Below are 57,671 nucleotides of genomic sequence, written 5' to 3'. Positions count from 1 at the left end.
ATCAAATGCTGCTGTTTGGACTAATGCTGTTATATGAAATTTTGCCTGACGACCTTTACTTTTTTTCTTCTTGCGGGAATTGGACATGCTCAATTAAGCGGAACGTATACTATCGGGGGAAGTTCTCCAAGCTACAGTACAATTACTGCGGCAGTTAATGCACTGAATGCGCAGGGAGTAAGCGGACCGGTCACATTCAATATCCGTGATGGGATATATGCTGAACATGTTATAATTGATCAAATAGCAGGAGCTTCTCAAACAAACAGGATAATCTTTCAAAGTGAATCACTTGATTCTTCACTTGTACGCTGGGAGTTTAATAATACCATATTGGCAGATAACTACGTTTGCCGATTAAATGGAGCGGATTTCATCACCATTCGTCATTTGACTTTAGCTCGTGACCTTTCTTCCTCACAGGGATGCCGCACCGTGATCTTTGAAAACGGTGCGCACAATAACCGTGTGGAGCACTGCAGGCTAATCGGGCGAATTAGTTCTTCCGAAGAATACAATGTTATACATTCACCCAATACCATTGATACGGCGAATTATATTGGGTATAATAAGATCCAGGGCGGTTATACGAATATTGGATTGACAGGATTGAATTCCACTGCACTGGAAGGCGGAACAGTTATCGAATACAACCAGGGAAGCGGTTCGCTTTATTCTATGAAATTCAGGTATTCGTCTCAATTTAGGGTGCTCAATAATACGTTTGTGGGTTCCATGGATATTGAGTATTTCGATGGAAAAAGCCGGTTCGTCAATAATAACGTCTCGAACGGAGGCGTAGATATAATTAATCAGCTCACAAGTACGGATTCCCTCATTGTTTTCGGGAATATGCTTACCGGAACAGCAACAAGTAATGCCTTGTATGTATTTAATTGTCCGAATGTTTATGTATTTCACAATACGCTCGTCTCAGGTTTGAGTTCATCAGGTGTTGGGGGAGTATTCTATGCGAAAAATTGTAATTTGAGTTATGCCAATAACATTGCTCAGAGCACATCGACCGGATATGCCGCTTATTTTGAGAACGGTAATGTAACAGCAGATTACAATATTTATTATTCTACATCAACAACGCGCCTGATCTGGAGAACGATCTCTTACACCGATTTGGCTCACTGGCAGACAATGACTCCTTATGACGACCATTCGTTTCAGTCGATCACCAATTTTATAGGAGCGGGAACCGGCAACCTGCACATTTTTGCAGATATTGAAGCAAGTAATAATGCCCTGGATTTGAATATTGGGAAAGATTTGGATGGAAATAATCGTTTTGCAACTCCGGACATTGGTGCGGATGAATTCGATAACCCGGACAATGAAGCCGGTGTGGTCAAGTTAATGAACATTCCAACACAAATTTGCTCAGCAACTGTTCCTTTAGTAGCTGCAGTAAGAAACTACGGCGAAATTCCAATGACTTCAGTAGCGGTTAACTGGAGTGTCAATGGAGTAACACAGCCTGTTGTAAACTGGACAGGTTCTGTTCTTCCCGGAGACAGTGCGTTTGTGACACTCTCCAATTTCTTTTTTGCACCGAGCAGCACGTATAATTTTGTTGCTTCGACTACCATGCCGAACGGACAGGTTGATGCTGTCCCATCAAATGACAGTTATACCAATACTCCTGTTTACACCATGATGCAAGGTTCATATACTGTTGGTGGTGTTAACCCGGATTATCCGACAATCAATTCCTGTGTTTCGGCTCTGATCCAGCGTGGCGTTTGTGGTCCGGTAGTTTTTAATATCCGTGCGGGAATTTACAATGAGTTCCTTGATTTCGACGGGAATGCCATGAATGGATTGTCCTCAACCAATACGGTAACGTTTCAATCTGAAACACTGGATTCTACTTCCGTTGAAATGAATTATACGAATACATCAAACTCCCCTTTATGGATGATTGATACGTGGCGGGCAAAACACTTGGTTTTCCGTTACATGACATTTTCTCGTACATCATACTCGGGATGGACTAATCCTTACAATTCGATGTATTTTGACATGGCTGATCACATTACCATTGAAAATTGTGTTTTCCGTTCTCCAGTTAATTTACTTGGTAAAGGAGTCACCTTTGAGAGATCATCCAATATTAAAATTCATAACTGTGTGTTTAAATCAATGTATAGCTGCATCGATATTGAAGGCGACCCTTATAGTACAAACACGAATGAGAATGTTAGTGTTCAAAACAACCGTTTTTTCAATTTCAGAGAAAGGGCACTAAAGGTTTATTCTATCCAGGACTCTGTGGAGATCAAGAATAATTATTTCACCAATGATACCATTGTTTTGTCTGACGGACTTACAATAGGCACAAACGCTTTAGTAGCTACGCTGTGCGGTGGAGTAGTAGAAATTATGAATAACCGTATTGAAGGACGTTATGGAGAAGAAGCAATGCATGTAAGCTGTATGAACGGAACACCTGCATATCGGGTAAAAGTCTATAATAATTTTATTTCTGTAGGTTGTGGGTATGGAATTGGAACCGGAGGTGGTGGACAAGGAACAATAGCATTGGAGACTTATACTAACAATTATGTAGACTTTCAATACAACACCATTCACATATACTCCGTTCCTTGGGCGCTGGACGATAAATATTGCCGGGCGGCCGTTGAGATTCGACCATTCTCTCCTTCTCATAATATCCGATTTAAGAACAATATCATACAGGCGGATACGCTGGAGGCCTTTTTTTACTTCCCTTCTGACTGGAATACAACTGTTTTTTCAGAGTTTGATAACAATAATTATTACCGCACGGGACAATATAATATTCCGATGTCCACTGCTCCGGGATGGCCCGGGAACTGGAATACCAATTCGGTTTCGATTAACCCCTTATTCTATTCAAAACGGGATTTACATGTCCTAAATCCGCAGTTGGCAATGGGAATTGCAATTGCTTCGCCGTCAGTTCCTACAGATATTGATGGAGAGTTGCGCGCACACCCTACCGTAGGTGCTGATGAAGGAAATTTTGATCCGATTAACATCGGTAGCATTCAGACAAAAGTAGAAAGCGATTGTGATAGTGCCAGAGTGTTTGCGAGAGTATTCAACTATTGCCTGGATACGATCAATTCCTTCGAACTTAATTTTACAGTTGATGGAGTTCTTTCTGGACAAACTGCTGAGTGGAACGGTACCCTATATCCCGGAGATACTGTAGATTGGATCCAGATAGGGGCATTTGAGCAAACAAACGGGCAGACTTACCTGGTGAAAACACATACATTACTTCCAAACTTAGTGACAGACCAATTGTTCGCAAATGATTCTTCAGGTTTTATCTATACCAGCAATTTTCAGAATATGTCCATTGACCTCGGGGAGGATCTAGTTGCCTGTGCACACGATACGGTAACATTGACACCACAAAACGGACCTTTTTCGAATATAACTTGGAGCACTTTGGAAATCGGGCAAAGTATCGAGGTTACATCAGGTGGAACTTACTTCGTAACGGGAACATATAGTTCCGGCTGCGTTAGTTCGGATACCATTGAGGTGGAGTTTTCTACTCCTGTTCCGGTGTTTTTGACGCAGTCCGAATTTATACTTACGGCCTCAACTTCTTTAGAAACAACTGCTTGGTATTTCAATAATACGCTGATTCCCGGGGAAATGGATACGGTATTGAACTGGACAAATCTGGGTTCTTATTACGCTGTTTTGACAGATTCATCAGGTTGCAGTTCCTATTCGGATACTTTGGAGGTTGAAAACTTCCGTGATGCGGGGATCCTGGAAGTTCATTACAATCATATTTGTGATTCGACATTCATTATCGTAGATGTGAAGAATTTCGGTACGCAACCGATTCTTTCACTGGAATTTGAATTGATAGTTGATGGAACAATACTATCTGTTCCGAATTGGACAGGAATTATTGCAAGCGGTGATACTCTGGAAGATTTGGCAATTGCAGGAATTCCACATGTGTTCGGGCAACTGTACATAGTGAGTGCGAGAACCGAATTGCCAAATAGCGGATTGGATTCTTATCAGCCAAATGATGGGGTAAGTAGCAGCTATCAATTGCAGCAGTCGGTGTTTGATCTTGGACCAGACACCCATATTTGTAAAGGCGGTTCATTAGAGCTTTACTTAACGGACAGCACGAACTTTTCAGATTTCAGCTGGTCAACCGGTAGTACGAATGCTTCAATAACTATTGTCGCTGATGGAACTTACACATTGGAAGCACTTGATAATTTCGGATGTGAGCGGACAGATGAAATTGAAGTAGTTACTGCTGGAGATATTGATCCAACGATCAGTTTTTCAAATAATACACTTTATTCTTCCATGAACAGCGGAAATCAGTGGTATTTGGATGGAATATTGATCAGCAATGCTGTTGGAAATAGTTTTGTCCCGACTCAAAATGGTAATTATACAGTTGAATATACGGATCAGTATGGTTGTGTGGCAAGCAGTGCAGTCTATGAACTTACAAACCTTGGAATAGAAGAGAACGATCAATTATTTGAGATCTACCCGAATCCTGTTGCTGATGTATTGTATGTAGTAAGTAAAAGCAGTGAGCCGGCAGAGTTTGTAATTATAGATGTCAGTGGTAAAGAAATCCAAAAAGGGCAGATTACATCGCAAACGCAGGTTGTTTTGTTGAAAGAGCTGGAGGCAGGAACATATTACATTCGCTTGTCAAATTCCAATACGACTCATCGATTCATTAAATCGGGGCTTAAATACTAGTGAAATGATGCCACGAATTTGTGGCTTCATCACCACACAAACGCTTCTTCGTGGAACCAGTTGCCTTGTACCCGCAATGTCTGTTCGATCATATCGCGAACACATCCTTTTCCCCCGAAATAAGGTGATTGGTAGTGCGAAATGTGTTTGATCTCAATGGCGGCGTCCTGCGGACAGGCAGCCATTCCAACCACCTGCATGACCTGGTAATCAGGAAGATCATCTCCCATATATAAGACTTGCTGATCTTCAAGTCCGTGTTTTTCTTTCAGCTGTTCATAAACCTGGACTTTGTGAGAGGAACGCAAATGAACTTCCGTCACTCCCAAATGGATCAGGCTCATTTTTACATCTTCTGAATTTCCGCCGGTAATGATGAACACTTTGTATCCTTTCTTCACCGCGTATTGGATTGCATACCCGTCTTTTGAATTCAAACCGCGCAATAATTCCCCGTGGTAAGGATAGACTGTTCCATCTGTCAAAACACCGTCAATATCAAAAATAAATGTGGAAATACCGTTTAAGCGCTCTTTGTAGCTAATCATCTTATTTGTAGTGTTTGATAATGCTTTTCGTTAATGTCTGGTAAATGGTTTTTTGATCCGGTTTCAGTAATTCAAGGTGTTTCTGAATAGTACTCTGATCGTTGCGTACAGCCGGACCGGTTAAAATATCATGCGGATTATTCGATTGGATCTTTTCCATTGTTTGATTGATCAAAGGTTTCAGCCAGTCAAATTGAATGCCATGCTCTTCACAATAATGCGCTGCCAGGTCAATGATGTGATTGGTGAAATTATTTGCAAATACAGCGGCTACGTGCAGATACTGACGTTTGTCTTCCGATAGTTCAATGGCATTTTCGCTGAATTCGTGGCCAAGCTGCATTAAAAAAGCCTTAAATTTCGGGTCTGCAGCCTCAATAAAAAGCGGTAAACCTTTCCAGAGAATGCTTTGATCTGCTTTAAAACTTTGAAGCGGGTAGAAAGTCCCGATAGGATATTTGGTTTTTAAGTGGTTCAGGTTGACCGTTCCGGAAACCGAAACAACCGGGGCATATTTCGAAACGAGCCGGACCATTTCCACCATCGTGTTGTCATTTACCGCGCAAAAGACAATATCAAAATCGATAAATTCCTTAAAATCATTGGTGAATTGAACATCCTTTGCATTCATAGATGCAGGTAAATTGTTCCCCGAACGGGAATAAACCGTCAGATGAGTGTGTCCCAATTCGATCAGGCGCTGAAGGAAATGAATTCCCACATTTCCCATGCCTACAATTCCAATTTTTAATTTTTGGTTCATAATTCAAATATATGGTTTATTGATAAATTGTAGGGATGCGATGCATTTCTACCATTTTTATAAATCACATTTCTGCAAAAAAGGCGACTCTTTCGAACCGCCTTGTATTTTATTTTCCGTGACATTGTTTGTATTTCTTGCCGCTCCCGCAAGGACAAGGATCATTTCGTCCGATTTTTGGTTCCGTCGAAACGATCGGTTGTTGTTTCTCGCGTTGCGGTGCTGAATTGCGCATTGCCTCATCGTATCCTTCGCTTCCGCTGAAACGGGGCATTTCTGTGCTCGATGAAGTCGACTCGATGTGCGCCTTTTCGTAATTATTTTGAGCAACTTCCCTGTTTGTTGTCTGAATGTCATCCAGCTGATCTCTCGGAACATCTGCTTTCACAAGGAATTCAACGGTTTCATTGCTCAAACGTGCGTTCATTGCTTTGAACAATTCAAAGGATTCCAGTTTGTAAATCAGCAACGGATCTTTTTGTTCGTAAACCGCTTGCTGAACGGAAGAACGCAAATCATCCATTTCACGTAAGTGTTCTTTCCACTCGTTGTCGATCATTCCCAATACAATGTTGCGCTCCAGTGCATTTGGAACGGATGCTCCGTTGGATTCGTATGCTTCTTTCAGGCTCACGACCAATGGCATGGTTTTCACACCGTCCGTGATGATGAACTGGATGTTTTGATATTGGGACATTGTTTCGAACACATGCTTGATCTGCGGCATGGAAATTTCAGCCAATCGTGCATTTTTGCGGTTGTAATGCTCCATTACGCCATCATACAGGTCGTTTACCAAGTCATCGTATTTTGCCGATTTGAATTGCGCTTCTGAAACCGGGGAATCGATTCCGATAATGCGGATCATATCGACATTGAATGCCTCGAAAGAACCTCCCTGGTGAGCACTTACCAATCCTTCGATCACGTCGTAGAACATATTGGACACATCCACGCTCAAACGATCTCCGAATAAGGCATTGCGGCGTTTTTTATAAATAGCCTTACGTTGTGCGTTCATCACGTCATCGTATTCCAATAGACGTTTACGAACACCAAAGTTGTTTTCTTCTACTTTTTTCTGAGCGCGTTCGATGGATCTCGAAACCATGCTGTGCTGAATGACTTCCCCTTCTTTCAAACCGAGACGGTCCATGATTTTTGCAATACGCTCAGAACCGAACTTACGCATCAAATCATCTTCCAATGAAACAAAGAACGTAGAGGATCCGGGATCTCCCTGACGTCCGGCACGACCGCGTAACTGTCTGTCCACACGACGGGAATCGTGTCTTTCAGTACCGATGATCGCCAGACCTCCGGCTTCTTTTACTCCTTCTCCCAATTTGATATCGGTACCACGACCCGCCATGTTTGTTGCAATCGTCACGGCTCCTGCTTCACCTGCATGTGCTACGATCTCCGCCTCTTTTTGGTGGTATTTCGCGTTCAATACCTGGTGAGAAATATTGCGCATCTTCAGCATCCGGCTTAATAATTCGGAAATCTCAACTGTGGTCGTACCAACCAATACAGGTCTTCCGGCCTGAACCAGTTTGTTGACTTCTTCAATCACCGCGGCATATTTCTCACGGGCAGTTTTGAAAACCAAATCGTTGTCGTCCTTGCGCGAAATCGGGCGGTTTGTAGGAATCACCACCACATCCAGTTTGTAAATGTCCCAGAATTCTTTTGCTTCTGTTTCAGCAGTACCCGTCATACCTGCCAATTTGTGGTACATACGGAAGTAGTTCTGAAGGGTAACGGTTGCATACGTTTGTGTTGCAGCTTCAACCGTTACATTTTCCTTTGCTTCGATCGCCTGGTGCAATCCGTCCGAATATCGGCGACCTTCCATGATCCGACCGGTTGATTCATCCACGATCTTGATCTTTCCGTCCATGATCACATATTCCACTTCTTTTTCGAAAAGGGTATATGCTTTCAACAATTGGGAAACTGAATGGATCCGCTCTGATTTCACGGTGTAATCACGGATCAGAACTTCTTTTTTATCTGCAAATTCTTCTTTCGGAAGATTTAATTTTTGTAATTGGGCAATTTCAGAAGAAATGTCCGGCATCACGAAGAAATTACGGTCCTCATTTCCGGAGATCAGGTCAATTCCTTTTTCAGTTAATTCAACCGTATTTTGTTTTTCATCGATCACAAAGAATAACTCGACGTCAATTTTCTTCATCTGTTTTCCTTGTTCCGCCATGTATTGGTTCTCAACTTTTTGCAAGTGAGACTTGATACCCGGTTCGGACAGGAACTTATGCAATGCTTTATTTTTAGGTAAACCTCTGTGTGCACGAAGCAATGCAATTCCTCCTTGCTCCAATGCCGTTTTTTGGTCCATTCCTTCCACTGTTCCGCCATTGATGACAGTCAGCAGGCGCTTTGCATCAGCCAATGCCTGGTTTACATATTTGCGCTGAGCTTCAACGATCAATTCCACGCGTGGTTTTAATTCGTAAAATTCATGTTGATCGCCTTTTGGTGTAGGACCGGAAATAATCAACGGAGTACGTGCATCATCAATCAATACCGAATCGACCTCATCAACAATTGCAAAGTGATGCTTGCGTTGTACCAGGTCCTCCACAGCGCTCGCCATGTTGTCGCGCAGATAGTCGAAACCGAATTCGTTATTCGTTCCGAAGGTAATGTCAGCCATATAAGCTTCTCTGCGGGCTTCCGAGTTCGGTTGGTGTTTGTCGATGCAATCTACCGTCAAACCGTGGAATTGGTACAAAGGTCCCATCCATTCGGAGTCACGTTTTGCCAGGTAGTCATTCACAGTTACCACGTGAACTCCTTTTCCTGATAAGGCATTTAAGTATACGGGAAGTGTTGCAACAAGGGTTTTACCTTCACCAGTTTGCATTTCGGCAATATTTCCTCTGTGCAGCACGGCTCCACCCATCAGCTGAACGTCGTAGTGAACCATGACCCATTCCACGGAAGCTCCTGCAGCAGTCCATTTGTTGCTCCAGATTGCTTTGTCTCCTTCGATGGTGATTCCGTCTTTTCGGGTGGCAAGTGTTTTGTCAAGCTCTGTAGCTGTAACTGTCAGCTGACCGTTTTCTGCCCAGCGTCTTGCCGTTTCTTTGACTACCGCAAAGGCTTCGGGAAGAATTTCTTCCAGCACCTTTTCAATAATGACATTCACCTCTTTTTCCTTGGCATCGATGCTTTCATAGATCGCTTCTTTTTGGTGCAAAGGCATATGGATATCATTCGCTTTATGAGTTAAGTCGGCAATTTCTGCTTCCAACTCTTTAATAGCGTCCTGAACTTTTTGTTTGAACTTAGCTGTTCTACCACGTAAAGCGTCGTCAGACTCATTTTGTAATGTGTTAAATATCGCTCCAACTTGTTGAATAACAGGCTGGTATTTTTTTTGGTCAGTAGCTGACTTGTCGCCTAAGATTTTCTTTAAAATTCCTCCTAACATGGTGTTTATTATAAATCGAAGCCAAAAATAATGAAATTCCCGATGCTTCTTAGATTAATGCCTGCTCTCCGTCATAAATTATTCCAAAAGTTGTTAAACTGACAGATTGTCCTGATTGGGTTTCAGTTGTCAGTTGATTTTTGGAAACAAATTCCAAATGTCGGTATCCATGTCACGAATATGCCTTATCTTTGCGGGCATGCAAGAAATGATCCTTATCCTTGATTTTGGCTCCCAATACACGCAGTTGATTGCGCGCCGAGTACGTGAATTGAATGTTTATTGTGAAATCCATCCATGGAATAAAATCCCTGAATTGGATGCGCATGTGAAAGGTGTGATTTTGTCAGGAAGTCCTTTTTCGACAAGAGACCCTGAATCTCCAAAACCGGATTTAAGTGTGATTAAAGGGAAATTTCCCTTGTTGGGAGTCTGTTTCGGAGCACAATATATGGCCCATCATTTCGGAGGAGAAGTGCTTCCTTCAACCATCCGTGAATATGGGCGTGCGAATTTATCTTTCGTAGACAATTCAAACGAATTGATGACTGGAATGTCGACCGGTTCGCAAGTTTGGATGAGTCACGGTGACACGATTAAAAACGTTCCGGATTCCTATCAAATCATTGCTTCAACAAAAGATGTTCATGTAGCAGGATATGCCATTAAAGGCGAAACAACTTATGGGATCCAGTTCCATCCGGAAGTATATCATTCCCTGGAAGGGGCAATCCTGTTGAAAAATTTCATCGTGGATATTTGTGGCTGTTCTCAAAACTGGACACCGGATTCTTTTGTGGAAAGTACGGTGGAGGAGTTAAGGTCAAAATTGGGGAACGATAAGGTCATTCTTGGGCTCTCGGGAGGAGTTGATTCTTCTGTAGCAGCCATGTTACTGCATAAGGCAATCGGTGAAAACCTGCATTGCATTTTTGTAGATAATGGATTATTGCGTAAAAATGAGTTCACTTCCGTTTTGGAAAGTTATAAAGGATTGGGTTTAAACGTCAAAGGAGTGGATGCATCTGCTGATTTTTATTCCGCATTGGCAGGGTTAACAGATCCGGAGTTAAAGCGTAAAGCGATTGGAAAGGTATTCGTTGACGTATTTGACGCCGAATCGAAATTGGTGACAGATGCCAAATGGCTTGGACAAGGAACCATTTATCCGGATGTGATCGAATCGGTTTCGGTGAATGGCGGTCCGTCGCAAACAATCAAATCGCACCACAACGTGGGTGGTTTACCTGATTATATGAAATTGCAGGTTGTTGAACCTTTGAGATTGTTATTCAAAGATGAAGTAAGACGGGTCGGAAAATCGCTGGATTTACCTGCAACTATTTTAAATAGACATCCTTTCCCCGGGCCGGGTCTTGGAATTCGCATTTTGGGTGAGGTCACCGCAGAGAAAGTACGGATCTTGCAGGAAGTGGATGCCATCTTCATCGACGGATTGAAAGAGCATGGGCTATACAATGACGTATGGCAGGCGGGAGCTATTTTCTTACCGATCCAATCGGTTGGGGTGATGGGAGACGAAAGAACATACGAAAATGCAGTGGCGCTCCGGGCGGTAAGTTCAACAGACGGAATGACTGCAGACTGGTGCCATTTACCTTATGAATTCCTTGCGTTGATCTCCAATAAAATCATTAACCAGGTGAAAGGAATTAACCGGGTAACGTACGATATCAGTTCCAAACCGCCGGCAACCATTGAATGGGAATGATACTGGCATAACTCTTGGTTAGAAAAAACCATTATTTTTAAGCTATGAAGTACTTTAATTTTCACAAGCGGTGCTTGCTCTTAATCTGTGTGCTGACCTTTTCAAAAGGGATCTTTGCGCAGATTGATTCAAAAGATTGGGTATACGAATATTCCAACGGAAAGAAATATGCGGTTCATATTGCCCAGGCTGGAAATACGCTGTGGGGAATTCATACCACGTACAATGTTCCGGTAGAAGATATCGTTGCAGCAAATCCCGGGATTGAAAAAGGAGTAAAAGAAGGTTTTCGTTATTTGATCCCGCTTGGCGGAGCAGATATGAAAGTTCAGAGTGGGACTATCGTGCGTGAGCACACGGTTGAAAAAGGAGAAACAGCGTTTTCCATCGCTAAGAAATATAATTCTTCCGTAGATGATTTGTTGAAATACAATCCCGGAATTGATAAGGGATTGAAAATAGGACAGGTACTGAAAGTGATTATTGCTCCGAATGCTGAAACAGTTCCTCCCAAGCAGGTAGAGAAACCTGCGGTGTCGGTTCCGTCAGTTACATTTACAGACACCGTTTTGGTTTACGAGGTCAAAGCAGGTGAAACGCTTTATACCATTTCCAAACGCTTTATGGTCCCGGTGAATGAACTTCAAAAGTTCAATAACCTGAAATCAACGAATATCAAGACCGGAGATATCTTGAGAATCCCTTTGAAAAAGGAAAATGTGAAACAGGTTCCGATCCGCGAAGTTAAACCTCAGGAAGAGGTTCGAAAAGTAGACGAAGAACTGATCTTTAAATCAAAAGCAAAATACAACATTGCAGTATTGCTTAGTTTCGGGTTGAATGATAAATCCGGAAACTCCGCACTTAAAAACCTGGCTACCGAGTTTTATATGGGAGTGGAACTGGCTGCTGATTCCCTGGAAAAACTGGGATTCGATGCAACGATCAAAGTTATTGACATTCCATTGGACTCCATTGGAATTATGAAAGTCCTGAATACCGCCGAAATGAAGGGAATGGATCTGATTTTCGGGCCATTGGTCCCGCAAAGCGCAGATGTTGTAGGAAGATGGTGCGGACAGCAAAAAATTCGCATGATATGTCCTTCGGCATGCAACAGTTCCTTGCTGAAGAGCAATCCGTATATCTACGCTTCGGTTACAACAGATATGACCCAGCAGGAGATATTGGCAAAATATACGATTGATCAATTTAAGACTGCCCAAGTTGTTTTAATCAACCCGGGAAATTCAAAAGACCAGGAATTATTTGATGCTTACAGGAAACGGTTCATCGAACTTTCAAAGAAGAACGGAAATATCAAACTCATCGAAGCAAAGCTAAGTGACTTCACGACATTTATTCGCAAAAGCGGTGAATCAGTGGTGGTTTTCCCTTCGCGTGATAAAGGAAATGTGATCAGTTTTATCAATAACCTCCATAAAGCAGTGGGAAAATCCCCGAATGCCGATGTCACTGTTCTCGGAGTGAAAGAATGGGGCGGTTTTGACGACATTTCAGGATATTACAAAACGAAATACAAGATCACCTGGGCTTCTTCCAGTGATTTAAACTATTCGTTGCCCGACACACAAACCTTACTTCGGTTGTACCGCAAGAAATACAGGGCAGACATGAATAAAGCCGGAGCCCATGGATTTGATGTCTTTTATTATTTTACAAGGACTTTACTGATGAAAGAAGAAGTACCGGGTGAAGTAATTAATGCATTTAATCTGAAAACAGCTGCTCCAGGTGGAGGATATGAAAATCAGTCGTGTTTTATTTTGAGACACGAGGACTATGAATTAATTCGGGTTGGAGTTTTCTATGAATAAGGAGACAATTGGACAGGAGTTTCGTGCATTGCAGCTTTTTATCTGCAATGAGTTGGAGCGTGTTGACGGAAGCGGGAAATTCTCGGAAGATGCATGGGAACGCACGGAAGGAGGCGGTGGTAAAACACGTACCATTCGAAAGGGTTCCGTGATTGAAAAGGGTGGAGTGGCTTTTTCCGAAGTGTACGGACCAGTATCGGAAGAAATGAGGACTCAGTTGAAACTGGAAGGAAATCACTTTTACGCGACCGGGGTTTCCATTGTATTACATCCGAATAACCCGCACGTACCAATCATTCATATGAATGTGCGTTACTTTGAACTGGATAATGGAATTCACTGGTTTGGCGGCGGAATAGATTTGACTCCGCATTATGTCATCCACGAACAGGCTGTTTCGTTTCATCGAAAATTGAGAGCGGTCTGTAATAAGTACGATGAATCCTTCTACCCGAAATTTAAGGAATGGGCAGATGACTATTTTTATTTACCCCATAGGTCTGAAACCCGCGGAGTAGGAGGGATTTTCTTTGACCATTTGAATAACCATTTCCAGCTGAACAAAGAGCAATTATTCCGTTTCTGTGTCGATTTAGGAGAAAGCTTTCCGTTCCTTTACGAAGAACAGGCCGATTTGGGAAGAAACAAAACTTTTACCGAGTCTGAGAAACAGTGGATGAATTACCGTCGTGGGCGTTATGCGGAGTTTAACCTGGCATTTGACAGGGGAACTAAATTCGGTTTGTATTCGGGCGGAAGAACGGAATCTATCCTGATGAGCATGCCTCCGGTTGCCGAATGGGAGTATAATTACCAACCGGAAGAAAATTCATTGGAAGAACAAACACTTCGCTATCTGAAAGAAAAACACAGCTATTTATAAATAAATAATAGCGACGTAACATATCCTGTTTATGCAAATCACATCAACCGATCAGATACAGGTGTGGTAAAACTAAAGTTTTCTTACATTCTTTGTAAATATCTTTAAGATTCCTTCAATACCTGTTATTTTTAACAAAATGAATTTTATTTACAGGCAACTATCCCTTCATTCTTCCGTAACTTTGTTGTATCAATTAATGATTTATTAAATGATTGTGAAGAAGAATTTAGTTGGATTGATGTTATTCAGTCTAATACTTATGACCGGTGCTGCCTATTCTCAAATGCAACCGGCTTGTCCCAATGCAAATTTCTCCCAGGGAGGATTTAATAACTGGACTGGGTATACAGGATCAATGATTTCACCAGCAAATGAAGCGACGACTCCGGTAATTCCTGCTGTTTGGGATCCATTCCAGGTAAATGGAACAGTTATGGGCAGACATACAATAGTGTCAACGCCTGGAACTGATCCTTATACATGTGGTGGATTATCAATATTGCCTCCCGGATCTTTTGTTGTTGCAAGATTAGGGGATGCTAATAGCAATTCCATGGCGGAAGCCCTGACTTATTCGATGCCAGTAACAATAGATAATGCCTTGTTGATTTATAAGTACGCTGCGGTTTTAGAGATTGGACCTAGTCACACTGAATATACACAACCAAGATTGAAAATTACAATAAGGGATGTAGCAGGAAACCAGATTGGAGGACCTTGCGGTGTCTATGATGTATATTCAGATCAACCTGGTCAGAATTTTCAAACTTGTAATGGTGTGTCTTGGTTACCCTGGTCGACTGCCGCATTAGACTTATCGGCATTTATCGGTCAGACCATTCAGGTTGAATTTGTAACGCAGGACTGCTCACAAGGTGCTCATTTCGGATACGCTTACGTTACCATGAGTTGCCAGCCACTGAAATTGACTGTTGAATATTGTATGGGAAACAATAATGCTACCATAACAGCTCCAACTGGTTTCAGCAGTTATTTATGGAGCAATGGAGCAACGACTCCTTCTATTACCATCCCGAATCCGGCACCAGGAAGTATTTATTCCTGTGAACTGACAACCCTGACTAATGCAGGATCTTGTTCGGTTATCATAGAAGCACCTTTGGAACCTACAATCGTAGAACCGAATTACACCTACACACAAAATTGCGGGCAATTAAACGTACAGTTTACGAATACTTCTACTGTAAACAACAATGCGATTGTGGCGAATCTCTGGAATTTCGGTGATAATACCACTTCCACTCAAACCAACCCGAATCATACGTATACGACACCTGGTGTTTATGATGTGAGACTGGTTTCCTATGAAACGGCGGGGTGCAGGGATACGATCATTCAGCAAGTGACGGTGAAATCGATTCCTACTGCTGATTTTACCGTTCCAAATACGTGTATGTTGTCGCCTGTTACAGTGGTAAATACTTCTACGGACCTGATAAACCAAAGTATGACCTATTCCTGGGATTTTGGAGACGGGACACCGCTGGAAACAAGCGCCAACCCGACACATAGTTATCAAACAGCAGGAACGTATACGATTACTTTAGTTGCGACCAATGCAGACGGATGTACGCACACCCGCGTAAGAAATATTACCGTTTATGACCTTCCTCCTGTAGAAGCAGGAGTGGATCAGCAGCTTTGTCCATACGTTCCAATGACCTTGAACGGTTCCGGTGCTATTTCTTACACCTGGGATAACGGAGCTGTGAACGGAACACCTTTTATACCGACTGTTGACGGAAAATACATTGTAACAGGAACGGATGCAAACGGGTGTATGAATAAAGACTCCTTAATGGTTACCTTCCTTCCTGCACCGGTCGTTTCGGCAGGACCGGATGTAACAGTTTGTGAAAATACTCCCGTTACATTTACCGGAACAGGTACGGCAACAACGTACACATGGGACAATGGAATTACCGATGGACAGGCATATGTTCCCAATGTTGGAACTTACACGATTGTTTTGCACGGATATGATGCCTCGAATTGTTTCGGTCTGGATACAGTGATCTTAACAGTGAATACGTTGCCGAATGTGAATGCGGGACCAGACCAGATTATTTGTGAAGGAGCATCTACCGTTTTGGCAGGTTCCGGTGCAAGTACGTATGTTTGGGATAATGGAATTACAGATAATGTGTCCTTTTCACCGGCAAGTACATTGACGTACACGGTTACCGGTACTTCTGCTGTGGGTTGTGAGAATACGGACGAGGTTGTTGTTGCCATCGAAGAACCGATTGCAATTGCGATTGCACCGGCTTCAGGACCGGCTTGTGAGCCTTTTACGGCAATGATCTTTAATAATTCCACCGGGACACCGAGTGTGAATACCCAATGGTCATTCGGAGACGGGAACACCTTGTCCAGTATAAATGATACGGTGACCAACTTGTATGAAAACCAGGGATGTTATGACGTTACGGTTACTTCTACTACCGCTTTGGGCTGTGTCTGGTCGCAAACTTATCCGAGTTTTATTTGTGTATATCCTAACCCGCATGCGGCATTTACCGCCAATCCGGGAGTGATTTCCGTAATTTCTCCGGAGTCTGACCTGGTAAACTTATCAACGGGTGCAACTCAGTATATCTGGAATTTTGGTGACGGAACAGAGATCTCAAATGATTTTAATCCGACCCACACTTTTGTGGTGGAACCTGAACAAAATTTCGCGGTAACATTGGTCGCTATTTCAGAACATGGGTGTGTAGATTCCATTACGAAGGTGATATTAATGGAAAAAGGTGTAATTTTGTATGCACCGAATTCATTTACGCCGGATGGAAATCAATTTAATCCTGTTTTCCTTCCGATTGTTACTTCGGGAGTAGATAAAAACCAATACGAATTAGAAATCTTCAACAGATGGGGTGAATCCGTTTTTAAAACGAATGATACACTGGAAGGTTGGGATGGTACATATAAAGGAATTGCTTGTAAAGAGGGAATGTATTCATGGAAAATTACGTACAAGACTTCATCAAGTGATGAAAAAAGAGAGCAATTGGGGCACGTGAATTTACTGCGTTAATTCCTTTGCTGTCGCTTAACAAATTCGATGATTTGTTATTAATAAAATTCAAACCCAGTAAGAAAGGGAGTCCAATCAGGCTCCCTTTCTTCTTTTAATCTCTTCTTTAATCAATTTCAATTCTCTGCCGGTTTGTCCTTTTACGGAGGTGTTTTCGTCGGCCCTTCTGAAAAGATAAGGGATCACTTCTTTCACTGGGCCGTATGGAACGTATTTGGCAACATTGAATCCTTGTGAAGCCAATGTATAAGAAATGTGGTCACTCATTCCCAATAACTGAGCAAAGTAAATGCGCTTATCTGTTTTATCAATTCCTTTTTGTTCAATCAAATTGGCAAGATACGCCGATGAGTCTTCGTTATGAGTTCCTGCGCACAAGGCCATTTGAGAAAAAATCTCCGGTTCCGTTAAGAATTCCAATGCCTTGTTGTAATCCGCATCACACGTGTTTTTATCCGGTTGAATAGGGGAAGGGTAGTTATTTTCAGCGGCTCTTTTTCGTTCTTTTTCCATATAGGCACCACGGACCAGTTTCACTCCGTAATGAATGTTTTGAGCTTTTGCCCATGCAATGCTTTCTTTCAGAAACTCCAAACGGTCGTGACGGTACATTTGGACCGTATTAAAGACAATTGCACGTTCCTTGTTGTATTTCAGCATCATTTCGTGTGTAACCCGGTCAATCACGTCCTGGATCCAACTTTCTTCCGCATCGATGAATACCGGCACATCGGCTTCAAATGCTTCTTTACAGATACGGTTAACGCGTTCTACCGTTTCATGATATTCCTTCAATTCACTTTCGGAAATATGATCGATTCCGGTATTGGTCAGTTCCAGTAAACCGAAGCGTGAAATCCCGGTCACTTTAAATACGGCGAATGGAATTCCCGGATTGCCTTTTGCTTTGTGAATGGTCGCAATGATCTCTTTTGTCGTGTATTCGAAATCCTCTGCACTGGTCTTTCCTTCCACCGAATAATCCAAGATCGTTCCCACATGGTGCTTCCACATGGTATTGATTGTTGAAGTACATTCCTCAATGGTTTCTCCTCCACAGAATTGTGCAAAGATGGTTGATTTGATCATGCCTTTGATCGGAAGACCGACATTCAAACCAAAGCGTGTCAATCCTTTCCCGGATTTTACAAGAAATGGGCTTGCCATAACAGAAAAAAGAAAATGAGCACGTTTCAGGTCCTTATTGGACTTATGTTTGAACGCAATTTCTGTGTTATTAAAAGATATCATAGGGCAAAATTAATCGCTTTCGAGTATTTTTGTTCACCTTTAATCTGAATTTATTTGTTACATCATTGAAATTAGGACTTTGAAAAAAATAAAATGTAATTCTTATAGCGTAGAAGTAGGTAATCTGGAACTTTCTTCTTTTCCCGTATTGCTTCAGGAATCGTACAGAGATGTGCGGAAAGTGATCGTGGTGGATGAGAATACACACGATTTTTGTTTGGAATACCTATTGACTGCTTTTCCAACTCTTGAAGATGCGGAAGTGATTTTGTTGCCTACCGGAGAAGAGAATAAAGTCATGGAAGTATGTTTCCAGGTTTTGGAGGCACTTTCGGATTATGAAATTGTCCGATCGGACTTGGTGATCACGCTTGGAGGAGGAGTGGTCAGCGATATGGGAGGTTTCATCGCTTCCATATATAAAAGAGGGCTGCCCTGTATTCATATTCCTACTTCTTTAATGGGAATGGTAGATGCCGCTATCGGAGGAAAAACAGGGATTGATTTGGGAAGCTTTAAGAACCAGATCGGAACGTTTTACAATCCGGTTGCTGTTTACGTAGATCAGCGCTTTTTGGAAACATTACCAGAGGAAGAATGGAAAAGCGGATTTGCAGAAGTGTTGAAACACGCGTTGATTGCGGATAGAAAGGAATGGGACCGGTTGATATCGAGTAGCCAGGGGGAATTGTTTTCGGAGGAAAACGTCAAAATGATCCTTGAAAAATCGATTGCCGTAAAGGCGAATATTGTGAATGAAGATCCGATAGAAAAAGGAAAACGCAAGTCCTTGAATTTTGGCCACACAATCGGTCATGCAATTGAAGGGTATTATTTGGACCTGAACCCAATGTCGCACGGTAATTGTATTGCACTGGGAATCATCGCGGAAGCCTTTTTATCCAATCAGAAGGGAACACTGGAAACGGAAGAATTGAATGAAATTGTTCAGGTGATGATGGCTTTGTATCCATGTCCGGAGGATTTGCTGACGGGGGTCAGTATTATGCTTGAATTGATGAAAAACGATAAAAAAAATGATCAGCTAGGGGTGCGAACCTGTTTTTTAAACAAAATCGGTGAATGCTCGTGGAACCATTTGATTGATGAGAATGATATCAAGGCAGCATTTAATTATTTGTACCAATGTTATTATAAAAATTAAATCCCGTAGGGACGCAAGGCATTGCATCCATGCTAATTTTAGGAATCTGCTACCGCAGATTTGTTATCAAAAGCAGTGCTTTTTCTTATTTCTTCAATTCCAGCAATTTGGATTTAATCTTCTCTAGTTTATCGATCAATACTTCATGCTGGTTTGCATCAGCAAGGGTCTTTTCTCCTGATTTTAAAGCCTTTTTGGCTCCGTCGAGGGTGTATCCCTGTTCTTTTACGAGTTGGTAAATCTTGTTAAAATGCTCGATGTCCTTTACTGTAAATAAGCGGTTTCCCTTTTTGTTTTTCTTGGGTTGAATGACGGTGAATTCTTTTTCCCAAAACCTTATCAGTGAGGTGTTTACTTCAAATATGGCAGCAACCTCTCCGATGGAGTAATACAACTTGGTTAATACAATATTTTCTAATTTACTCAAGACCAATCATTTTGATTCTGTGAAAATAATGATAATTTTGCACCGTCAGAAATATTATGTCCTTAAAAACTTACATATTTTCGATAGCTGTCATTCTAATGAGTAACGCGATTCAGGCGCAAACAGCTACAGGTTCTTTACCTCAAAAGAGTCAGGTGTCACCTGACACCCTATCGAAGAAAGGCAACACATCTGCCTCACAGGCAATCACTTCCGGCGATTCGGCTCCCAAAATCAATAAGCAGGTAGAAGAGATTATTCAATTTGCCAAGAAATTTTTAGGAACACCATACCACTATGCAGGATCAACGCCATCCGGTTTTGATTGCAGCGGTTTCATATACTATGTTATGGGGAACTTCGGAATGCGTTTATCCCGCTCTAGTCCCGGAATTGCCGAATTTGGAAAAACAGTCAAGTTGTCCGAATTGCAGCCGGGAGACCTGATGTTCTTTAAAGGCAGAAATACCCGTTCGTCTGGTGTGGGACACGTTGCAATGGTGGTCGAAGTGAAGGAAGGAATCATCAAGTTTATTCACAGTTCCACTTCAAGAGGTGTCATTATTGATACGTTCAATAATAGTGGTTATTATGTTCCACGTTATTTAAAATCAAAGCGTTTGGATTACGGAGGGATCACACCTAAGAATTAGTGCCTGGATTTGATGGTAATCAAATGCCATACCAGGTAAGCAATACATAGAAATGCCATTCCTGCACCAAATAAGAATACATTCCAGATCGATTTCAGATTGTTTTGATACCATAAATTAGTCGCTAACGCGCCGCTCAAAATGCCGAATTCCAGTGCGATAAACATGGTTCCCGTTCCGCGGCCACGCCTGTTCTTTTCCGAAAGATCGGCTGTCCAGGCAAAAATCGTCGGCGAAATAATTCCGGTAGCGATCCCGAAAACGACGGATGAAATGTAATACCACGTTTCTGTCTTCGACATACCGATTAGGACCATCGAAGTACACAGAATAACCATTCCAACTGCAAGTGTTTCTCTTCTACCGTAAGTATCGGAAACTTTCCCGGTGACCAGACGGATCAGGATGGTAGCCAGGACATAAAAAATAAAAAAGGCACCTTTGTTTCCGATGTGCAAATGGTCTGAAATGTCGGGAGACAATACAAGAATGATCCCGGAACACATGGCGGAAAGGAACATCACGATAGCAACAGGGATCACACTGGGCTCAATGATCTCATCGGGTTGAATACGCAAATTACTCCACTGGAACGGCGCTGTTTTGGCCAATGTTTCTTTGACGTTAAAAAACAATATGTAAGACAGGGCTGTAAACAAGGCTGCTGTAAAAAACAAGGCATTCCGGTTCCCCGTTTCAACAAGGAAGCTGGATAATCCTTGCCCGATTCCCATCCCGATTGAAATGAAGGTTCCCCAAAGTCCCATTCCAAAACCCCGTCTGTCTTCCGGAAGAATGTCGGTAATCAATGCGGTTGCCCCGGTAGGATAGAAGCCCACGCTGAATCCATGCAGAAAGCGAAGCAAGAGAAGAAACCAGGCAGCAAATGCGAAAGGATAAAGGGAGCAAACTGCCAGTGAAATCAGCAATCCGATCAACATGACTTTTTTGCGGCCGATAATATCCGAAAGTTTTCCTGAAAATGGCCTGGAAACTCCTGCAGAAATCGTAAATAAACCAATGATTAATCCTTTTAAACCGGGAGCTCCCAAGTCTGTTAAAAATGCATTCATCTCCGGAATCACTAGGTTGTAACTCGTTGTAAAAAGAAGCATGGAGAAGCTTAGCTTCCAAAAGTTGGAACTATACGTTTTCAAGATAGGGTAAAAATAAGCAAACTCTTTTGGTTGAAAGGGCAATCCGGATTTTAAAAACTGTCGTTTCTCCTAAATTATTTTCGCACTGACGTTTGTCATAATTTAGTCTTCAAAAGCTGTGCTTTTTCTTATTTTTGATAAAAAGAACAAATGATAAAAGAAGCCACATTGGGTGCGGGATGTTTTTGGTGCATCGAGGCATGTTATAAAGATTTGAAAGGAATTGTTTCTGTTACTTCAGGCTATGCAGGCGGACATGTGGACGAGCCAACGTATAAACAAGTTTGTACCGGTACGACGGGGCATGCGGAAGTAGCACGCGTTGTTTACGATGATTCTGTTGTATCATTTGATGAATTACTGGAAGTATTCTGGTTTGTACATGATCCGACACAATTAAATCGTCAGGGAAACGATGTCGGGACGCAGTACCGGTCCGTGATTTTCTATCACGATGCAGAACAAAAGGAAAAAGCATTGGCTTACAAAGCAAAATTAACGGAGGAGCATGTTTGGGAAAACCCGATTGTCACTGAAATTTCCCCGATTTCGAATTATTTCCCGGCAGAGGATTACCACCAAAACTATTTAGAACTGAACCCGGGTAATGCTTATTGTCAGGCGGTAGTGAGACCGAAGTACGAGAAATTCAAAAAGGTGTTTGCGGACAGATTGAAGTAAAGACTTAAGATAAAAGACTATAGACTTAGGACTCAGGTTTGTCTCTGGTCATTTGTCTATAGTCTCAAGTCTTTAATAATTACAATTCGTCGTCGTCTGCCGGAGGTGGTCCTGCAGGTTTTCCTTTTCCACCTTTTGCATCTTGCTTTTCAGCACGTTTTGCCTGCATTTTTTCGCGTTTTTCTTTTTCCCAGGCTTCGTATTTCGCATATTGATCGCTGGTAAGTACTTCTTTGTACTGTGCGTTGCGTGCGTTTTGAGTTTCCTTTAACTGGGCCATTTTTTGTTCCCTTGTTAAAGCTGAATTGTCTCGGATCGCATCGTTTTTTTGAGCGATACCTAAATTAATGTCGTGAATTTTGGCGGTTTGTTCATCGTCCAGACCCAGTTTAGTCTTCATTCTTTGTGCAGAGTTGTTTGCTCTTTCTTCTGCCGGTTTGCGTTCTCTTTTTTCGTGTTGCTGAGCCATTGCTGTTCCACCAACTACGAGCGCCATTGCTAAAATAAGTGTTTTCATACGAAACTATTTTATGATTCTTGTTGGTAAGACACAAATTATGCCAATTGGTTTAATCGGGCAATTTCTGTTTTATTATTGTACTTTCGGGTTGTCATGCAGAAAGTATTTTTCATCCTGATTGTTGCAATTACCGGGGCAGCTTGCTCAATTGTAACGGCTTCCCGCACAAAAGGAAGAGAAGTGTTCATGAATCACAAACATCTTTCCGCGGTTCCGTTTGAATTGTATTATGATTCTTCGATTACGAAAATTTCTCTTTTCGGGAACCAGATTACGGATATTGACAGCGAGATCGTCAATCTTTCGAATTTAGAGGTGCTTTATCTGGGGCGTAATCGTATGAAGAGCTTCCCGACAGCAATTTGTAACCTGAAGAACCTGAAAGTCCTCAGTTTGGCGTATAATGATATTGATTCGATTCCGGATTGCATTTGCCGGCTCCAAAACCTGGAACGTCTTTTCTTGTCGAATAACAAACTGGTATACGTTTCCGATTCCCTGGCAAGCCTGAAAAAGTTAGAACAATTGGACCTTAACCGCAATTCCATCAGGAAGCTCCCGGAAGATTTGGGGTATTTATCGTCCATCCAGTTCATGGACCTGAGTTTCAATAACCTGGATAAATTACCGGATTCGATGCAATACATGCGAGGAATGCGGGAATTGAACCTGCAATACGCCGGTGCTATGCTCCGGATTCCCGAATCGGCCTGTAGTTTAAGAATGCTGGAGAAAATAAAGGCAGATCCATCAATCGTGTTCCCGGTTTGTTTTTTAGCGCAACAAACGAACCGGTTGGTGATTTACATCGAACCTTGAACCCTTCCCCAGAAATAAAAGAGCACAAAATCGTAGCTTGCATGCGCGGCAATGCAAAACCACAATCCCTGTTCTCCGGAAATCGCATAGCTTAAAACTGTGATAAACAGGCAGACCAATAACCCGTATTTCGTGGTTTCCCAATCTTTGGGATTGATGTAACCGTGAATGGCAACAAAAGCAACGGAAGCCAAAACCGGGTGCAGCCACTGCTGAATGGCGATCCTGAACAGGATTTCTTCCCCGAATCCGGCACAGAGCGATAAAAAGAGAATATCAGCAATATTTAGCTGCATGGACCGGATGAGCTGGTGTTGAACTGAAAAGCTTTTCCGTGCTGTTTCCGTGTTGGTCACTATGAGCATAAAGATCCCGAATACGATCCCGTATTCCGCCCCGATTCCTGTCCAAATACCGGTAAGCTGCTCCAGTTGTAAAAAATCACTTATTTCGGGCATCCCGCAGAGAAGCCAGCCCAATGGAGCCATCAGTAAGGTCGCAAATCCCAATAAGTAAACTTTCCATTTCGACATTTACGTCAGTTTAGTGATAATGGATCGGTGATCAGGATACAGGGAAATTAAATCCTCTGAAGAAAATAATTCGAAATCCCGGAAATCAAAACCAGGAGCTACTGCACAGGAAACAAATGCATAAGCAGTGTCATCTTTCAGGCGGGAACCGAAAATCGTTCGGGCCGGAACAACATGGAACGGAACTTCCTGTCGGCTTAAATCCAGCCCCAATTCGGTAATCTGGTGCGTCCCATCGGGTAACAAACTGTGAATCAGCAAGGGAGATCCTTCGTGAAAATACCAGCACTCGTCTGACTGGATCCGGTGAAACTTCGATACGCTATCACCGGTAATTAAAAAATAAATGCTCGTCAGTAAGTTTCGGTCCTTCCCCGGGACAGTTTCTGCAGATCGATAGGTTTCCACGTAAAAACCACCTTCCGGATGACTTTTTAACTGGAATGTTTCAATCAGATCTTTTGCTCTTTGAGGAAGTTCCATTTATTCTATAATGGGTTGGTTGACGGGATCTTTCTTCTTTTTGGACGACGGAATGAAATACCTGAAATCAATCGTGAAATAACCTGCCGAAATTGGTTTGTAACCAAATAATTGATGGGATGTTCCGCTTTGTCTGAGAATAGAAACTCCAAAGAAAGGTGGTTTAAAGGGAACTTTTGCACCAAATCCCAGGAAGAATGTCCCTGCTTTTTCGGTTCTGTATTCAAATCCGACTCCGGCATTGAATGCAAAATAAGTACTGGCGGTCCGTCTTCCCTGGATGATAATGGCTTTTTTGGCCTCCGGGAGCATGGAATCCTGGACATCCGAAGGATAATGTGTGATAGAAACACCCAAAGAAGCATCGGTATACCACTTTTCAGTCATTCTAACGTAAAAAAGGGCATTGATGGGAATATCGTAATTGACAAAGGAGAGTTTTTGACTATCATAAATATTGGAATCGGGAATTGAAACACCTACATCGTAAATCCTTCTGACCTGGGAAATTCCTGTTTCGAGGCTGATACTTTTAGATAACCCGATCCGGATGGTGGCTCCGAAAGTAAATCCCCATTTGTTATGAAAGTCGGTTGACATGGTGCCCGAACTGTCCAGGAATTCAGAATGTACTGCCCCGATAAAGTTGTTTGGAATAACCGGTGAAGCAACAACTCCGAAATAAGATGGAAAACGCTCCTTTTTTCGTTTTTGCCCGAAAGTACCAATCGAAAAAGCACAAATAAATAGGATTAATAGGAATTTCTGCATTGTACTTTTTCTCTTTTCTTTTTATAACGCGTTTTATTTTTAACCGGTTGGTAGTTTAACGTAGATTTATCTGAGTTATTGTTTCCACTCTGTCAGGTATTCAATGGGTTTTCGCTGACCTTTGGGCCATTCGATGGCCGGGTAACCGAGGTAAAATAATCCGACACATCGTTGCCCTTTTCCCAATTCCAGGAATTCATTGAACCGTTCGGATTTCATGATTCCGGGAGTGGACCAGAAAGCACCTATTCCTTGTGCTGTAGCTGTTAAGTGCATGTTTTGAACGGCACAGGAAATAGCTGCAAAATCATCTTCTTCGGAGATACGTGTATCTTCTTCCCTGTTCAGGATAATGGCAATTACAGCACCTGCCATTTTTGGTCTGCTCATCAGTTTTCCCAATTTGCTGTCTACTTGTTTTTCTTTCGGGATTTCTGAAAGATAAATACTTCCCAATGCTTCGGAAAGGTCGTTTAAGGCATTATCCTGGAAAACAATGAACCTCCACGGTTGTGTCATTCCATGTGTAGGAGCCCAAATAGCATTGTTCAGCAACAGTTCTATTTGTTCTTTATGAATTTTTCGAGTACTGAATTGTTCCGGGTAAATAGTTCTTCGATCGCGAATAATCGCTGTTACTTCACTTAGATTGTAACGCATTCTTTCATTTTTCTGTAAAAATAATCTGAATTCGCGAATTACAGTGTACCTGTTTAGCGATCTGATCCATTTCCTTCTTTAAGTGCTTTTTGGATCATGAAGAAGATTTTGTCGATGGTATCGTACGAACCATTCGGAATCGGACCCAGAGCCGGTGCATTAACCACGTAACTGAAGGGATCGATCAGCACGTAATAGGGATAATTCACTACATTGTAGTTCTTGAAAATGGAATTACTTTCGCTGGTTGAAATGACTTTCCATGGCAGTTCATTTTTCAGTTTAGCTGCATCGACTTCCGGTTTGTCCTTATAAACCATCACAAAGTGAATCTGGTCTTTGTAGCGTTCGTAGATCGGTTTCAATAAATTTAGTTGCTTCATATTGTCCAAACTGGAAGGATCTACAAAGAACAAGTACAGGTATTTTTTTTGAAAACTGTGAAGTGTCAGATCGCTTCCGTCGTCCTTCAGAAGAAAATCGGGAGCTTTCGATCCCTGACTCAATTCCGTTAACCGAAAGCGCAGGTTTTGGGCAATGATTTTATTTTCGGGATATTTTGCGTTTTTGGAAACACTGTCGAGGATCGTTAAAATATTGGTTTGAGGATAATCCTTATCGTAATAACATTCGGAAAGTGTTTTCAGCATAATCAATTCGCGCAGTTTGTACTGTTTGGACAGGGTGTATTCTCTGGAAAGCGCTCTGCTGATAGCTGTGGGGCTTGATTTTAGTATTCCCAGGTAATACTGGTTATTCAATTCAACATTGATACGCGGCACCAGTTTTTCATAAAAGTGCAGAATATACTGCATGTATGCTTCATTTTGATAGTAGATCGGGGTAGACTGGATGTAGAAATCAAACTTTTCGTACTGGTTCCTGTTTCCAAGAAAGCGGAGATCATCCAATTTCGCGATGGTGTATCTTCGGTGGTAGTTAAAGTAGCGATCTGTTGTATCGGATTTATAGTATCTTTCAACATCCATCTTAAAAGTATCCAATCGTGCTACAAAATACTTTGAATCCGCATTGTGTTTGGTGTAGTATCGGGCAATAAATTCGTCATTCCAACGGTTGAATTCCAGAATTTTGTAGTTAATATCCTCTTTCTCCAAACCGTAGAAAACCAATTCCACGAAGTTTCCGGAAGGATTGTAGGGATCGTATTTGCTTTTTTCAGGGAACAGCACGTTGTATTTCGCAGAGGGATTGGCAAATAAGTTGGCTTTGTTGTTATCCGCTTTCAGGATCAGTTTTCGTGTTTCATCCAAATTGAAAACCAGGCTGAACGTACTGTCGGCTTTAACGGTAGACGAGGCAATGCGTTCTTCCCTCATGGTAATGTAATCAGAAATCTGGTAGACTTCTATTTCTTTTCCTACATAAGCCGGAGCAAACCCGTTGATCTCGGTAAGTGTTTGTGCCTGTATTTGAGAAAATGCAATGACAACAAAAAGAAAAAAGCTGTATTTGTTCATGTTTAATTAACGAGCTGATCGAAATTTGTTACATACTTATCAATTTTCCCGCCATTTTTATAGATCTCCCGGATAATGGTTGCATTGATTGCAAAAAGAGAAGTATCGGGAATTAAAAATACGGTTTCGATCTCGGTCATGGAACGGTTCATCAATGCGATCGGAACTTCGTAATTGAAGTCTTTTACATCTCTCAAACCGCGCAGAATGTAAGAACATCCTTCGTCTTTACACATTTCCACGGTCAGTTTTTCATAGGTAATCACCCGGATCTTCTGTTCGCCTTTAAAGCAACTTTCGATGTGTCTTAATCGCTTTTCAAGGGGAAATAAATAATTCTTGTTGGAATTGACCCCTACCGCGATCACGATTTCGTCAAACAAACCAAGTCCTTTTCTGATAATATCTTCATGACCTTTGGTGAAAGGATCAAATGATCCCGGAAAGCAAGCCTTTTTTTTCATGTCATTCAAAATTGAAAGAAACTAAAGTAAACATTACCAAAGTTCCTGGTTTCTAAATATCCTTCTTCCTGGCTCAAATCGGTTTGTTTTCCGTGTTCGATCAGGCAGATGCCCCCTTCGTTCAGGAGTTTCCGTTCGCGTATGATGCGAACAATGCTGTCGTGAAAAGTGAGATCGTACGGCGGATCTGCAAAGATCAGGTCAAAGGTATCGCTGCAATTGTCCAGGTAACCTCGCACTTCGTTTTTGATAATGAGCCATTCATCCCCGATTCCCAGTTCTTTTTTCAGCTTGTACATGAACTTGATGCAAACAGGATGTTTGTCAACGGAAGTAATGTTTCCTGCTTCGCGTGACAGGAATTCCAGTGAAATATTTCCCGTACCGGCGCATAGATCCAGGATGTTGAGATTGACCAGGCTATACCTGTTTTCCAGTACATTGAAGATTCCTTCTTTTGCAAAGTCCGTTGTGGGTCTTGAAGGAAAGCTTTTGGGCGGACTGAACCTTCTTGCTTTGTAAATGCCTCTTACTATACGCACAATGTCTGGTATTGAAGGTGAGTGGACGGTTGAATTTCTATTTTTGACTGGGAAAACAACCCGATCGTTTTTAAATGGGATTCCAGTTTTTTTTGCGTGCTTTCAATTTGGTCTCCCGTACCATGCAGGAATAATTCGTTTTTCGAATCGATTTTAAGCTGGGTAAATGCGGTTGCCAAATGATAGACAATATCTTCTTCACTTTGGTATTCCTGGATACTGGTATGTACAATATTTCCGTCTTTCCGGATCACGAGTGAAAATTGTTCTTCGTGAATAACCAAGTGACTGCGCAACGGAATGAGCGATCCCGTGGTCAAATGCCTCAGTACATGTGCTATTTCATGCTGAATAACAATTCGGGGAGCTTTCAGGATCAAAACCGATTTAACCCACATCGGGAGCTGGTAAATGATTACCGCGCTCCATTCGGGTAAGCGGTTGTAATCGACGTCACTTTTCGAAATCGTTTTATGTACGGTGTATTGCAGTAATGTTTCTGGTACAGAGGCTGCGAACAGGGAATTCGGAACCAGGCAAAATTCCTGAGAAAAATAAGAACAGGAAAAGTTTTCGAAGCGATCCAGATTACCAATTTTTTCGATAACCTGTGTCAGGACTTCTTTATAGCCGACATCTGTTCTTTTCGTACAATTTGCTTTTTCCAACAACTGAATTTCACTTCCGGTGAATTGAAAGGCTGCAATGCTTTGTTGCGTAATTTCGAGTATTAACTGCACAAACGTGTTTTCTACAAATATAAGAAAACTCATTTGGGTTGTTCTCTAATTCGGAGTGAGTTTATCTTGTTCAGTGATCCGGTTTTTCGCCAACGGATTAATAAATTCTAAGATTGTTTGGTTTATGTATGAGTTGGTAAAGAGCTTGATTGCCTGAGTTGTGTTTTTATTGCACGCAGATTAATAGATCTCGCAGATTTCCTGGTTGGAGCGATGGTTGTTTTTATTTTAAATTATTGTGTGGGAGTTAATAAAGAGAGCTTGATTGCCTGAGATGTATTTTTTATTGCACGCAGATTAATAGATCTCGCAGATTTCTTGGTTGAAAGTAATGGTTGTTTTTAGATTTTCGCCCGGAGGGAATCAACTATCTGCGTGATCTGTGAGATCAGCGTGCGAATTGTGTGTGATGTTAGTTTTCCCTGTACTTACTATTGATTTTTTATTTTAGATTATCCTGAATGAGTTGGTAAAGAGCTTGATTGCATGGGGTGCGTTTTAATTGCACGCAGATTAATAGATCTCGCGGATTTTCTGATTAGAGTGATGGTTGTTTTTAGATTTTCGCCCGGAGGGAATCAACTATCTGCGTGATCTGGAGAGCTAGCGTGAAAATTGTAAGTGATGTTATTTTGTGCTAATAGTTTGCTTCATAAGTTATTTACTATTCGGGCAATGCCTTCACGCATGTTGGAGGTGTTGAAATTAACCAAAAGTCCAAGTTTTAGATTCGTCAGTCTGAGATAGGTAGTCAACTGCTTAAAATGAAGAGCAGAAAAATCAGTTACTGATTTAAGCTCAATAATCACCTTGTCCTCTACAATTAAATCAAGTCTATATGCTACATCTAGTCTTACATCTTTATATAAAAATGGAACTTCAATTTGGCGTTCAACTTTTAATCCATCTTTTTTAAGCTCATAGTATAAAGCTGCTTCATATACACTTTCCAGTAATCCCGGACCAACGGTATTGTAAATTTCGAAGATAGCCCCTCTGATTTTGTATGATATTTCGTTTTCTGTCATAGACTGAAGCTAAGGACAAAAAAGAAAATACCTACTATTGATTTTTTAGATTTTTTGTTTTAAATTATTGTGTATGAGTTGGTAAAGAGCTTGATTGCCTGAGTTGTGTTTTTATTGCACGCAGATTAATAGATCTCGCAGATTTCCTGGTTGGGGCGATGGTTGTTTTTATTTTAAATTATTGTGTGTGAGTTAATAAAGAGAGCTTGATTGCATGGGGTGTGTTTTTATTACGCGCAGATTAATAGATCTCGCAGATTTCTTGGTTGAAAGTAATGGTTGTTTTTAGATGTTCACCCGGAGGGAATCAACTATCTGCGTGATCTGTGAGATCAGCGTGCGAATTGTGTGTGATGTTAGTTTTCCCTGATACTTACTATTGATTTTTTATTTTAGATTATCCTGAATGAGTTGGTAAAGAGCTTGATTGCATGGGGGGTGTTTTTATTGCACGCAGATTAATAGATCTCGCAGATTTCCTGATTGGAGCGATGGTTGTTTTTATTTTAAATTATTGTGTGGGAGTTGGAAAGAGCTTGATTGCATGGGATGTGTTTTTTATTGCACGCAGATTAATAGATTTCGCGGATTTTCTGGTTGAAAGTAATGGTTGTTTTTAGATGTTCACCCGGAGGGAATCAACTATCTGTGTGATCTGGGAGGCTTGCGTGGAAATTATGGGTAATTTTAGTCTATGGATCCGTTGTCTATTCAGGAAGAGTGTTATCGTTTAATCCGTTCTTTTTTTGGGCATACACCCAACGAAGAGCAGGAATTGTTGATTCGACAACTTTCGGGTTTTACGTTTGATGAGGAGAATCCTGCCTGCTTTATTTTGAAAGGGTATGCCGGGACAGGGAAGACAAGTATTCTGGGAGCTTATATCCAGGCTCTGCATGTGTTAAAACGCAAGACCGTATTGATGGCACCAACCGGAAGAGCTGCCAAAGTCCTTTCATTTCGGTCTAAAATGCTTGCCACGACTATTCATAAACGGATCTATTTTACCGGAACGGGACCGGATGGAACCGTGAAATTGCAATTGGCACCGAACAAATCGAAGAATACCATCTTTATTATTGATGAGGCTTCTATGATCGGAGATTATTCGCTGCAGACCGACGGAAGTGTTTCCCGCAATTTGCTGGAAGACGTTTTCCAATATGCTCTGAGTGGAGAAAACTGTAAACTGATCCTGTTGGGGGATGAAGGCCAGCTTCCACCGGTCGGTTCGGATGAAAGCCCGGCTTTAAGTACTGTTTATCTTGATCAGCATTTTCCGTTGGTTCATTTTACTGCTTACGGACTAACTTCGGTGGTCAGACAGCGAACGGATTCTGGAATCCTGGAGAACGCAACACGGATACGCCAGGCACAGAAGGAAGAGACCATTCCGCAACTGGATTTGCATTCCTTTCCGGATGTACAAGCAGTACCGGGTGATGAATTGATCGAGAAAATCGAATCGGCATACAGCAATTTCGGAGGAGACGAAGTCATGATCGTTACACGCTCAAATAAACGTGCTAATTTGTACAACCAGCATATCCGGAGCCGTATTTTAATGATGGAAGAGGAGCTATGCGGTGGCGATTTGCTGATGGTGGTTAAGAACAACTACTTTTGGCTGGACCCATTGAGTTCTGCCGGATTTATTGCAAACGGGGAGCTCCTGAAAGTACACCGAATTCGGCGAATAGAGGAAGTTTACGGGGTGCGTTTTGCCCACCTGGAAGTTTCCCTGATCGATTATCCGGACCTGGACCGATTTGAAACCATTGCTTTCATGGAAACACTAACAATGGAACAGCCGAATCTGGATCGCGGTTTCCTGAAAAACCTGTTCTTTGAAATAGAGAAGGACTTTATGCACGAACATAACAAGCAGAAGCGCTACCGGGAAATCATGAAATCTCCTTATTTCAACGCACTTCAGATCAAGTTTGCCTATGCGGTGACGTGTCACAAATCACAGGGAGGTCAATGGTCGGTAGTGTTTGTAGACCATGGCTACCTGGAGTTTGAGCAGGTTGATTTTTCGTTTTTACGCTGGCTTTATACCGCTGTTACACGGGCAAGTGAACAATTGTATACCGTGAATCTGATGGAAGAGCTGGTTGAGAGTCAAAACTGATGGAATCGGGATTGCAATGAACTAATTCGTCCGGACTTTATCACTACTTTACTTGATATTTAGTAATTCCTGCCACTTGAATGAAGTAGGTCCACAGCTTACTTTTACTCCTTCTAATTGTTTATTCAATCTGTCAATAACAATTTTGGCATCTTCTCTGCTCAAATAAGTTCCTGCAAGCACATTCAGTTCCGTTTTAAGTTTTTGGATGACTGTTGCAGTGCGCAGGGCAGATAAGTAATCATTTCCACTTAAATGATATTTGTTCAGTTCGTTTTGAATGGATTCGTTCGCTGCTTTTAAATTGGTCTTCACCGGATCGGTAAAGGTGTTGATTTCCAGTAAAATTCCGCGATTTAAAAAGATATTAACCTGAGTTGAGCGTAAACGCAGGTTGGAAGAGTCCATTTTAGATCTTAATCGTTCTTCGTCTGTTCCGCCCTGGTATGAATTCCATTCCGTTCTATCGGCAGATCTTACGACGCTGGTGCCGTTCCATTTTCCAACTCCCTGTCCGCGGCTGATGACTTCGAACGGGAGCTTTTTGTCTAAAAGGGCCTCAAAGAACTGCCGTATCGAAACGCTGTCGGATGCGTGGAATAGGGGATTATCCAGGTTCCATTTATTGGATTCGAACTGGTCTAACAAATTCAACTGGACACGTGCATCGAATCCCGGTTTTGAATCCGCCAGGTTTACATGAAGCATCACTTCGTCAGCATTGTCAGAAAGCGGTCCGTCAGGGATTGCAATCAAACGTACTTCGAAAGGTGTCTTTAAGGTATCGGCCTTAAAAGTGAATTCCTGCGTATACAAATCGAAAGTGGAAGAATCGGAGAAGGTGTAGAGTCCATCTTTTTCGGTAAAATCAACCCAATGATAGCCCATTGCGGATTTATAGTTGTCCAATCGTCTTTGGTAAATAGCCAATAAGTCGATTGCAGCTTTCTTTTCGATTTCCAGTTCGGCAATTATTTTTTTGTAACGTTCATATTCTCCATAAAGGTAAATGATTCCTTCCTGTTCTTTCTTGCGTGCTTTTTTATCCGAATCTGTCTTCGGTTGTGCATTGAATTCTCCGCCGGTTGTTTTCTTCAGGGCTTTTTTCTTGGCTCTTTTCACAGAACCCGGAACCCGTGAACTCGTTGTAATTGTTCCTTGGGTCATGTTGGAGTATTTGTGCTCGTCCTCGTTGATTTTTTTCTCGGTTTCGTCTTTTTTCCTTTTTGCAGTCTCGATTTCGTAATCGTATCCTTTTTTACCGTAGATTTTATCCCAAAGTTTGGCAATCTTATCTTTTTCCAGTTCATTAATGACCGCTTGAAAAGTCTTTCCGTTGCTGTAGGTGGAATCCGGGGAAAGAAAACGCGTATCGTTTGAACCGAATAAGTGATATGACAGGCCGTTTCGTTCAATGACCACGGTTGTTTGTTTTTTTGAATTGTATCCCCATACATCAAAATGAAGCTGTGTCAACTTGTTTTCTCCAACAGTTTCAAAATCGATTACAGGCATGCGAACCGGTTCCAATGCTGTTTTATTTCTTTTGGAAGGGTCAATGATCTTGGCTTCGTAAGGAAATAATCCGATCGCTTTCGGAAGTCCTTTATTCCATCTACCGTTCTCATCTTTTTCCCGTTCATTCAGGAGGCCCGAAGTTTCCGAACCATCTCCTGCGGCGATGAGGATATTTTTGAAAGTCGTTGCTGTTCCTCCTAGTTGTAAAAAAATCCCATAAGCTCTTTTTTCCACATACGCATTGGTTGCATAATTCATTGCTTCAAGCGTTACCAACTGGTCTTCCACCGAAAGGAAATGGAAAGTGGCCAGCATGGCTGCTTTGTCGTCAAAACTCAGACTTGGATTGAGGACAGCAAGAATTTTCTTTTGAATTTCGGTATTTCCATTTTCTGATTTCAGGGCAGAGGCAGGAAGTTTTGATTTCAGAAGTGTTTCAAATTGATTGTATTGTGTTCTGTAGCGTTCCAAATCGTTTTCCGATTGACGGGATGCCAGTAAAACCTTATTCAGTTCCCACAAGGCCATTTTGTTTGCTGCTTCAGCTATGATCCCTTTCGGGGACTTTTCAATTTCTCCTTTCCGGATGAAAAGTGCATTCGGATTATTGATGATGTAACTCTCAATAGAATCGTAGTTCAACTCTTTGTTCATTAAACGGACAAGTGGTCCCGAATATTCGAAGTATCGTCCGATGCTGTTATCGAGAATGGGACTTTTCTTGACGATATGGAAAAGGTATGCGCGATCTTCTGCTGTCAGGTCATTTGTTCCCTGACTAAAGGATGTAAGGCATACCAATGAGATTAAAAGCGTGTAAACGTATTTCATGCGTTTGATTCTGGAATTCAAATATCTTTAATAATTGGTTCCACTGAAATACGTAACAAAAATAGTTGTTAACAAAAATCCCGGCGTTCGTGGTGTGAAGCCGGGATTTCCGTTTTTTTAATGGTTAATGATCAAAGGAATCCGTTCCTGGATTTCCTGATCACTGTTAATTTCGATATAATAAACCCCGTTTGACCAGGCATTCAAATCAAATTCAAGGGTAAAGATTCCCGGATAAGATTCATTGAAGACCATTTTTCCCTGGGCATCATAGATGATGATATGATCCATCGGAGTTCCGCTGGAAAGAACCTGGAATTGCCCGTTATTCGGATTCGGGAATAGCGAGAAATAAGATTTCTCTTTTTCATCAATCCCTGCACAGTCGTTCACTTCAATAGTTGTTTGAGCAAAAGAAGAACAATCGTTCACATCCACGTATGTATAGGTTACAATTGAAGACCCGACACCCGCTGAAGCAGGGTAGAAGATATTGGTAGTGATTCCCGTTCCGGTGTAAGTACCTCCTGCAGGCAAACCATTTGACATGGTGAATGGTGAAGCGTAAGAACACAACGGATTAAACGGATTAATTGTCACTACAGGATTTTCATTTACAACTACCGGAACCACTGTTGAAGAAGCGGTACAACCGTAAACGTTTTGAACGGTCACCCAATAGTTTCCTGAAGCTGTTACCTCCAATACTTGTCCGATATAACCGGTTGACCAGGTATTTGTTCCACTTCCCGAAGTAAACAGGAATAATTCTTCACCTTCACAAATAGTTGTTGGTCCGCTTGGGGTAATAACCGGTGCGGCCGGTGATGGATTTACATTCACAACGACAGGAGCAGAAGGCTGTGAAGGACAACCTGTTTGGTTTCCAACCACCCAATAGGAACCGGATGTAGTCACTGCAATTGATTGTGTCGTCGCACCGGTCGACCAGGTACTGTTCGGATCAGAAGAAGTCAATGTAACACTTGAGCCATCACAAATCGTTGTTGATCCGGAGGCAGATATAGTTGGGATCGAGGATACCGGAATAACTGTGACGTTCATCGGAGCACTTGTGGTGGAACATCCGTTTGCATTGGTATATGTTACCGTGTAAGCCCCACTCGTTGTTGCATTGATATTCTGAGTAACTCCTCCTGTTGACCAAGTATTTCCACTCGTATAAGAAGAGGTCAAAGTCACAAAAGATCCCTGGCAGATCGTTGTTGCCCCGCCGGCAGAAATGGAAGGAGCTGGAGGATTCGAGAAGACGTTCACCACTACCGGAGCGGAAGAAGAGGACGCACATCCGTTTCCATCAATATAGATCACACTGTAAACACCGGCTGTTGTGACGGTGATGCTTTGTGTCATTGCCGCTGTAGACCACGAGTTTCCGGTTGCCTGTGAAGACGTTAGGATAACTGATCCTCCTGTACAGAATGAAGTTGGTCCGCTGGCAGTAATAACAGGTGCTGCAGGAATGGAATTCACAGTGATGGTTACAGGAGCCGAGGTAGGAGAAACACATCCGTTTGCATCTGTATGGGTAACAGTGTATGTTCCGTTACTGCTTATCGTGATTGAGTTTGCAGTTGATCCGCTTGACCACAAGTTATTCGAGCTATAGGACGAAGTAAGCACCACAGAACCTCCCGAACAGAAAGTAGTTGGTCCGTTTGCACTGATAACCGGTGCAGCCGGAAGCGGATTCACCGTTACAACAGTTGTAGGAGAAGCCGGAGAAGTACATCCGTTACCATCTGTTACGGTTACATAATAGGAACCGGCCGTAGAAACGGTAATTGATTGTGTTGTAGCACCGGTTGACCAAACATTGCCACCAGTTGATGAGGACGTTAATGTAACGGAAGAACCGGCACAAATGGATTCGGTTGTTCCCGTAACAATAGTTGGGGCAGGTGGTAATGGATTGACCGTTACTGTTTTCGGTGCAGAAGTTCCTGAGCTACATCCGTTCGTAATTACCTGTACCAGGAATGTTCCGGAAGAACTTACCGTAATAGACTGTGTTGTCGCTCCGTTAGACCAGAAGTTATTCGTGGCAGAAGATGAGGTCAATGTAACCGATCCTCCTGCACAGAAGGTTGTTGGTCCGCTGGCAGTAATCGTTGGAACAGACGGAATGGTGTTTACGATGACGTTAACGGGAGCCGAAGCCGGAGATGTACAACCCAATAAGGTCTGGGTAACTGTGTATGAACCACTGGCAGTTACCGTAATGGATTGCGTTGTTTCTGTTGTGGACCAGGTATTTCCAGAACTGGCAGAAGAAGTTAAAACAACGGAACTACCGGCACAAAATGTAGTTGGGCCTCCTGCCGTTACACTTGGTGCAGCCGGAATAGGATTCACTGTAATTGTTTGACTTGCGTTCGGGCTTGTACATCCCAATACAGTTAAATTAACGGTGTAAGTTCCACTGGAAGAAACTGTGATTGATTGAGTTGTAGCTCCAGTGGACCACATATTTCCGGTACTTGACGAAGAGGTCAATACAACGGATCCTCCGGTACAGAAAGTGGTCGGCCCACCTGCAGTAATAGTTGGAGCAACAGGAATCGGATTCACCGTAACACTAATGACATTCGAAGAAGCTGAAGAACACGGTCCGTCAATAATCGTTACGGAGTAAGAACCGGAAGCTGTTACCGTAATAGATTGAGTTGTTTCCCCTGTTGACCACAAATAAGCTGTTCCTGCTGTTGAAGTTAATACAACTGAACCACCTGTACAGAAAGTAGTTGGACCACCCGCTGTAATCGTTGGAGTTGCAGGAGTAGGGTTGACTAAGATGTCTGTTTGAATAGAAGAGCCGGAAGAGCATCCTAGCAAGATTTGCTCAACTGTATAAGAACCTGAAGTCGATACCGTAATTGACTGGGTAGTTTCCCCTGTAGACCACACATTTCCGGTTGAAGCAGAAGAAGTCAGCACAACAGCGTTACCTGAACAGAATGTAGTTGGTCCTCCGGCTGTAATGGACGGAACCGGTGGAATCGGGTTAACGGTTACTATCGTTGGAGACCCAGATGAAGTGGTACAACCGAAACCATTGGTAACATCAACAGAATAAGATCCTGAGACGGTTACTGTAATCGATTGGGTAGTTTCGCCTGTAGACCACATATTTCCGGTTGAAGCAGAAGAAGTCAAGACTACTGATCCTCCGTCACAGAACGTTGTCGAACTTGCAGGAGTAATTGTCGGAACCGAAGGATTCGGATTTACAGTGATTGTTTCACTGGCAGATGGTCCGGAAGAACATCCGGCTTGGATTTCTTCTACGGTATATGAGCCGCTTGTGGTAACGGTAATAGACTGCGTTGTCTCTCCCGTTGACCAAAGGTTTCCGCTGGCAGCAGAAGAAGTCAGTACCACTGAACCACCGTCACAGAAAGTAGTTGACCCACCGGCTGTAATAGTTGGAATTGCAGGGATTGGGTTCACAGTAATACTTGTTGGGATCGAAGAACTCGAACAGCCAAATCCGTTTGTTTCAGTTACGGAATAAGAACCCGGAGCAGTTACTGTAATCGATTGTGTTGTTTCGCTTGTTGACCAGGTATTACCGCTTAAAGCAGAAGAGGTCAATATAACAGAACTGCCATCACAGAATGTCGTTGGGCCACCAGCTGTTATAATTGGTATGGGCGGGTTCGGATTCACAGTCACATTCGTTGTTGCAGACGAAGTCGTACAACCAAAACCATTGGTTACATCCACAGAGTAAGAGCCTGATGTTGTCACTGTAATGGACTGTGTTGTTTCTCCTGTCGACCACAGATTCCCACTTGCAGAAGAAGAGGTTAGGACCACAGATCCACCGTCACAGAATGTTGTTGGACCACTCGCTGTAATAACAGGTATTGAAGGATTTGGATTTACAGTAATGTTTGTTGCAGCACTGGCATCACTTTGACACCCGTTTACATCCGTTATTTGAACCGAATATGCCCCCGCAGTCGTTACATCGATAGAAGGAGTTGTTTCTCCTGTTGACCATAAATAAGATGCTCCGGCACTGGAAGTCAATGTCACGGATCCACCTGCGCAAAATGTTGTTGGTCCTCCGGCAGTGATCACTGGAGCAGCTGGGAGTGGGTTTACAGTTACAGTAACCGGTGCACTTGGGTTACTTTGACACCCGGAGAAATTCAGTCTTTGTACAGTAAATGTACCGGAAGTATCCACGTTAATTGATTGGGTGGTTACACCATTTGACCATAGGAAGAAGAATCCTGTAGAACAAGTCAGTGTAACCGAACCGCCTTCACAGAAGGTTGTTGGTCCGCTGGTTAAAATGGATGGGGTAGCAACTGTAACATTTACTGTAACAGTTGTAGGAGCGCTAGGATTGCTTAAACATCCTGCAGCATTCGTTACCTGTACAGTATAAGATCCGGAAGTTCCGACAGTAATAGACTGAGTTGTTTCACCCGTTGACCATAAGTATGAAGTTCCTGTACTGGAGGTCAATGTAACAGTGTGCCCCATACAAATATTTGTAGACCCACCGGCAGTGATTGTCGGAGTTGCCGGTAATGCATTCACCGTAACCACTGTTGGGGCACTTGCCGTACTTTGACATCCTGCCGCATTGGTCACTTGCACGGTATAGGAACCTGCGGTTGTCACATTGATAGACGGAGTGGTAGCTCCGGTCGACCATAAGTAAGAATTTCCGGCACTGGAAGTAAGGGTAACAGATCCGCCAGCACAGAAGGTCGTCGGACCGCCTGGAGTGATTGTCGGAGCGGCAGGCAATGCATTCACTGTAACCACTGTTGGGGCACTTGCCGTACTTTGACATCCTGCCGCATTAGTCACTTGAACTGTGTATGAACCTGAAGTAGTGACGTTGATAGACGGAGTGATAGCTCCGGTCGACCACAAGTAAGAATTTCCGGCACTGGAAGTAAGGGTAACAGATCCGCCAGCACAGAAGGTAGTTGAACCGCCAGGAGTGATTGTCGGAGCGGCAGGCAATGCATTCACTGTAACCACTGTTGGGGCACTTGCCGTACTTTGACATCCTGCTGCATTGGTCACTTGTACGGTATACGAACCTGAAGTAGTCACGTTGATAGACGGAGTGGTAGCTCCGGTCGACCACAAGTAAGAATTTCCGGCACTGGAAGTAAGTGTTACTGATCCGCCTGAACAGAAGGTCGTTGAACCGCCTGGAGTGATGGTTGGAGCACTTGGAGCGGTATTCACCGTAACCACTGTTGGGGCACTTGCTGTACTTTGACATCCTGCCGCATTAGTCACTTGAACTGTGTATGAACCTGAAGTAGTCACATTGATAGACGGAGTGGTAGCTCCGGTCGACCATAAGTAAGAATTTCCGGCACTGGAAGTGAGGGTAACCGATCCACCAGCACAGAAGGTAGTCGGACCGCCTGGAGTGATTGTCGGAGCGACAGGCAATGCATTCACTGTAACCACTGTTGGAGCACTTGCCGTACTTTGACATCCTGCCGCATTAGTGACTTGAACTGTATATGAACCTGAAGTAGTGACGTTGATAGACGGAGTGGTAGCTCCGGTTGACCACAAGTAAGAATTTCCGGCACTGGAAGTGAGGGTAACAGATCCGCCTGAACAGAAGGTAGTTGAACCGCCTGGAGTGATTGTCGGAGCGGCAGGCAATGCATTCACTGTAACCACTGTTGGGGCACTTGTCGTACTTTGACATCCTGCTGCATCAGTCACTTGAACTGTATATGAACCTGCGGTTGTCACATTGATAGACGGAGTGGTAGCTCCGGTTGACCACAAGTAAGAGTTTCCGGCACTGGAAGTAAGTGTTACTGATCCGCCTGCACAAATAGCAGTTGAACCGCCTGGGGTGATGGTTGGAGCACTTGGAGCGGTATTCACCGTAACCACTGTTGGAGTACTTGCCGTACTTTGACATCCTGCCGCATTGGTCACTTGCACGGTATACGAACCTGAAGTAGTCACATTGATAGACGGAGTGGTGGCTCCGGTCGACCATAAGTAAGAATTTCCGGCACTGGAAGTAAGGGTAACAGATCCGCCAGCACAGAAGGTCGTCGGACCGCCTGGAGTGATTGTCGGAGCGGCAGGCAATGCATTCACTGTAACCACTGTTGGGGCACTTGCCGTACTTTGACATCCTGCCGCATTAGTCACTTGAACTGTGTATGAACCTGAAGTAGTCACATTGATAGACGGAGTGATAGCTCCGGTCGACCACAAGTAAGAATTTCCGGCACTGGAAGTAAGGGTAACAGATCCGCCAGCACAGAAGGTAGTTGAACCGCCAGGAGTGATTGTCGGAGCGGCAGGCAATGCATTCACTGTAACCACTGTTGGGACACTTGCCGTACTTTGACATCCTGCTGCATTGGTCACTTGTACGGTATACGAACCTGAAGTAGTCACGTTGATAGACGGAGTGGTAGCTCCGGTCGACCACAAGTAAGAATTTCCGGCACTGGAAGTAAGTGTTACTGATCCGCCTGAACAGAAGGTCGTTGAACCGCCTGGAGTGATGGTTGGAGCACTTGGAGCGGTATTCACCGTAATCACTGTTGGAGTACTTGCCGTACTTTGACATCCTGCCGCATTGGTCACTTGCACGGTATAGGAACCTGCGGTTGTCACATTGATAGACGGAGTGGTAGCTCCGGTCGACCACAAGTAAGAATTTCCGGCACTGGAAGTGAGAGTAACAGATCCGCCTGCACAGAAGGTCGTCGGACCGCCTGGAGTGATTGTCGGAGCGGCAGGCAATGCATTCACAGTAACCACTGTTGGGGCACTTGCCGTACTTTGACATCCTGCCGCATTAGTCACTTGAACTGTGTATGAACCTGAAGTAGTCACGTTGATAGACGGAGTGGTAGCTCCGGTTGACCACAAGTAAGAATTTCCGGCACTGGAAGTGAGAGTAACAGATCCGCCTGCACAGAAGGTCGTCGGACCGCCTGGAGTGATTGTAGGAGCAGCAGGAGCTGAGCCGTTTGTAACGGTAACAGCCGTTGAATTTGCTGAAGTACAGGATCCGTTATCCAAATGAACAAAATAAGACCCCGCAGTATTAACTGTAATGGATTGCGTAGTTGCACCGGTGGACCATACGTTGTTGGTTGCAGAAGACGAAGTGAGTGTGACAGTTCCGCTCGGGCAAAGTGTTACCGGTCCTGCCGGTGAAATGGTCGGGGTACTTAATGATGCAGCAACTGTTACCGTAATTGTATTTGATGTTAAAGTAGGGCAACCTCCAACATTATTTTGAACCGAATAATTTCCGGAAGTTGTTACTGTAATAGACGGCGTAGTTGCTCCATTCGACCACAAAATATTTGTTGTAACGCTGGATGTTAGAACCACAGATCCTCCTGTACAGAAAGTGGTTGGTCCGCCTGCGGTGATTATCGGAGTTTCACTTGCAGTTACCGTAATTCCACTTGATTGCGGAGAAGTACATCCACCACTTGTATAAGTAACGGTATAAATTCCGGCAGTTGTTGCTGTATAATTTTGGTTGGTAGCCCCTGTAATAAGCACACCGTCTTTGTACCATTGATTTCCTGTTGTCTGGGAAGAAGTTAATACCACGTTTCCTCCGCTACAAAAGGTGGTTGATCCGCCTGGAGTAATCGTAGGTGCTGTTGGGCCAGGAGTAACCGTAACAGTAATCGTATCTGATTTCGCCTGACACCAATCACTCCATGAAGAAGAGGTCACTACATAATATGGTCCGGTTGCAGTAGCGGAAATCGCTTGTGTGGTTTCATTGTTCGGATCCCATTCATACCAATAGGTGGCTGGAGTGGAATTCAGTGTAACAGAGTTTCCGCTGCAAAAAGTAGTTGGTCCGCCCGCAGTGATTACAGGTGTCGTATTTAAATGTAAGGTAAAACTGTTCGAAGCCTTATTTGGAACGACTGCATCGACTCTTCCATCGTTGTTGAAATCTGCTGCGGCTAAACCGGCTCCATCTAATTCTGATGCAAATCCGACAGTAGGGGGAGTTAGTACATAACCGGAATTTGTTCCGAAAGCAGTAGCCACACTTGCAACCAATGTACCTACAACGGTTGGTGTGCTATTGTTATAAACTGCCAGGACGTCTAATTTGCCATCGTTGTTAACGTCTACGATTTTAAGCCCTACAACCGCACCGGATCCGAGTGCATTATTGATAATGGTTGTTTCGTTTGTAGAAGCTGAGCCGGTTGTAGCAGCTGGATTAAAGATTTTTCCGACCACTCCGCTTCTTCCGACGATCAGATCACTTAAGCCGTTTCCGTCCAAATCAGCTGCTTCCAAACACGTAACAAGGTTGTAATATGCATTGGCGACCCCAATATTCCCACCGGATATAAAGGTACCTGTACCACTTCCTTTGAATCGTAAAAGAAGGGAACTACTCGCCGCATTGTGACCAATAATGATATCGTTTATACCATCCAGATCGTAGTCCATGATGGCTATGGCATATGGGGTTGTATTGGTGGTATTGTTTACGGCAGAATTAAAGGACGTCGCGCTGCTTGCAGTTAAGACTGAAAAATTGGCACTTCCTGAATTTGTGACAACGATATCTGCTAAAGCATCTCCGTTCAGGTTTCCGATCTTGGCTTGTACAGGAGTTGTTCCTACCGAATAATTTGTTCCCGCAGAAAACGTACCGCTACCGGTTCCATAAAATACGCTAATGTTGTTACTTCCGTTATTTACGACCACAAGATCCATCGAACCTGAATTGTCCAGATCTGCACCGGTTATATAAACAGGTGTGGTTCCTGTTGTTAAAGTAGCGCCTGCAGTGAAGTTTCCTGCACCATTCCCCAGATAAATCTGAGCGGTACCTGACCCTGAATAAGTTAATGCAACATCCTGATTTCCGTCATTATTAAAATCTCCGGCGAAAGAAGAACTTGGACTCGCTCCAACATCAAACAGGTTGGTTTGTAAATAATTATTGGTGGAATTACCTATAAATGAATTAATATAAGTTCCATTATTCTGTGCAGAGACAATGTCAGGATAACTGTCCGAATTGAAATGTCCAATGACCAATGCTTTTGGATTTCCGGCAGCTTGTGTCGTTTGATATAAACTTAAAGCACCGCCGCTACTGCCATAAAAAATGGATATTGTACTCGCACTGAAGTTTGCAACGACAATGTCTTTGAAGCCGTCCTGGTTGATATCAAAATTATCGATTCCATCAGGTCCTGATTCTGTGGCATATACTATTGCTGATGACAGTACTCCTGAACCGTTGTTTTTTAATACGGAAATATTGTTACTGGTTTTATTCGTAGTGATTACATCATTGTCACCGTCGTTATCGATATCGCATAGTGTCAGATCGGTTCCACCGGAACCAGACGAGGAAATAGCGGTGCCGGAGAAAAAGTTACCTAAACTCCCGTTGTTATTTTTGGAAATATGAACGGTACTGATGCTCGTATAAGAAACAACATCCAGGTGGTTGTCGCCATCCATATCGGCGACCTCCATATTAACGATGGGATTCGAGATTGTAAATGCTGCAGAACCAAATAAGGTTGGATTACCTAATGTTCCTGTGAATAAAGTAAATTGAGAGCTTGGTGGACCCGTGGCGCCCACAATATCCATTGCACCATCTTCATTAAAGTCCCCGACAGCAATGTATTTTACATTTGTAAAAGTGAGGGTCGTTATACTGTCAAAAACCCCATTTCCCTGGCCGTGATAGATATAAATTCCGGTTTGATTGGTTAAGGCGATATCCAGTTTTCCGTCATTGTTGAAATCCGCACTTCGGATATCCTGGGGCAGATTACCAGAATTTCCAAATGAAACCGCAGCCGCGAATTTCCCGTCACCCAGTCCTTTTAGAAAGGAAAACCGTTTACTTGTTCCGCTTATGTAGTTACTCAGAACAACGTCGAGAATTCCGTCACTGTCAAAATCACCTTTGACAATACCGCGGCTTCCTGAATAGGGTTTGTTAAATGAAATGTCATTTCTTGAACTGAAACAGGCGTTGGAGATCTGAGACCAATTCGTAAGAGCTATCATGGAGAATGATAGGAAAATAAGTAGTTTTTTCATATACATTTAGTCAAGGTAACAGGAAGTGTATTAGTTTCTACCAGCCGAAGATAGTTCTTTTTTTAACAAATTTAATACGCTCGTTTGCGAATATGTCGATTTTGCTAAATCGAATTATTCTCGGACTATTAGTTTTCAGTATGATTTGAACGGAAAAAAAATCAAAAGGTTGTATTTTTGTTCAAAAAAAAACAAAATCAATTGATAATTCAATTAAAACAAACTATTCATTATTTTCGTTTCCATGCAAGATAAGATTACGTTTCAATTCGTTAGTGAACCTACGGATGTGAATTTCGGAGGAAAAGTTCATGGCGGGGCCGTGATGAAATGGATTGACCAGGCGGCCTACGCGTGTGCTTCAACCTGGTCAGAAGGGTACTGCGTAACCGTTTACGTTGGAGGGATCCGCTTTTTTAAGCCGATCCACATCGGGAGCCTGGTCAAGATCCAGGCACGGGTGATTTATACTGGAAAAACCAGTATCCACATCGGAGTGGATGTATTCTCGCGCAAAATGAGTGAAGCGAAATACGAAAAGACGACACATTGCGTGATCGTATTTGTTTCCGTAGACGAAGAGGGAAATCCCAAGCCAACCAATCAGTGGATTCCGAACAGTGAGCGCGAAATGCAATTGCAGCAATATGCCAAGCGTCTGATAGAATTGCGCAAAGATATCGAGGTGGAGATGGGGCCGCATTTGAAGGATTTGTTTTAGTAAGTTCAATTCGAGATGGTCAAATTGAACTTTTTGGACCCGTTGAACTTTTAAGTGGCTTTTAAGACTGCTGAAGGAAGGTTTTGTATTTCTTCCCGGTCCAGTAAATCACCAGGCTATTGGTTTCGCTTCGGATCAATTGAATGGCCGGAAGTTTCAAACTGATTTTCTTTTTGTTTCCATCATTCATAATGTATTTGTTCCGGTAGATGAACCAGCGTTTTGTCCAGGAAAAGGAAGTTCCCATGTCGGTAGCTGTCCCGCAGCCGATGACATATACCAGGTTTTTTACGTTGTTGATAATCATTACTCCTTTGGTTTTGTCGATCTTGTTTTCCACGAAAAAAGCAATATCCACTTGTCCGTCTCCCGTAAAATCGGCTTCAAAATAAAAGGGGTTGAAATCAGTGAGAATTTGATGTTTCTGGGCCATTTCCGATTTTTCCAGGACGGGTTTTACCCATTCAGGAATATTGTTTTGAATTAAAAGCGTGTCTGTTTCGCCGAAGCCGGATGCTGAAAAGAAACACATGCAGACAACTAAACTGAGAGATAAAAGCGTTTTCATAAACTGAGATTAGAGTTAAAGCGAATCTAATCCTTTTGGAACCGCTGATTTTGTCAAAAACCTGAATGGTTGTACCTGTTTACTTAAATGAGGTGAATTCCCCTTAATTGTTCCGGGGAATATTTAACTGGTAGGGAAAATCACTGCTGTTCAATGTTTGTCTGATCACCATCAGGGAGAGCTCCATCAGTTCATTGTTCTTAAAAATGATCCCATCTGCTCCTGCATCCAGGCAAGCGCGTAAGATGTATGAATTATTTTCATCGGTGACAATGTAAACTTTTGCCAAAGATGTTTTCTTCTTGATTTTATCCATAATATCCAAGCCGGTGAAGTTGGTTCCCAAGTTGTAATCCAGGAATACGATGGAATGGATACCGGGCAAATCGGACAAAAATGCTTTGGAATCGGTGTACGTACTGATTTTGAAATGGTTTTGATGCATTGCATAAGCGGTGAGCAATTCACGTTCCAGCTGAAGCTTATACAAGGTAGTGTAAAATGGATTGTCATCCAGTACCTGAATGCGTAATCCGAAAAATGGGCGCTTTTCCATGACGTTTGTTTTTAATGTGCTGTTCAACTCCAGTTTGTACCAATTTTTTGAGGTTTGTTCGTTTGTACTGACATTTCAAATCGTTTTCCGTGCTGAGTGACCTATATGGATTATGATTTCCTCACGACCGACGTTTTAGCATGTCAATGTCCATCTCTTTTCGAAATTCATACCGCGATCGGTGAAGAAATGTTAAAGCCTTTACGGGCGTTGGATTGGGGAGAGGGATGAGTTGTGCCAAAAAAAGAGATTGTTATTCAAATTGAAATAGGTGTTTTCATTTTGGAAAAAAGGAATCAATTTGATTAAAACAAAGAGAGCGATTAAAATATTGTTACGGAAAATAGAATTAATTGATGCCTTAGATTCAATGGTTTAGCGGAGTTGAAGCAAATATTTTGCTTTTTTTTGTTCAAATGGCTTGCATAAACACAAAAGATATCTATCTTTGCACCCGCAATCACGAATGAGTGTAGCGAAAAAAAATAAGATTCCGTAGCTCAGCTGGTAGAGCAATACACTTTTAATGTATGGGTCCTGGGTTCGAATCCCAGCGGGATCACAAGTAAAGTTCAATCGAAAGGTTGGACTTTTTTGTTTTACATAGGTTTGTGGTGGTTTGGTCTATTCTCGTTTTTCAAGTAGGGACGAAATAAGGGACAGAAATGTGATATTTGTAGGACAATCATTATTTACTACTTATGCACGCAACACCCAAAAGAAACTTTAAAGAAACCCTAATCTTTCTACTAAACAAAGCGTTTAACTTTCTTAGAAAATTATTTATTTATGGCTATAATGTCTATGGATGGTATTGGCTTTACAAAATTGTTACTACTCCAAAATTGCAATGTGATTGGGAAAACTATGTACTATGGTTCTTCGCGATGATGGCGCAGTTCTTTTTTGAGGTTGATGTTCGCAATGCCAGTAAAGATGTTGACGTTCGTAAGTACTTTGAACACTATTTCACGAAACAAAAGAAATGAATTATGATAACACGAATTTACGTTCTTGAAAGTCTTACTAATGAACGCCAAACAGGGACGGAGTTGTACAATGATACGATTTCTAAGTACTGTCAATTTTATGCACCTGATTTATTGCATTCACTTACAACGATTAATTCGAAGATTGATTTGTTGGATGTACTGAAAACTATTGAAAACGAGGTTCAAGATGATGATGAAGTAATTCTCCATATTGAAGCACATGGGGCGACCGATAAAACAAGTATGGTTTTATCCAATGGGGACACAATAAGTTGGAAAGAGTTAGAGGCTTGCTTAATGCTGATTAACCTCAAGACGAAGAACAAATTGCATTTGCATTTAGCTACTTGTTTTGGAATGCATGTTGCTTTAGAAATTGGTAAAACCCTAAATAAAACAGCACCATACAAATCGTTTATGGCATCATTATATGCTCTCAATAATTCGGATATTATTGCGGATAATAATTTGTTGTATGAAGAAATCATCAAAAAACGAGAGATATATAGTGCATTTGTTGCATTCAACAAGAGCAGTCCTAGTACAACAATGAGAATCAAAGATGTTGAAACTGTGCTAGGAGAGGTTATTCGGTTTCAAGTTGCGAGATTTTTGGTAATGGATCCGTTATTTGACGTGGTGCTTTTTTACAATGGGTCTTATAACCTTAACATGAACTATTCGAAGTTTAACACATTTGAAACAATCGAAGAAAAGTGTAATTACGTGTTTGAATCGTTGGCAACTAACTATTTTCCAAATTGATAATATATCCTACTGTTTCAAATTGTAAGCTTCCATAGCCTCTGTACTTACAGGATAGAAATCCAATGGATATTGCTTTGAATTTTCAACGGTGGTAACGATGAATACGCCTGTGTCCGAAACAATTTGTACAAGTGGGTCTTCTCGCATAGTTGGAGTAATGAAATCTAAAATCTCCGCATAAACTAGTTGTGTTTTCATGATGTTAGTTTTTGGTATAAATGGGGGTATGGTCAAACTCACATGGTCTGACAGACAAACAAAACCCGCCAAAATTTGGGATGGGGGAAGTTTGCAGATTAGCCTATCCGTGCGGGGGTAGAATAGCAAAAACAAAACACTACAAAAACTGCCAATCTCTCGTACTTTTGGGGAGGGGGAATATCAATGTAATAGTTCGTACAAAATTTGAGCAGAGTGTCTCCCTTTGCATCATTCTCACAACCGCAGTCGTAGTTCCTTAACAGATTCAATTTGTTTGTAAGATTACAGGAACGGACGGAGGTTGGGAGAATTACAAAAACGTCAAATCGTCAAAACGACATTCCGACAACTAGACACAAAAATGCCCCAGTCGTTAAACCGAGGCATTTCCTATTCTTGACAATTGGCGATGAATCTTTGTTACGCTACCTTTTTGTAAGCGCCGTGTGCTGTCTTTTCAAAGCAAGCAGTTTTCAAGAAGCGGTCAGTAGTACGATCGGACATACCAAATCGACTACCCATTTCCTTGGCTTCTGACGTTGTGAATTCGTCTGGAAGCAATTGGAAAATTTGTAGCTTCTTTCCACTCAACTCATCTTCTGTTTGGTACGGTAGTATTTCCATTACCTTGTTGGCATTCAACAATAGTTTTTCTGCCAATTTCAAAGAGGTATGGAAATCTTCGTCGCCACATACTAACTTGTCCGTTTCGAGAGAATCCATGTTTCTCAACACGGTAAGTATCATCGAAATTCGAAAGGTTATTAACCCCATTCGATTAACCGAGCCATCAAGGTCTTCATGAAAAAGATTGGTAAGAAGAGATTTATTCTTCCCAAAGAAGTTTAAGAACTCCTTTCCTTGCTCTAATGTGTAAGAGAATCGAATACCTTCGCTTCGTAAAAGTGTTTGGTACAATTTCGATAACTCCTTCGCTACATCTTGAAACTGTTGGGTTCTGTCCTGTTCACCACTAGCAAATACATCTAGGAACTCTTCAATCGGTTCAGTAAGAACGTACATGAATCGGCTGAACAAACCATTTTCCGCATTGGAAATGACTCTTTTTAACTGATTCGGAGTACTAGAAATCACTACCGATATTTTTGGTTCTTCTAGATCCACAAGAACATTATCTGTTTTGCGGTAAGAAGTGATGGGTTCATGATGGAATGCTTTTCTTAGCATTTCTGAATAATCACCGTAATCTGATTTGAAAACGTTGGCAATTGTATCACCTTCAGTTTCAAATAACAGTCCTTTACCTCCCCGTTCATTGAGGATCTTGATAAACCCCGCAGAAGAGTTGTTGGCTGGAATGATTATTTTATCAGGTATTTGCAATGCTTTCGGGTCTTCAATTAACCTTTGAAGCAAACCACCAGTTTTTGCCTCTGGTTTACTCTGCTCAATAACGGATAGAAGCCTTCTTGACCATACTAAATTCCCTTTTCCAGAACCTGCCTTACCAAGAACATAAAGGAATAAATTAGGGTATACACGTTGTTTGTCATAAGTGCCATATACGTTAGGCATAACACTACTAATTACTGTGATAGCACTCAGTAACATCATTTCCTTGTACTGGTCATCAAAGGACGAGCAAACATTTTGCAACATCAATGGCAAAGATTTGAAGTTTAGGGATTGATCATCCTCGGTGTTTTGACGACTTGTCGAAATGTCGATGTTGTCGTCTTCTATTAAAACATTTTCTGTCATTTTACAATTGTTATGATTTTCAATGTTTTTCATTTTAACTAAATGTAATTGGAGGACGTTTCGTTGGTACAACCACTTTTGGTTGTTCTTCTTGTAGAATACCTAGATTCATCTCCCGATTAATTTTTGTGTAGGTCTCTTCTTCTGTAAGACCAAATTTTTCTTTTACAAACCATATAGCATTCAGCCGATCGGTTGTTTCCCATTTTCCATTGGATAAGCAACTAACATAAATTGCATAATTACCGTAGCGTTCATTCCAAGCAACTGTAAATTTTCTTTCACCTACTGTCGTTGGTTCGCTCACTACAAATGTATGTTCGAGGTACTTGCGAAATATTTGCAAGCCACCATCGGTATTGTTGAGAAATTCTCTACCTAATATGTTCATCTTTAATTTATTGATGTTACAAGTAACCCCTAGGGTTTGTTTGATTATCGCCAATATGTCAAAGAACGTTGTACCGTTGTAATGTAGTACTGACACAATAGTAACAGGTTTTTCCCTAAAGAAGTTTGTGGTATTATTTTTCGTTGGTGGTTACTGATTATTCGTAGGGAAAGGCGACGGGTCTTAATTATTATTGAATTTAAAGGATTGTGATTTCTACCTTCTGACAAAACGACAAAAAAGGGCACGATTTCGGGTGGCAAAAACTCCGTGTATAGAACTACTTTGGCTGAACTTGAAGTAGGTCGTTGTAGAGGATTATTGCTCGTGTATGGGCTTCTTTCGATGTAAGGTTGTGAGGAATGGAAAGCATCGTTTTGTGGTAAACGTCAAACCAAGAATCGGGAATCATTCCGTGCTTGTACCCCATAAGGTCGGCAATTAAAATATCTAATTCCAAAATGTAACGATCGTGATCCCACAACCCAATACTGTCCAATCCATTCAACAACTGATTGTGCTTTATATCCTCCGCTATTAGAGCGATGATTTTCTCTTTTTCCATGCCACAATTTTATGGCGTTGATTTGAGATTTTCAAATCATCTGCGGTCGTCACCATATTTTAATCTGACAATTCCTCCAGTTGATGCGACCCAGTAATCGACGTTTTCAAATTTTCTTAATTCCGTCAAATCTATGGGTCTAAATTCTTCCCAATCTGACACCTGATTTTTCCCATAGTTATCTACATAGTGGGTGTTGTATTTAACGATGCATGTAGTTTCATCCTCTGTGTTGGAAATGAGATAGTCAAATATCTCTTCGTCAATTTCCTCAATCGTGTAATCGTTGTCTGGACGAGTAAGACTTGTGCCATCCATTACAAAATCTGGAAAGTTATCAATCTTTAGTTCTATTGTTTTAGAATTAATGTTGGTGTGAGAAAGGTTCATACTTTTTGGGTTGTTCAAGACTAAGACCAAACCAGTTATGACGATAGCGATAGAAAAAATCCAAGCCAGTGTTTTCATAATACTTACTATTTAGATATTAGCCAATTCCAATCCCCTGCTTCAATCACAACCATGCGTTTGTCTTTCCAAACAATGTAGTTTGCAGTTCCTACGTCGGTTCTGATTTTAAATTGATAGGTTTCATCATCGGTTTGGAAGCTGACAATTGGGTACGAATAGGATCTTACAACTTTCTTGGTTTCGTTGACCTCCTTGAAGGAAAACATTTGGCTCTTTGAATTTGATTCGAACGTACAAGAGTTATTGGTTTTCCAGGTTTCAATAGCCTCATCTGTTTCGATATCAAGTTTTGTCGTTGAAATCGGATGGTAGCTTACTTTAATGTTGGGAATTTTTGGTTCGTTCAACTTGGCAAAGGAAAAGAGGAAGCCAGTTGAAAGCATGGAAATGATTAGAAATTTCATGTTCTTGGGTTTAAGTGAATAAAATATACTTACCGTTCGGTCATTACAAATATAACGTGTGTTACTGACTTTTCGGTCATGAACAAACATGAATTATTGTTGACCCTTGCGAAACGGGTTAAAGAGTTGAGGAATGAGAAAGGCTTAACACAGGAAGATGTGTACAACGACACGGGAATTCACCTTGGTAGAATAGAACAAGGAAAGCGTGATATTTCGTTTACCACGCTTTGTAAATTGGCTGACTACTTTGGTACTGATTTAAACCAGTTTAGATAATTTGATTTATTTGTTCGCGTTTATCTTTGTCAAGCAAATAGGATTGAAACAAACGGTAAAAGTCAATATCTCCTGCCGAACCACTCATTATTCCAAATGCCTCACAAATTAGCGGCGTCATTTCACATACTTCTTGGTAGTCAAGTGTTTTTTCAAGTACACCACGATCTCGTAGTTTCTTGTAGGTTTTCAGCTTAAATGCCGGATTACCTTCTGTGTTCTTCAATGAATTTAGAAACTCTACTATACGTGCGTGTCTTTCTTCTCTTTCCATAGTGGGTATTTTTTTGATTTCCAATATACCCAAAGTTTTAATTTAAGCGACGTTTCCTTTAAAGAAACCATGTTGACTAACCAAACTTGCGTGTTCCTCCTTACTCACTCGAACATATCTTAAAAACACCTTCTCTGTTGTGTGTCCTGTAATTGCCATGATTGCAAGTGTTGGAACTCCTGCTTTGTAGGCATTCGTAGCGAAACTCCTTCTCGCTGTGTGCGATGAAACTAATTCGTGTTTCGGACAAATTGAGGTGGTTCTTTTACCCGCTACTGTTCTGGTTATTTGTACTAATTCGTCAATACCGACAAAACGACACAGTTCCTTTAAGTAGTTGTTGAACTTTTGGTTGGAAATTACCTTTGGTGTTCCGTTGTAACGCATTAGTATTTTCTTAGCCTCCACATGAAGAGGGATAATAACTTCCGCACCTGTCTTCTCCGTTCGTATCTTGAACATTGTACCATCATTCACCAAATGGAAGCGGTTCAACTTCTTGTAGTCCTGAATCCTAACTCCCGTGTAGCAAGCCAACACAAACAAATCACGTACCTGTTCCAAACGCTCGGACGGTAGGTCTTTGTCGATTAGTCGCTTAATGTCGCTCTCGTTCAAGTAGATGGTATCGGATTCCTCTGTTACTTTCTTGAATGCTCTGTGTTGGTGTACGGTGTTCGTATGTAAGCCATCCAGTAAAGCCGAATTCATCCACATTTTAACGTTCTTGACGTGTGAACCTATGGTGTTAACCGACAACTTTTCTATCGTTGTACAGTAAGACACAAACGAATCGTAGAATTTCATGTCAACGTTGTCGAAAGTCAAAGTCGATTTCGTGTGTTTTTCAAAAGCTTTCAACTTGTTAAGCGTTACTCCAATGTGTCTGATTGTAGCACCTTTCTTTAGTTCACGGGTTCTTTGAATGTGTTCCGTGGCAAAAAGAACTAAGGAATCGTTTGCTTTCTCGATGGTCGCATCTGTTGTTCCACTACGAAGCTTTTCAAGACCTTGTTTGATGTTTTCTCGGTTCAAATCGCCGTCCTTTTGTAAACATCGTATCAAGTCCATGATTTCCGTTTTCATTTGTTGGATTAGAACATTGGTTGTGTGGTTTGCTCCACCTTTCACAGTTTGCGTTTTAGGGTTGAATTCATTGGGTTTTACAGAAATGCCAAGAGTGCTTTTTACTCTGATTCCTGAAACGGAAATGTCAGCGTACAGGTAGTTCATTCCCTCTTTCTGACGAATTGCAATTTTCATAACTATGGATTTTGATTGTTGATTTTTGGCTAGGGACAAGGGACGATTAAAGGGACAGTTAGGTACGATATCCCCTCTACACTCAAATTTTTAATGAGTGTGCCTTTTGGTTATAAATGCCTGATAAAGATTCCGTAGCTCAGCTGGTAGAGCAATACACTTTTAATGTATGGGTCCTGGGTTCGAATCCCAGCGGGATCACTGAAAAACAAGAAAGCTTTCCAATTTGGAAAGCTTTTTTTGTTAAATCCCCCTAGATTTAAGGAATAACAAGCACTTCACGATTTCCCCCTCTTGGTAACAAAAACAAATAAATTCAATTGAATTGAAACTTTTTGTCACCTATTCTGTCACCAATTTTTATTTCGTTAATTAGGTGACAGAAATTGCGCTAACGCTTAATTGGTCTGCCTTTCATGGATTTGACTTGGTAAGTGTAACGGGTGAAAAGGTCGTAAAATCTTGTGTTTCTTGTCACCTATTTTCAGGCGAATTCTTGAACTAATCGTTAAAGAATTTATCATGAACAATCAAAAATTAGCCATCAAGGTAAGATTGAATCAGCAAAAAGCGAGAGACGGGAAACTACCGGTTTACATCCGGATTTATGTTGATGGCGTAAAAGCAGAGATTTCTTCCCGTCATTTCGTTGAAGCTGTAAATTGGGATGCCAAGAAAAGCCGAGTGAAAGCACTATCAAAAGATGCAGCCTATATCAACGGCTACATTGACAGAACGGTAAACTTCATCAACCAGGAGTTTTTAAAAGCACACTCAACGGCCAATAGAATTACTGCAGTCATCATCAAAAACCGGTTTCTCGGAAAAGAAGAATTGCCAGCCTATAAATCTATCCTCGAAGCTTTCGATTATCATAATTTGAAAATGCTCGAGAAAGTAACAGCGAAACAAATTGTAAAAAAGACTTATGAGCGTTACGTTATTACTCGAAACAAGGTCGAAAACTTCATGAAGAAGCAATATAAGGTAAATGACAAACCACTTCCGGAATTGCGCCTGGCATTTATCACCGAGTTCGAACATTACCTTTTAACCGTCGAGCTCATCCAATCAAATACGGCACACAAATACATCAAGAACCTTAAAAAGATCATGAACATGGCCGTTGGTTTAGATTGGATTCCTTCAAATCCATTCAATCAATTCAAGTGTTCATATACCAATCCGGAAAGAGAAATTCTAAACCAGGAAGAATTATACCTCATCATGAAAAAGAAACTGCATTCCGATCGGTTGATTGAAGTTCGGGATGTATTCGTTTTCTGCTGTTACACCGGCTTCGCCTATGCAGATGTCTACGAGTTTACCCATGACGCGGTAATGAAAGGATTAGACGGTAATTTTTGGCTCGCTACTGCTCGCCAAAAGACCGGAACCAAAGAAAGCGTTCCATTGCTTCCAATTCCTTTGGAAATAATTGAAAAATACCAGGATCACGAATACTGTAAAAAGTACAACAAGCTGTTACCGGTAAATAGCAATCAACGCTATAATTCGTATCTGAAAGAAATAGTAGAAATCTGTGGCATCAAAAAGAAATTGACCTCGCATATTGCTCGCCATACCTTTGCTACAACTGTAACGCTCGCGAATGGTGTTCCTATTGAAACCGTAAGTTCCATGCTTGGCCATAGAAATATTCGGACCACTCAAATTTATGCAAAGGTCGTAGAAAAGAAAGTCAGCGAGGATATGAATGCTTTGAAAGACAAACTTTCACAATTACCCCAAAAATCACTAACCAAAATCAGCTAATCATGAAGAGAAAAATCAAAATCCAACCGCGTTTTATTATGCGGAAGTATGATAAAACGATTGTTCCGGAAATCTTATTAAAAGGAAAATGGTTGTCTGAAATGGGGTTTCTACCAGGTCAGGAAGTCAAAATAGAATTGAAAGAGAATAAATTGGTCATTACTCGTTTAGAATAATTGACTCAATAAAACAGGCAGTAATTCGAGTCTTCGTATTACTGCCATACCTAACCTAACCACTCCTATGTTTGTATTTTATTATTTTGATGCAAGCGAAGTGAAAAGAATGAGAGTGTGGCTTACCACAAAGCAACTCTTTAGGAAGTATGCTGATGTATAGAGATTACCTCATTCTTTTTATTCTTCTCAGACTTTGAACAAGAATGTAAGAAATCGGCATCATGCGCGATATTCTGAATGTCAACAGGAGACAAAAGTGAAAGAAGAAATCACGGAGCGAGTAAAATAAAAAACAACAATATGGAGAAAATCATCAGGCAGAGCGTAGGTATTGACGTCTCACTAAAAACCTTGGACGTTACTTTTGGAAAGATGTCCGAATCAATGGATATACACCTTTTGTTCCAATGTTCTTTCAAGAATACTGAGGCTGGATTTATGAAACTCTTGCAGTTTATGAATGACAAACTAGATTCGTCCATTGCGATTCGGTTTGTCATGGAAGCAACGGGTGTTTATCATGAGAAATTAGCATATTTCTTGCATAGTAAGGGACATTCTTTAAGTATTATTCTGCCTAACAAGATGAGTAGCTTCATGCGGACCTTAACGATTAAAAGCGTTAATGATAAAACGTGTTCTGAAGCAATTGCTCGGTTCGGGTTAGAGCGTAAACTGGATGATTGGAACCCACCAAAAGAATCCTACAAAAAGTTGCGCCAGCTCACCCGTGAACGAGATCAACTTGTATCTGAAAGATCTGCGATAAAGAACCAGCTTCACGCGGAAGAAAAAGAAGCATACCCTCTGTTAAGAACCATTAAGCGATTGAAACAACGAATCAATTTTCTCAATAAACAAGAATCCGAAATCAAAGCAGATATTGAACAGGTGGTTCTCAAAAATCCTGACATTAATCAGGAAATTGAATACATGACTAGCGTTCCAGGAATAGGACGTTTAACTGCCGTAATACTACTTGCTGAAACCAATGGTTTTGAATTAATCCGCAATAAAAAGCAACTAGCTAGTTATGCAGGACTGGACGTAAAAGAAAAGCAATCAGGAACCTCAATAAGAGGTTTATCTAAAATATCAAAAAAGGGAAACAAACATATCAGAAAAGCGATGTATTTACCTGCAATTGCAGCGGTAAGAAGTAATGAAAAATACAAAGAAATTTACACAAGAATAGTTCAGAAACAGGGCATTAAGAAAAAGGCATTGATTGCCATTGAGAGAAGATTATTAGAATTGTGTTTTATCTTATTCAGAAACAAAACCTTCTTTGATCCGACTTTCAAAGAAAAAAATAGCGCACAACCAGAGCTGTGCGCTATACAGGCTAACTTATAGTTGCCTTAAAGATTTTATGAAGGTAATAAAATTGGAATTTCATTTTGATTCATTGTAACCTTCCCCGTTTTCAGACAATGATTAAATATAATTATTCTGTTTTACTTTTTCCAATCTATTACTTCCCTTAAACAACCAGGGGCTTTGCCCCGCTAAAGATTTGTGTGGATGATT

At 41.8% G+C, this 57,671-nt stretch carries 44 protein-coding genes and 2 tRNA genes; 18 read left to right on the top strand and 28 right to left on the bottom strand.

Going from position 1 to position 57,671, the window contains the following annotated elements; translation table 11 throughout:
* Window positions 1–33: 33 nt before the first annotated feature.
* Window positions 34–4,758: a T9SS type A sorting domain-containing protein gene (locus FO442_RS11050; RefSeq protein WP_144333252.1), complete on the top strand. Its 4,725-nt coding sequence runs from the start codon at window positions 34–36 to the stop codon at window positions 4,756–4,758.
* A gap of 29 nt (window positions 4,759–4,787) precedes the next feature.
* Here FO442_RS11050 and FO442_RS11045 read toward each other — a convergent pair whose 3' ends face one another.
* The 3 genes from FO442_RS11045 to secA form a co-directional block, all read right to left on the bottom strand.
* The gene (locus tag FO442_RS11045; protein ID WP_144333251.1) at window positions 4,788–5,306 is read right to left on the bottom strand and encodes a KdsC family phosphatase; all 519 of its coding nucleotides are present in this window, start codon (window positions 5,304–5,306) and stop codon (window positions 4,788–4,790) included.
* 1 nt (window position 5,307) lies between these two features.
* A complete protein-coding gene (locus tag FO442_RS11040; RefSeq protein ID WP_144333250.1) occupies window positions 5,308–6,069 on the bottom strand; it encodes a Rossmann-like and DUF2520 domain-containing protein in 762 nt (253 codons plus the stop codon).
* Between the two features lie 109 nt (window positions 6,070–6,178).
* Window positions 6,179–9,529, bottom strand: a complete 3,351-nt coding sequence (gene secA, locus FO442_RS11035; RefSeq protein WP_144333249.1) for a preprotein translocase subunit SecA — start codon at window positions 9,527–9,529, stop codon at window positions 6,179–6,181.
* A 199-nt stretch (window positions 9,530–9,728) separates the two neighbouring features.
* Here secA and guaA point away from each other — a divergent pair, with 199 nt between their 5' ends.
* The 4 genes from guaA (at window position 9,729) to FO442_RS11015 (ending at window position 17,046) form a co-directional block, all read left to right on the top strand.
* On the top strand, window positions 9,729–11,261 hold the full coding sequence (gene guaA, locus FO442_RS11030) for a glutamine-hydrolyzing GMP synthase (RefSeq protein WP_144333483.1): 1,533 nt from the start codon (window positions 9,729–9,731) through the stop codon (window positions 11,259–11,261).
* A 44-nt stretch (window positions 11,262–11,305) separates the two neighbouring features.
* The gene (locus FO442_RS11025; protein WP_144333248.1) at window positions 11,306–13,099 is read left to right on the top strand and encodes a LysM peptidoglycan-binding domain-containing protein; all 1,794 of its coding nucleotides are present in this window, start codon (window positions 11,306–11,308) and stop codon (window positions 13,097–13,099) included.
* On the top strand, window positions 13,092–13,982 hold the full coding sequence (gene hemF, locus FO442_RS11020; RefSeq protein WP_144333247.1) for an oxygen-dependent coproporphyrinogen oxidase: 891 nt from the start codon (window positions 13,092–13,094) through the stop codon (window positions 13,980–13,982). The genes FO442_RS11025 and hemF overlap by 8 nt, the downstream gene beginning before the upstream one ends.
* Before the next feature lie 217 nt (window positions 13,983–14,199).
* Window positions 14,200–17,046: a PKD domain-containing protein gene (locus tag FO442_RS11015; protein ID WP_186280068.1), complete on the top strand. Its 2,847-nt coding sequence runs from the start codon at window positions 14,200–14,202 to the stop codon at window positions 17,044–17,046.
* 75 nt (window positions 17,047–17,121) lie between these two features.
* Here the strand turns inward: FO442_RS11015 and FO442_RS11010 are convergent, their stop codons facing one another.
* Window positions 17,122–18,297 (bottom strand): proline dehydrogenase family protein, encoded by a 1,176-nt coding sequence (locus FO442_RS11010; protein WP_144333245.1) that lies wholly within the window; start codon window positions 18,295–18,297, stop codon window positions 17,122–17,124.
* Window positions 18,298–18,376: 79 nt separating this feature from the next.
* Between FO442_RS11010 and aroB the strand changes: the two genes are divergently transcribed.
* Complete coding sequence (gene aroB / locus FO442_RS11005; protein ID WP_186280066.1) at window positions 18,377–19,462, top strand: 3-dehydroquinate synthase; 1,086 nt, start codon at window positions 18,377–18,379, stop codon at window positions 19,460–19,462.
* Window positions 19,463–19,547: 85 nt separating this feature from the next.
* Here aroB and FO442_RS11000 read toward each other — a convergent pair whose 3' ends face one another.
* Entirely contained in the window at window positions 19,548–19,889 is a 342-nt protein-coding gene (locus FO442_RS11000) for a MerR family transcriptional regulator (protein ID WP_144333243.1), read from the bottom strand.
* Window positions 19,890–19,987: 98 nt separating this feature from the next.
* Between FO442_RS11000 and FO442_RS10995 the strand changes: the two genes are divergently transcribed.
* Complete coding sequence (locus tag FO442_RS10995; RefSeq protein ID WP_186280064.1) at window positions 19,988–20,542, top strand: C40 family peptidase; 555 nt, start codon at window positions 19,988–19,990, stop codon at window positions 20,540–20,542.
* Here FO442_RS10995 and FO442_RS10990 read toward each other — a convergent pair.
* Window positions 20,539–21,699 (bottom strand): MFS transporter, encoded by a 1,161-nt coding sequence (locus FO442_RS10990; protein ID WP_281281577.1) that lies wholly within the window; start codon window positions 21,697–21,699, stop codon window positions 20,539–20,541. The two genes, FO442_RS10995 and FO442_RS10990, sit on opposite strands and share 4 nt — an antisense overlap.
* A 150-nt stretch (window positions 21,700–21,849) precedes the next feature.
* Here FO442_RS10990 and msrA point away from each other — a divergent pair, with 150 nt between their 5' ends.
* The gene (msrA, locus tag FO442_RS10985) at window positions 21,850–22,380 is read left to right on the top strand and encodes a peptide-methionine (S)-S-oxide reductase MsrA (RefSeq protein WP_144333240.1); all 531 of its coding nucleotides are present in this window, start codon (window positions 21,850–21,852) and stop codon (window positions 22,378–22,380) included.
* A 79-nt stretch (window positions 22,381–22,459) separates the two neighbouring features.
* Here the strand turns inward: msrA and FO442_RS10980 are convergent, their stop codons facing one another.
* Window positions 22,460–22,897, bottom strand: coding sequence for a hypothetical protein (locus tag FO442_RS10980; RefSeq protein ID WP_144333239.1), 438 nt, complete (start codon window positions 22,895–22,897; stop codon window positions 22,460–22,462).
* A 96-nt stretch (window positions 22,898–22,993) separates the two neighbouring features.
* On the opposite strand from FO442_RS10980, the gene FO442_RS10975 reads away from it, so the two are divergent.
* Window positions 22,994–23,719: a leucine-rich repeat domain-containing protein gene (locus tag FO442_RS10975; RefSeq protein ID WP_144333238.1), complete on the top strand. Its 726-nt coding sequence runs from the start codon at window positions 22,994–22,996 to the stop codon at window positions 23,717–23,719.
* On the opposite strand, the gene FO442_RS10970 is transcribed toward FO442_RS10975, so the two are convergent.
* The 9 genes from FO442_RS10970 to FO442_RS10930 all read right to left on the bottom strand — a co-directional run bounded on the left by FO442_RS10970 (window position 23,704) and on the right by FO442_RS10930 (window position 30,421).
* Window positions 23,704–24,252, bottom strand: coding sequence for a CPBP family intramembrane glutamic endopeptidase (locus FO442_RS10970; protein WP_144333237.1), 549 nt, complete (start codon window positions 24,250–24,252; stop codon window positions 23,704–23,706). The two genes, FO442_RS10975 and FO442_RS10970, sit on opposite strands and share 16 nt — an antisense overlap.
* Window positions 24,253–24,735, bottom strand: a complete 483-nt coding sequence (locus tag FO442_RS10965; RefSeq protein WP_144333236.1) for a cupin domain-containing protein — start codon at window positions 24,733–24,735, stop codon at window positions 24,253–24,255.
* Window positions 24,736–25,506, bottom strand: coding sequence for a hypothetical protein (locus FO442_RS10960; RefSeq protein WP_144333235.1), 771 nt, complete (start codon window positions 25,504–25,506; stop codon window positions 24,736–24,738). It abuts the gene before it with no gap.
* A gap of 75 nt (window positions 25,507–25,581) precedes the next feature.
* Window positions 25,582–26,166: a nitroreductase family protein gene (locus tag FO442_RS10955; RefSeq protein WP_144333234.1), complete on the bottom strand. Its 585-nt coding sequence runs from the start codon at window positions 26,164–26,166 to the stop codon at window positions 25,582–25,584.
* Between the two features lie 53 nt (window positions 26,167–26,219).
* A complete protein-coding gene (locus FO442_RS10950; protein ID WP_144333233.1) occupies window positions 26,220–27,647 on the bottom strand; it encodes a peroxiredoxin family protein in 1,428 nt (475 codons plus the stop codon).
* A gap of 2 nt (window positions 27,648–27,649) precedes the next feature.
* Window positions 27,650–28,111 carry a pantetheine-phosphate adenylyltransferase gene (coaD, locus tag FO442_RS10945; RefSeq protein WP_144333232.1) on the bottom strand — a complete coding sequence of 154 codons (462 nt, stop codon included), beginning with the start codon at window positions 28,109–28,111 and terminating at the stop codon, window positions 27,650–27,652.
* 5 nt (window positions 28,112–28,116) lie between these two features.
* A complete protein-coding gene (locus FO442_RS10940; RefSeq protein WP_144333231.1) occupies window positions 28,117–28,653 on the bottom strand; it encodes an RsmD family RNA methyltransferase in 537 nt (178 codons plus the stop codon).
* A complete protein-coding gene (locus tag FO442_RS10935; protein ID WP_144333230.1) occupies window positions 28,644–29,426 on the bottom strand; it encodes a DUF3822 family protein in 783 nt (260 codons plus the stop codon). The genes FO442_RS10940 and FO442_RS10935 overlap by 10 nt, the downstream gene beginning before the upstream one ends.
* Before the next feature lie 617 nt (window positions 29,427–30,043).
* On the bottom strand, window positions 30,044–30,421 hold the full coding sequence (locus FO442_RS10930; RefSeq protein WP_144333229.1) for a GxxExxY protein: 378 nt from the start codon (window positions 30,419–30,421) through the stop codon (window positions 30,044–30,046).
* A 694-nt stretch (window positions 30,422–31,115) separates the two neighbouring features.
* On the opposite strand from FO442_RS10930, the gene FO442_RS10925 reads away from it, so the two are divergent.
* Entirely contained in the window at window positions 31,116–32,555 is a 1,440-nt protein-coding gene (locus tag FO442_RS10925; protein WP_144333228.1) for an ATP-dependent DNA helicase, read from the top strand.
* A 48-nt stretch (window positions 32,556–32,603) separates the two neighbouring features.
* On the opposite strand, the gene FO442_RS10920 is transcribed toward FO442_RS10925, so the two are convergent.
* Together FO442_RS10920 and FO442_RS10915 are read right to left on the bottom strand one after the other, a co-directional pair.
* Window positions 32,604–34,904 (bottom strand): hypothetical protein, encoded by a 2,301-nt coding sequence (locus FO442_RS10920; RefSeq protein ID WP_144333227.1) that lies wholly within the window; start codon window positions 34,902–34,904, stop codon window positions 32,604–32,606.
* Window positions 34,905–35,021: 117 nt separating this feature from the next.
* Entirely contained in the window at window positions 35,022–45,011 is a 9,990-nt protein-coding gene (locus FO442_RS10915; protein WP_186280062.1) for an FG-GAP-like repeat-containing protein, read from the bottom strand.
* 244 nt (window positions 45,012–45,255) lie between these two features.
* Between FO442_RS10915 and FO442_RS10910 the strand changes: the two genes are divergently transcribed.
* Window positions 45,256–45,732, top strand: coding sequence for an acyl-CoA thioesterase (locus FO442_RS10910; protein ID WP_144333225.1), 477 nt, complete (start codon window positions 45,256–45,258; stop codon window positions 45,730–45,732).
* A 61-nt stretch (window positions 45,733–45,793) separates the two neighbouring features.
* Here FO442_RS10910 and FO442_RS10905 read toward each other — a convergent pair whose 3' ends face one another.
* Together FO442_RS10905 and FO442_RS10900 are read right to left on the bottom strand one after the other, a co-directional pair.
* On the bottom strand, window positions 45,794–46,300 hold the full coding sequence (locus tag FO442_RS10905) for a hypothetical protein (protein ID WP_144333224.1): 507 nt from the start codon (window positions 46,298–46,300) through the stop codon (window positions 45,794–45,796).
* Between the two features lie 103 nt (window positions 46,301–46,403).
* Complete coding sequence (locus FO442_RS10900; protein WP_144333223.1) at window positions 46,404–46,856, bottom strand: response regulator; 453 nt, start codon at window positions 46,854–46,856, stop codon at window positions 46,404–46,406.
* A 489-nt stretch (window positions 46,857–47,345) separates the two neighbouring features.
* Between FO442_RS10900 and FO442_RS10895 the strand changes: the two genes are divergently transcribed.
* Both FO442_RS10895 and FO442_RS10890 read left to right on the top strand, forming a co-directional pair.
* Window positions 47,346–47,418 (top strand) — tRNA-Lys (locus FO442_RS10895).
* 430 nt (window positions 47,419–47,848) lie between these two features.
* Window positions 47,849–48,613 carry a hypothetical protein gene (locus FO442_RS10890; protein WP_144333222.1) on the top strand — a complete coding sequence of 255 codons (765 nt, stop codon included), beginning with the start codon at window positions 47,849–47,851 and terminating at the stop codon, window positions 48,611–48,613.
* 9 nt (window positions 48,614–48,622) lie between these two features.
* Here FO442_RS10890 and FO442_RS10885 read toward each other — a convergent pair whose 3' ends face one another.
* The 6 genes from FO442_RS10885 to FO442_RS10860 form a co-directional block, all read right to left on the bottom strand.
* Window positions 48,623–48,814 (bottom strand): hypothetical protein, encoded by a 192-nt coding sequence (locus FO442_RS10885; protein WP_144333221.1) that lies wholly within the window; start codon window positions 48,812–48,814, stop codon window positions 48,623–48,625.
* A gap of 423 nt (window positions 48,815–49,237) precedes the next feature.
* Window positions 49,238–50,572 (bottom strand): DUF3987 domain-containing protein, encoded by a 1,335-nt coding sequence (locus FO442_RS10880; RefSeq protein ID WP_144333220.1) that lies wholly within the window; start codon window positions 50,570–50,572, stop codon window positions 49,238–49,240.
* A gap of 1 nt (window position 50,573) precedes the next feature.
* Window positions 50,574–50,930, bottom strand: a complete 357-nt coding sequence (locus tag FO442_RS10875; protein ID WP_144333219.1) for a hypothetical protein — start codon at window positions 50,928–50,930, stop codon at window positions 50,574–50,576.
* Window positions 50,931–51,210: 280 nt separating this feature from the next.
* Window positions 51,211–51,495, bottom strand: coding sequence for a hypothetical protein (locus FO442_RS10870; protein ID WP_144333218.1), 285 nt, complete (start codon window positions 51,493–51,495; stop codon window positions 51,211–51,213).
* Between the two features lie 36 nt (window positions 51,496–51,531).
* Window positions 51,532–51,963, bottom strand: coding sequence for a hypothetical protein (locus FO442_RS10865; protein WP_144333217.1), 432 nt, complete (start codon window positions 51,961–51,963; stop codon window positions 51,532–51,534).
* A gap of 8 nt (window positions 51,964–51,971) precedes the next feature.
* A complete protein-coding gene (locus FO442_RS10860; protein WP_144333216.1) occupies window positions 51,972–52,370 on the bottom strand; it encodes a hypothetical protein in 399 nt (132 codons plus the stop codon).
* 78 nt (window positions 52,371–52,448) lie between these two features.
* On the opposite strand from FO442_RS10860, the gene FO442_RS10855 reads away from it, so the two are divergent.
* Window positions 52,449–52,649 (top strand): helix-turn-helix domain-containing protein, encoded by a 201-nt coding sequence (locus tag FO442_RS10855; protein WP_144333215.1) that lies wholly within the window; start codon window positions 52,449–52,451, stop codon window positions 52,647–52,649.
* On the opposite strand, the gene FO442_RS10850 is transcribed toward FO442_RS10855, so the two are convergent.
* Together FO442_RS10850 and FO442_RS10845 are read right to left on the bottom strand one after the other, a co-directional pair.
* Entirely contained in the window at window positions 52,642–52,923 is a 282-nt protein-coding gene (locus tag FO442_RS10850; RefSeq protein WP_144333214.1) for a hypothetical protein, read from the bottom strand. The two genes, FO442_RS10855 and FO442_RS10850, sit on opposite strands and share 8 nt — an antisense overlap.
* Window positions 52,924–52,965: 42 nt before the next feature.
* Entirely contained in the window at window positions 52,966–54,186 is a 1,221-nt protein-coding gene (locus FO442_RS10845; RefSeq protein WP_144333213.1) for a site-specific integrase, read from the bottom strand.
* Between the two features lie 128 nt (window positions 54,187–54,314).
* On the opposite strand from FO442_RS10845, the gene FO442_RS10840 reads away from it, so the two are divergent.
* The 4 genes from FO442_RS10840 to FO442_RS10825 all read left to right on the top strand — a co-directional run bounded on the left by FO442_RS10840 (window position 54,315) and on the right by FO442_RS10825 (window position 57,497).
* Window positions 54,315–54,387 (top strand) — tRNA-Lys (locus FO442_RS10840).
* A gap of 321 nt (window positions 54,388–54,708) precedes the next feature.
* Window positions 54,709–55,962, top strand: a complete 1,254-nt coding sequence (locus FO442_RS10835; RefSeq protein WP_144333212.1) for a site-specific integrase — start codon at window positions 54,709–54,711, stop codon at window positions 55,960–55,962.
* 2 nt (window positions 55,963–55,964) lie between these two features.
* Window positions 55,965–56,138 carry a SymE family type I addiction module toxin gene (locus FO442_RS10830; RefSeq protein ID WP_246073841.1) on the top strand — a complete coding sequence of 58 codons (174 nt, stop codon included), beginning with the start codon at window positions 55,965–55,967 and terminating at the stop codon, window positions 56,136–56,138.
* Between the two features lie 303 nt (window positions 56,139–56,441).
* Window positions 56,442–57,497 (top strand): IS110 family RNA-guided transposase, encoded by a 1,056-nt coding sequence (locus FO442_RS10825; RefSeq protein ID WP_144333210.1) that lies wholly within the window; start codon window positions 56,442–56,444, stop codon window positions 57,495–57,497.
* The last annotated feature ends 174 nt before the right edge of the window (window positions 57,498–57,671 follow it).

The organism is Fluviicola chungangensis (genome assembly GCF_007558725.1).
GTDB classification, from domain to species: domain Bacteria; phylum Bacteroidota; class Bacteroidia; order Flavobacteriales_D; family Crocinitomicaceae; genus Fluviicola; species Fluviicola chungangensis.
This window is presented reverse-complemented; position numbering and strand designations above follow the sequence as displayed.

What these genes read in the sequence shown, in the direction of transcription:
- FO442_RS11050 (WP_144333252.1), top strand. Translation starts at nt 34, where the DNA reads ATGAAATTTTGCCTGACGACCTTTACTTTTTTTCTTCTTGCGGGAATT.
- FO442_RS11045 (WP_144333251.1), bottom strand. Translation starts at nt 5,306, where the DNA reads ATGATTAGCTACAAAGAGCGCTTAAACGGTATTTCCACATTTATTTTT.
- FO442_RS11040 (WP_144333250.1), bottom strand. Translation starts at nt 6,069, where the DNA reads ATGAACCAAAAATTAAAAATTGGAATTGTAGGCATGGGAAATGTGGGA.
- secA (WP_144333249.1), bottom strand. Translation starts at nt 9,529, where the DNA reads ATGTTAGGAGGAATTTTAAAGAAAATCTTAGGCGACAAGTCAGCTACT.
- guaA (WP_144333483.1), top strand. Translation starts at nt 9,729, where the DNA reads ATGCAAGAAATGATCCTTATCCTTGATTTTGGCTCCCAATACACGCAG.
- FO442_RS11025 (WP_144333248.1), top strand. Translation starts at nt 11,306, where the DNA reads ATGAAGTACTTTAATTTTCACAAGCGGTGCTTGCTCTTAATCTGTGTG.
- hemF (WP_144333247.1), top strand. Translation starts at nt 13,092, where the DNA reads ATGAATAAGGAGACAATTGGACAGGAGTTTCGTGCATTGCAGCTTTTT.
- FO442_RS11010 (WP_144333245.1), bottom strand. Translation starts at nt 18,297, where the DNA reads ATGATATCTTTTAATAACACAGAAATTGCGTTCAAACATAAGTCCAAT.
- FO442_RS10995 (WP_186280064.1), top strand. Translation starts at nt 19,988, where the DNA reads ATGAGTAACGCGATTCAGGCGCAAACAGCTACAGGTTCTTTACCTCAA.
- msrA (WP_144333240.1), top strand. Translation starts at nt 21,850, where the DNA reads ATGATAAAAGAAGCCACATTGGGTGCGGGATGTTTTTGGTGCATCGAG.
- FO442_RS10980 (WP_144333239.1), bottom strand. Translation starts at nt 22,897, where the DNA reads ATGAAAACACTTATTTTAGCAATGGCGCTCGTAGTTGGTGGAACAGCA.
- FO442_RS10975 (WP_144333238.1), top strand. Translation starts at nt 22,994, where the DNA reads ATGCAGAAAGTATTTTTCATCCTGATTGTTGCAATTACCGGGGCAGCT.
- FO442_RS10970 (WP_144333237.1), bottom strand. Translation starts at nt 24,252, where the DNA reads ATGTCGAAATGGAAAGTTTACTTATTGGGATTTGCGACCTTACTGATG.
- FO442_RS10965 (WP_144333236.1), bottom strand. Translation starts at nt 24,735, where the DNA reads ATGGAACTTCCTCAAAGAGCAAAAGATCTGATTGAAACATTCCAGTTA.
- FO442_RS10960 (WP_144333235.1), bottom strand. Translation starts at nt 25,506, where the DNA reads ATGCAGAAATTCCTATTAATCCTATTTATTTGTGCTTTTTCGATTGGT.
- FO442_RS10955 (WP_144333234.1), bottom strand. Translation starts at nt 26,166, where the DNA reads ATGCGTTACAATCTAAGTGAAGTAACAGCGATTATTCGCGATCGAAGA.
- FO442_RS10950 (WP_144333233.1), bottom strand. Translation starts at nt 27,647, where the DNA reads ATGAACAAATACAGCTTTTTTCTTTTTGTTGTCATTGCATTTTCTCAA.
- coaD (WP_144333232.1), bottom strand. Translation starts at nt 28,111, where the DNA reads ATGAAAAAAAAGGCTTGCTTTCCGGGATCATTTGATCCTTTCACCAAA.
- FO442_RS10935 (WP_144333230.1), bottom strand. Translation starts at nt 29,426, where the DNA reads ATGAGTTTTCTTATATTTGTAGAAAACACGTTTGTGCAGTTAATACTC.
- FO442_RS10930 (WP_144333229.1), bottom strand. Translation starts at nt 30,421, where the DNA reads ATGACAGAAAACGAAATATCATACAAAATCAGAGGGGCTATCTTCGAA.
- FO442_RS10925 (WP_144333228.1), top strand. Translation starts at nt 31,116, where the DNA reads ATGGATCCGTTGTCTATTCAGGAAGAGTGTTATCGTTTAATCCGTTCT.
- FO442_RS10920 (WP_144333227.1), bottom strand. Translation starts at nt 34,904, where the DNA reads ATGAAATACGTTTACACGCTTTTAATCTCATTGGTATGCCTTACATCC.
- FO442_RS10915 (WP_186280062.1), bottom strand. Translation starts at nt 45,011, where the DNA reads ATGAAAAAACTACTTATTTTCCTATCATTCTCCATGATAGCTCTTACG.
- FO442_RS10910 (WP_144333225.1), top strand. Translation starts at nt 45,256, where the DNA reads ATGCAAGATAAGATTACGTTTCAATTCGTTAGTGAACCTACGGATGTG.
- FO442_RS10905 (WP_144333224.1), bottom strand. Translation starts at nt 46,300, where the DNA reads ATGAAAACGCTTTTATCTCTCAGTTTAGTTGTCTGCATGTGTTTCTTT.
- FO442_RS10900 (WP_144333223.1), bottom strand. Translation starts at nt 46,856, where the DNA reads ATGGAAAAGCGCCCATTTTTCGGATTACGCATTCAGGTACTGGATGAC.
- FO442_RS10890 (WP_144333222.1), top strand. Translation starts at nt 47,849, where the DNA reads ATGATAACACGAATTTACGTTCTTGAAAGTCTTACTAATGAACGCCAA.
- FO442_RS10885 (WP_144333221.1), bottom strand. Translation starts at nt 48,814, where the DNA reads ATGAAAACACAACTAGTTTATGCGGAGATTTTAGATTTCATTACTCCA.
- FO442_RS10880 (WP_144333220.1), bottom strand. Translation starts at nt 50,572, where the DNA reads ATGAAAAACATTGAAAATCATAACAATTGTAAAATGACAGAAAATGTT.
- FO442_RS10875 (WP_144333219.1), bottom strand. Translation starts at nt 50,930, where the DNA reads ATGAACATATTAGGTAGAGAATTTCTCAACAATACCGATGGTGGCTTG.
- FO442_RS10870 (WP_144333218.1), bottom strand. Translation starts at nt 51,495, where the DNA reads ATGGAAAAAGAGAAAATCATCGCTCTAATAGCGGAGGATATAAAGCAC.
- FO442_RS10865 (WP_144333217.1), bottom strand. Translation starts at nt 51,963, where the DNA reads ATGAAAACACTGGCTTGGATTTTTTCTATCGCTATCGTCATAACTGGT.
- FO442_RS10860 (WP_144333216.1), bottom strand. Translation starts at nt 52,370, where the DNA reads ATGAAATTTCTAATCATTTCCATGCTTTCAACTGGCTTCCTCTTTTCC.
- FO442_RS10855 (WP_144333215.1), top strand. Translation starts at nt 52,449, where the DNA reads ATGAACAAACATGAATTATTGTTGACCCTTGCGAAACGGGTTAAAGAG.
- FO442_RS10850 (WP_144333214.1), bottom strand. Translation starts at nt 52,923, where the DNA reads ATGGAAAGAGAAGAAAGACACGCACGTATAGTAGAGTTTCTAAATTCA.
- FO442_RS10845 (WP_144333213.1), bottom strand. Translation starts at nt 54,186, where the DNA reads ATGAAAATTGCAATTCGTCAGAAAGAGGGAATGAACTACCTGTACGCT.
- FO442_RS10835 (WP_144333212.1), top strand. Translation starts at nt 54,709, where the DNA reads ATGAACAATCAAAAATTAGCCATCAAGGTAAGATTGAATCAGCAAAAA.
- FO442_RS10830 (WP_246073841.1), top strand. Translation starts at nt 55,965, where the DNA reads ATGAAGAGAAAAATCAAAATCCAACCGCGTTTTATTATGCGGAAGTAT.
- FO442_RS10825 (WP_144333210.1), top strand. Translation starts at nt 56,442, where the DNA reads ATGGAGAAAATCATCAGGCAGAGCGTAGGTATTGACGTCTCACTAAAA.